The following is a 54,928-nucleotide window of genomic DNA, read 5'->3' as shown; positions in this document are numbered from 1 at the left end:
CGGGTGGGGGTTGGGCACGGGCCGTCGCGACCCCCACCCCGTCTCGCAAGCTTCGCAAAAGTGCGAAGCTTGCGTGCTGACCCTCCCCACAAGGGGGAGGGTAAGGCGCCTCACAGCGCCTGCGTCGTATAATCCCCTTCGGCCTCGTAAAGCCCGTCCTCGATCTTGGTCTTGTGGACGACCTTCATCTTGCCGCCTTCGACCTTGGAGATGTTCTGGATGCCAAAACACTGGTGGATCTTGCCGTTGAAGGTCTTGGGGCCTTGCGGATGCTCCGGGCCTTCGGCGAATTCGGTCAGAGCCTCGGTCGCCTCGACCAGCTTGGCGCGGTCTTCCGGGCCCTTGTAGCCGGCATCTTCCATCGCCTTCTTAACGACATAGAGCGTCTCCCAGCAGCCGAACATGTGGGCGGCGGTGGAGACGTCCTTGGGGTCGCCGACGGCAGCCCCATTGTCGTCGATGCCGACAGCGGCGCGGTAGGCTTTCTGGGCGGCCGAGTCATTGGCCTGCGCATAGCGCGGCGAACCTTCCCAGAAATGGCTGCCGTCCAAAAATTCGAGGCCGGGGCTGTTGATGTCGGTGGCTTCGAGCGAATCGATGAAGCCGAACAGTTGCGGCCGGTTGGAGCCGTAGAACTCGCCGAGTTCCTTGACGAAGGTGAGCACGGCCGGGCCGACCATCACGTGGTAGATGACTTCGGTCTCGGCGGGTATCTGCGGGAAGTATTTCGTGAAAGACGACTCTGTCGGCGGGATGGCGATCTGGGCGATGACCTCGGCGCCTTGCGCCTTCAGCGCCGGCGGCAGGTAGTCGCGATGGTCGTAGCCGAAGGCGAAATCCGGGAAGATCTGCGTCACCTTCTTGCCGGCATTGGCCGCGATCCACGGCGCCATCGACTGGATCTGGCTCTTCACATCGGTGATGCCGGGCTGGAAGACGTAGCGGTTGAGCTTGGTCGAAGCGACGTGGTGGCCTTCGCTGACGACGAAATAAGGGATCTTGTTTTCGCCGGCGGCCGGCGCCGAGCCGATCACCACATGCGAGAACAGCGTGCCGAAGACGATGTCGGTCTTGTGCTGGGTGGCGAACTTGCCGACCACCTCGGCGCCACGGCCGGGATCGGTGCCGTCATCCTCGATCACCAGTTCGACCGGCCGGCCGTTGATGCCGCCGGCATCGTTGATCGCCTTGACCGCGGCGGCACTGGTCTTTTCGTACCAGCGGCCATAGGCGGCGCCGATGCCGGTGCGGTGCGACTGGAAGCCGATCTTGATTGGCGCTGAACTCTGCGCCTGGCTGTAGCGGACGAAGCCGGGCGCGAGCGTCAGCCCGGCGCCGGCGGCGAGACCTTTCAGCGCGGTGCGGCGGCTAAGGGTGGATTTGGAGAGATCGAAAAACCCATTCTTGTCAGTCACGGCAGTTCCCCTGTTTTTGAGTTTTGACTGTCTGTAACGAGGCAAGGCCACTCCCTTGCAGGAGGGGCAGAAATTGCATGTGTACAAACTAAATCACCAAAGCACAGAGCTTGCAAGCGGGCTTTCCGCAAAGGCATGTTGATCAGCTTGTCTCATCCGGCCGTCGGCGTGGCAAGCAACCACAGGCCGAAGATCGTGTAGGCAATCATCAGCATGGTGAGCGGCAACTGGCTGAGGGCGGCGCGCGATGGCACCTGGTGCAGTCGCCAGGCCAGTCCATGGGCAACGAGCACCGCCAGCATATGGCCGGCGATGATGATGCCGGCCTGCAGGTTCCACAGCCACCAGGCGGAGTGGGCCCCGGCGACGATGCCGGCCTCGATCTGCATGTCGGCGGCGCCGAACAGGTTCCATCCCAGCGCGAACGGGTCGGACAGAGCGGCGATCGCATACTGGCCGTCGACCAGCAGCGCCGTCAGATAGTGCGCGACATGATAGGCGAGCGCGATCGGCACGATCGACCACACCAGCAGCCCGGCGGCCTCGCGGAGGGAATGTCGGCTGCCGGCGAGGCGCTGGCCGAGGATGACGGCCAGCAGGAATGCCGCCGCCAGCAGAACGAAGGTCAGCACGAGGCCGAAGCTGCTAATGCCGATGAGCGCGGTGCGGCCGGGATATTCCAGCGGGTTGATGCCGGACAGGCCGAGCCAGAAGAAGGTTTTCGACAGGCCGTCGAAGGACACCGATGACAGGCTGAGCAGCAGGAAAGCGATGCCGCTTGCCGGCAGGGGTGCCGCGCCGAGCAGTTTTGAGCCCGGCCAGCAGAGAGCGAGCCGCCCGTGTTCATCGCGCTCGACGATGGCGAAGCGCGCCACCATGGCGAAGAACACCGTCAGGAATTCGCCGCGCCGGCTCCAATCGCGGTAGCCGAAGGCGAGCATGGCGATGAAGGTAAGCAACCAGTAGAGGCCGGCGGCATAGGCCAGCCGCGCCGGGTCGTCGGGCGCCGGGTCGATCAGCTCGAACCAGGCAAAGGCGAAGAACAGGATAACGGCTGGCCAGCAGCCGAGCCATGAAGGCAAACGCGATTTCTGTCCCTCACCGCCACGAAGCTTGAACAGGCGGCTTACGATCCGCCACGGGCCATACCATGGATTCGGCCACGACCAGACATCGCCGAACAGGCCTTGCGCGATGGCAAGGCCGACCCAGAGCAGCGTCCAGATGGTCAGGGGCAGCGGATTGGAGAGCGGATCGCGGCTGCCGAACAGGCCGGCGGCGATGAGCGTTGCGAAACCGGCAAAGGAGATGAGGCTGATGATTGTGCGAGGGGTGTCGGCGAATGGGAAGAGCGGCAGGCGGCGGCGCCAGAAGCGGTCGAGGGTTGCGGGTGGCAGCAGGGCGAGGACGAGGAAGCTTACCGCGACGGCAAGCGCGCCGCCGGCGATGTAGTAGCCGGTCGGGAGGAGGAGGACGTGGCCGCGGTCGGAGGCGTGGGCGAAGGCAGGGGTGGGGAGGAGTGTGAGGGTGGTGGTGATAAGGGTTGGCCGGTGACAGCCGCGCTCTACGACGCCCCCCTCTGTCCTGCCGGACATCTCCCCCTCAAGGGGGGAGATTGGCAGTTGCCCTGCCGGCGCTTCCTTTGCAACGTCGGAGATTAGCGAAGGCGGAGATGACGGGGTAATCTCCCCCCTTGCGGGGGAGATGTCCGGCAGGACAGAGGGGGGTGGGCGGCAACTCACGCTATCGCGATTTCCATTTCGTCCAGCAAGGCACCCGCCGACCCTCAAACCTTGACCAGCTGCTCCACGCGGTCCTTCGCCCCAAAAATCCGGAGATAGCGCTCGATCTCCTTCTTGTCGCCCGTCGCTTTCGCCGGATTGTCCGACAGCTTCACCGCCGGCCGGCCATTGGCCTCCGTCACCTTGCAGACCAGCGATATCGCATCCAGGCTGTTGGTTTCGGTCGGCGCGCAGCCTTCGAAATCGTTGGTGAGGTTGGTGCCCCAGCCGAAGGACATGCGCACCTTGCCCTTGAAGTGCCTGTAGGTCTCCTCGATGGTTTCGACCTCGAGACCGTCGGAGAAGATCAGCAGCTTCTGCCTGGGGTCCTTGCCCTTCTCGCGCCACCAGTCGATGATTTTTTCGCCGCCTTCGATCGGCGGCGCGCTGTCGGGGCGGAAGCCGGTCCAGTCGGCGACCCAGTCCGGGGCGTCGCGCAGGAAGGATGCGGTGCCGAAAGCGTCGGGCAGCACGATCAGCAGGTTGCCGCCGTAATAGCGCTGCCAGTCCTGCAGCACCTTGTAGGGCGATTCCTTCAATTCCTTTTCCGACTTGGCAAGGGCGGCAAAAACCATCGGCAATTCATGCGCGTTGGTGCCGAGCGCTTCGAGGTCGTTGTCCATGGCCAGCAGCACGTTCGAGGTGCCGGTGAAGGCTTCGCCAATGCCTTCCTTGAGCGCCTCGACGCACCAGCGCTGCCACAGGAAGGAATGGCGGCGGCGGGTGCCGAAATCGGAGATGCGGATGCCGGGCAGCGCCTTCAAGCGTTCGGTCTTGGCCCACATCTTCCCCTTGGCGCGTGCATAGAGCACGTCAAGCGCGAAGGGACCGAAGGCGCGCATGGCGGCGCGGGAACGAAGCTCATTGATGATCGCCAGCGCCGGGATTTCCCACAGGGTGGTGTACATCCAGGGACCGCTGAAGGAGAGCTCGTACTGACCGTCGCGCTTGGACAGCTCGTAGTCGGGCAGCCGAAAACCTTCCAGCCAGGCGAGGAATTCCGGCTCGAAGATCTGCTTGCGGCCATAGAAATTGTTACCGCCAAGCCAGATCATCTCCTTCTTGGAGAAGCGCAGCGTGCGGGCATGGTCGAGCTGGTCGCGCAATTCGCCTTCGTCGATGTCGTCGGCCAGGCGCACCGAGGTGGTGCGGTTGATCAGCGAAAAGGTGGCGTCGACCTTGGGGTACATGCCCCAGATCATCTGCAGCATCAGAAGCTTGTAGAAATCGGTGTCGAGCAGGCTGCGGACGATCGGGTCCAGCTTCCAGGTGTGGTTGTAGACGCGCCGCGCTATATCGGTTCTTGCCATGTCCTGCCGTCGCCTTCGCTGCTCACGTCTTTCTTACGCAATTCCGGACGGGAAACCGCCGCACAGTTTTCCTGGAATTGCCGGGCAAGAGCTTATTAGCATTGAATTTTTGAAAGCGCCTCCCGCTTTCCGGGCTGGCCCGACAAAAAGCAGCCGCTCAGGTCCAGCCTCAACTCTTGGCGCCCACCACCCGCAGCGCCGGACGCTTCCTGCGGCTGCCGATGCGGCCGGCCACCGGCGCGTCGGCCCGGCTGTCGGCCTGTTCCTTTTCGGCAAACAGCCAGTCGACGAACAATTGCACGATAGGCGCCGAACGCATCTCGTTGCGGCAGACGACGTAGAAATCATCGACCGCCGGCACCGACAGGCTGAACGGCGCCACCAGCAGGCCCCTGGCGAGCAGCATGCTGGCGGTGACGGAATCGCCGAGAGCCACGCCATGTCCGTGCACCGCGGCTTCGATCGCCGTACGGGCGTCGCCGAGATGGTGGCGGCGGCCACGTTCGAGGTCGAGCCCATCGGCGGCGGCCAGCCAGGTGTGCCATTCGCGGCCATCATCGCCATGCAGGATGACATGGCCAGCAAGATCCCGGCAGATGCGGAGCGGCCGGTTGTTGATCAGCGTCGGGCTGACCACCGGGAACAGTTCGAGGCCCGACCATTTGCGCATCCAGCAATCGGTCCAGCTGCCGTCGCCATAGAGCACGCAGACATCGACCTGTGGGGCGCGGATGTCCTTGGGGTCGTTGGACGGGATCAGCGTCAACCTGATATCAGGATATTGCGCCATGAAGCTGCCGAGCCGCGGCGTCATCCACAGAAGCAGCAGCGCCGGCACGCAGGAGACCGACAGCGTACCGGCGCTGGCTGGCCTGGTCATGCGCTGGGTGGCGGCGGCGATGCCGTCGAAGGCGGTCGAGACCGCCGGCAGCAATTCGGCGCCGTGCGGGGTGAGCTTCACCCGCTGTCCGGTGCGTTCGAACAGTTTTACGCCGAGTGATTGCTCGAGCGCCTTGATCTGGTGGCTGATTGCGCCGTGGGTGACGTTGAGCTCACTCGCCGCCTTGGTCAGCGAGGCATGCCGCGCCGTCGCCTCGAAGGCGCGCAAGGGATTCAAGGGGGGCAGACGCTTGGCCATGAGCAACCGGATACTCTGTGAGATTTTCTCACAATCAGCACCGTAACAATATCAATTGATTTTTCAATGCGGCTGCCGGACACTTTGGCAGGTCAACAGCATCAATGACGTGAAATCTACAGGCAGCCAGCGGGACAGCGACCCGGCCGGATGATGGTCAGTTCGCAGATGTCGCCACGGCCGCATGCATCAGCCCGCAGGAGGAGACCGACATGGGTTATGACAGAGGCAAGCTGGAAGCCTTGCGCCGCAAGTATGGCGAGAGCCATGGCGGCGAGATGTTCGACCCGAAGTTCCGCAAGGTCGCGGACAAGATCTTCTCCAAGAGCGGCACAAGGCTGGCGCCCTATGCCGGCATCCCCACCTTCCTCGCCGCGCCCTACCGTGAAATCGCTGCCGACAATCCGGATTTCGGCGATTTGCAGGTGGCGATCATCGGCGTGCCGATGGATCTCGGCGTCACCAACCGGCCCGGCTCGCGCTTCGGGCCAAGGGCGCTGCGCGCCATCGAGCGCATCGGCCCTTACAATCATGTGCTGGAATGCGCGCCGACGCATGAGCTGCGCGTCGCCGACATCGGCGATACGCCGTTCCGCAGCCGCTACCGGCTGGAGGTCAGCCACGAAGATATCGAGCGCCGCACCAACCAGATCATCGATGCCGGCGTGCTGCCGCTCTCGGTCGGAGGCGACCACTCGATCAGCCATCCGATCCTGAAGGCGGTCGGCAAAAAGGCGCCGGTCGGCATGATCCATATCGACGCTCATTGCGACACAAGCGGGCTGTTCGACATGACCAAGTTCCATCATGGCGGACCGTTCCGCAACGCGGTGCTGGACGGCGTGCTCGACCCCACCCGCACCATCCAGATCGGCATCCGCGGCTCGGCGGAGTATCTGTGGGAGTTCACCTATGAATCCGGCATGACGGTCGTGCATGCCGAAGAGGTGACGGGTCTCGGCATCCCGGCCATCATCGAGAAGGCGCGCAGAATAGTCGGCGACGGCCCGACCTACATTTCCTTCGACGTCGACAGTGTCGATCCGGCCTTCGCGCCAGGCACCGGCACGCCGGAAATCGGCGGCCTGACGACGCGCGAAGTGCTCGAACTGCTGCGCGGCTTGAAAGGCCTCAACATCGTCGGCGGCGACGTCGTCGAGGTGGCGCCGCAATATGACGCGACCACCAACACCGCCCATGTCGGCGCCCAGGTCCTGTTCGAGATCCTGAGCCTGATGGTGTTCAGCCCGGCGATCACCGGCAAGGGGGCCTGACGGATTTCACATGCAAAGGCGGCCGCCGCGCTGGAGCCGGCGGCCGTTTCCAAAACAAACAAGCTTCCAGAAGGGGAATACCAATGACAATCCAAATGAAATCAACCATCGCCGCCGCGCTGATGCTCGCCGGCCTCGGCTTCGCCGCCCAGGCCAATGCCGACGCCGTCGACGACATCACCAAGGCCGGCGCCATCAATGTCGGCATCTTCTCCGACTTTCCGCCCTTCTCCTCGGCCAGCGCCGATATGAGCATCAAGGGTTACGACGTCGACGTCGCGCAGGCGATCGCCGATTCACTCAAGGTGAAGCTCAATCTGGTCAGCGTCACCGGCCAGAACCGCATCCCGTATCTCACCGACAAGCGCGTCGATATCCTGATGAGCGTCGGCTATTCCAAGGAGCGCGAGGAGGTGATCGATTTCGCCGCCGCCTATGCGCCCTACTACATCGCCGTCATCGGTCCGGCAGCGCTTTCGATCAAAGGCAAGGAAGATCTCGCCGACAAGTCGATCGCCGTCAATCGCGGCACGCTCGAGGATACGTCGTTGACCGAAGCGGCGCCGTCATCGGCCGACATCAAGCGCTTCGACAACTACAATTCCGTCATCCAGGCCTTCATCTCCGGCCAGACCCAGCTGATGGTGGTCGGCAATGATGTCGGCGCCCAGGTGCTGGCCAAGCAGGACGCGCTGAAGCCGGAGCAGAAGTTCCAGCTCTTGACCTCGCCTTCGCATATCGGCCTCAACAAAAAAGAGGACCGGCTGAAGACGGCGGTCAATGATGCGGTTGCCAAGATGCTGGCCAACGGCAAGCTCGACGAGAGCTCGAAGGTCTGGCTGAAGACGCCGCTCAATCCCGACAACCTCAAGGATTGAGTTCTCGTGGCTTTTGCCTGGCTCCCAGGTGCTGTGGGCGACATCGCGCGCGGCGCGGCCACGACGATCCTGTTGATCGTCGTGACCACGCTCGTGGGCACGCTGCTCAGCATCCTGGGCGCTGCCGGCCGGCGCAACGGCCCGGTATTCGTGAAGCGCGCCATCGCGGTGTATGTCGAGGTGATGCGCAACACGCCGTTCCTGGTGCAGCTGTTCTTCATCTTCTTCGGACTGCCCAGCCTCGGCATAAGGCTCGATCCGATCCTGGCAGCCATGTTGGCAATGACGCTCAACATGGCGGCCTACACCATTGAAATCGTCGGCGCCGGTCTCGATGCCGTGCCCGGCGGACAGACGGAAGCCGCCTTGGCACTCGGGCTTCGGCCACGCCAGGTGTTTGTCAAGATCGTGCTGCCGCAGGCGCTCAAGGTGATCTATCCGGCGCTGACCAGCCAGATCGTCATCATGATGCTGGAATCGGCCGTGGTGTCGCAGATCGCCGTGCGCGAGCTGACCTATGAGGCCGACATGCTGCAAGCCCGCACCTTCCGGTCCTTCGAAACCTATTTCGTCGTGACCCTGGTCTACCTCGTCCTGTCCATGGCCTTGCGCCGGCTGCTGGTCACAGGCGGGCGCCGCGTGTTGGGGGCAGGTGTCACATGATCGAATTCACCCTCTGGGACATCGTTCGCAATCTGCTGCTCGCCGCCCGCTGGACGGTGCTGTTGTCACTGGCCGCCTTCGTCGGCGGGGCGCTGGTCGGGCTGATCGTGCTGTTCTTCAGGATCGCAGAGAATAAATGGAGCCAGCGGGTCGCTTCCGGCTACATCGCCCTGTTCCAGGGAACGCCGCTGTTGATGCAGCTGTTCCTGATGTTCTTCGGCCTGCCGATGCTCGGCCTGCGCATCGAGCCATGGACGGCAGCGGTGCTCGGCCTGACCTTCTTCGCCAGCGCCTATCTGGCCGAGATCTGGCGCAGCGGCGTCGATGCGCTGCCGCTGGGACAGTGGGATGCCGGCGCCAGCCTTGGCCTGCACCGTCTGCAGGAGCTCCGGCTGATCATCCTGCCGCAGGCGTTCTCGATCACAAGGGCGCCGATCGTCGGCTTCCTGGTGCAGTTGATCAAGTCGACGGCGCTGACCTCGATCATCGGCTTCGAGGAGCTGGTCAGAACCTCCAACGCCATCAACAACGCCACCTTCGAACCGTTCAAGGTCTACGGGCTGGTGGCGCTGATCTTCTTCGTCATGTGCTTTCCACTGACGCAATACGCCCGTACGCTCGAACAACGAGCGGCGGCCCACTGACGTCAGGCGGCGACAGTGCGTGAAGGGAACCTGCCGGAATAGAACGGCATCAACTGAGGAGAAACCAGATGAACAGACTGATTGGAAAATCCCTGACACGGCGCGGCGTGCTTGGTGCGGGCCTCGCTACAGCCGGCGTGCTCGCCATGCCGTCGATCCTGCGCGCGCAGGACAAGTCGCTGAAGGTCGGCGTCTATGGCGGCTACTTCAAGAAATCCTTTGACGAGCACGTCTTCCCAGATTTTACCAAGGCCACCGGCATTGCAGTGGAATCGGTCGCCGAGCCGACCGGCGAAGCCTGGCTGGTGCAGCTCGAACAGGCGTCCAAGGCAGGCCAGGCGCCGGCCGACCTTTCGATGATGTCGCAGACCTCGACGCTGAAGGGCCAGTCGACCGAATTATGGACGCCGCTCGATACGTCGAAGTTCAAGCACTACAACGACCTCTTGCCGCGCTTCGTCAACAAATATCCGGATGGCCGGGTCGCCGGCATCGGCGCCGTCGCCTGGTGGATCACGCTGGTCTCCAACACCGATGTCTACAAGGATGCGCCGACCTCATGGGAGACGCTGTGGGACAAGGCCAATGAGGACAAGCTTGGCCTCCTGGCGCTTGCCTCGAACTCGTTCCTGCTCGAAGTGACAGCCAAGACCTTCATGGGCGGCACCAATGCGCTCGACACCGAGGACGGACTGAACAAGGCGTTCGAAAAGCTCGCCGAGCTCAAGCCGAATGTCCGGCTGTGGTATCGCGACGAGGCGCAGTTCGAGCAGGCGCTGAAATCGGGCGAGATCCCGATGGGCCAGTATTATCACGACGTCACCGGCCTCGCGGTCGCCGACGGCTTCCATGTCCGCTCGACGTTCCCGAAGGAAGGCGGCATCCAGGATTCCGGCAATTGGGTGCTGTCGCGCGCCTCGACCAAGGTCGACGAGGCGCATGCCTTCATCGACTATATGAGCCAGCCGTCGATGCAGGGCCTGATGTCGCGCAAGGTCGGCACCACGCCGACGCTGAAGAAAGAGGTGCTCGACCTCAAGCCGGAAGAGTTCGCCGCGGTGTCGTCGGATATCGATCCGATCATCCCGCGCTATGACCTCTATACGTCGAAGGCCGACTGGATCAACCAGAAGTGGACCGAGCTGATCGTCGGCTGAGCCGCCCGTTCCGCTTGAAAACTGATCGGCCGCCGGATTTCCTCCGGCGGCCATTTCCTGGAATTGCTCCAGCGCACAGCCTGAGAGGGATGAGCATGTCCGGACTAGATATCAACGCCGTCACCAAAAAATTCGGCAACTTCGCCGCCGTCGACAATGTCCAGCTCAACGTGCCGCATGGCACGTTCGTGTGTCTGCTCGGCCCATCGGGCTGCGGCAAGACCACGCTGCTGCGCATGATTGCCGGACTGGAGGAGCCGACCAGCGGCGCCATCGTGCTCGACGGCGAGGACATCACGCCTTTGCCGACGCACAAGCGCAATCTCGGCATGGTGTTCCAGTCGCTGGCCCTGTTTCCGCATCTCTCTGTTGGCGACAACATCGCCTATGCGCTGCGCATTCGCGGCGCCTCGAAGGAGGAGCAGAAGAAGCGCGTCGACGAGTTGCTGGGCCTCATCCATCTGACCGGCTTTGCCGACCGCCCGGTGGCCAAACTGTCGGGCGGTCAGCGCCAGCGCGTGGCAATTGCACGGGCCTTGGCGCTGTCGCCGAAACTGTTCCTGCTCGACGAGCCGCTGTCGGCGCTCGACGCCAAACTGCGCGAGGCCATGCAGGTGGAACTGCGCCAGTTGCAGCAGCGGTTGGGCATCACCACCATCGTCGTCACCCACGACCAGCGCGAAGCCATGACCATGGCCGACCTCGTCGTCGTCATGGGCCACGGCAGGATCCTGCAGGCGGCGCCGCCGATCGAGATCTACCGCAAGCCGGCCGACGCCTTCGTCGCCGACTTCATCGGCATCACCAATCTGCTGCCGGCCGAGATCGACAGCACCGGGCGCACCACCATTCTGGGCACAGCCATTCCAGGTCTTGCCATGCCGGCGGGTCAGACCAAAGCGTCTGTATCGGTCCGCCCCGAGGATGTGCATCTCGGCAGCCCCGGCGGCTCGGCCATCACCGGCGAGGTGAGTTTCGTGCGCGATCTCGGCGGCACCATCGAGACCTTCGTCGACGTCGGCGGCACCAGCATCATTGCGGTGACGACGCCGCGCGAGCGGCATGACGTGCCGGTCGGCGCCAAGGTCGGCGTCACACTGCCGCCGGCAAGCTGCGTGGTGCTCGGCGCATGAGACGCGAGGCTCCGAAGTCGCTAGCCGACTACACGCCGCTGTTCTTTCCGGCGCTGATGCTGATCGTCTTCTTCGTCGTGCCGTTCTCGACGATGATCGCGGTGAGCTTCTTCAAGCGCAACCCGTCCGGTTTCTACACGCCGGATTTCGTGTTCGACAATTACGCCCGCTTCCTGTCGGTGTTCTTCGGCGGCGTGCTCGGCTTTTCGCTGCTGCTGGCGGTGCTGGTCGCCGTCTGCTGCGTGGCCATCGCCTTTCCCTTCACCTACCTTTTGACCCGTCGGCCGCGCCGCGTGCAGACGCTGTGGCTGGTCGGCCTCCTGTCGGTGCTGTCGCTGTCGGAAGTCATTATAGGCTTTGCCTGGTCGACGCTGTTTTCGCGCACCGCCGGCATCACCAATTTGTTCGTGGCGATCGGGCTGATGGACAAGCCGGTGGCGCTGCTGCCGACCTTTGGCGCGGTGCTGACCGGCATGGTCTACCAGGCGCTGCCCTATACGATCCTGGTGCTGTACCCCGCCCTCGTGCGCCTCGACCCGACATTGCTCGAGGCAGCGCGCACGCTCGGCGCCTCGCCGATCCGCGCCTTCTTCAACGTCGTCGCGCCGGCATTGCGCAACACCATTGTGGCGACGCTGATCATGGTCTTCGTGTTCGCCCTCGGCTCCTACCTGCTGCCGCAGATTCTGGGACGGCCGCAGCACTGGACGCTGTCGGTGCTGATCACCGACCAGGCGATCTACCAGTCCAACATGCCGTTCGCAGCCGCAATGGCGGTGTTCCTGGTGCTGATCTCGCTGGCGCTGGTCGGATTGACACTGCTCGTCGGACGAAGGGAGAACGCCCTATGACCGCGACCTTGCTGCACCGTGTCTATTTTACCATCGTCGCTTTGTTTCTGGCGGCGCCGCTGATCGTCGTCGCCGGCGTGTCGGTGAATTCGCGGCAGGAGCTCAGCTTCCCCCCGGTCGGCTTCTCGCTCGCCTGGTACGCCCAGATCTTCACCGACCCGGAATGGCGGCTGGCGCTGATCCATTCTGTGACGCTGGCCGTCTGTTCGGCCGCGATTGCCGTGGCGGTGGCGCTGCCGCTGGCCTGGTTCCTGTGGCGGCGCATCGCGCCATGGGCGAACATTTTCCAGGTGCTGGGGCTTGCCCCCTTCATCCTACCGCCGGTCATCACCGCGCTCGGCTTCCTCTCCTTCTGGGCGACGGTCGGGCTGTTCGGCCAGTTCTTCACCGCCATCATCAGCCACGCCATCTTCTTCGTGACGCTGCCGCTGGTGACGCTGTCGCTCGGCTTTGCCTCGATCGACCGCTCATTGGTCGAGGCTGCGGCGACCATGGGCGCCGATGATCGCACGGTGCTGAAGACCGTGGTGCTGCCGCTGATCCTGCCCTACCTCGTCTCGGGTTACGCCTTCGCCTTCGTCTTGTCGCTCAACGAATACATCGTCGCCTATATGACGATCGGCTTCACCACCGAGACGCTGCCGATCAAGATCTTCAACGCGCTGCGCTACGGCTACACACCGACCATGGCTTCGGTGTCGGTGTTCTTCGTCGCGGTGGCGGCACTGGTGTTCGGCTCGATCGCCAGGTTCGGCGATATACGCAGGCTGCTCGGCGCGATGTCGTCGGACGGGAGCTGAGCGCAGCCACGCCAAACGAGAACGGCCGCCGAACCCGGCGGCCGTTTTGCTTTTAATGGCTGAAGACGAGTGGCGGTGCGATGCGGTCGCGCCGCAGCCAGCGCGCAAGCAGCAGCACCGCCACCACGGCCAGGCCCGACGCCAGGCCGATCCAGATGCCGACGCCGTGCAAGCCGAAATGGAAGGCGAGCAGCACGCCGAGCGGCAGGCCGATGCCCCAATAGCCGATCGCGGCATAGATCATCGGCACCTTGGTGTCGTGCAGGCCGCGCAGCATGCCGGCGGCAACGGCTTGCGCGCCGTCGAAGATCTGAAACAGCGCGGCAAAGGCCAGGAACGACACGGCCAGCGCGATCACCCTGGCGTTGGCCGGATCGGTCATGTCGATGAAGGCGCTGATCAACAGATGCGGCCACAGCACCATCACCAGCGCCATCAGCGCCATGGACGAGACGCCGATGACGAAGGCGGTCCAGCCGGCGCGCGAAACGCCTGCCGGATTGCCGGCGCCGTGGGCCAGCCCGACGCGCACGGTGACGGCCTGGTTGAGACCGAGCGGCACCATGAAGGAGATCGAGGCGATCTGGATGGCGATAGCGTGCGCGGCCAGCGAATCCGCATCGATCAGGCCCATCAGCAGGGCTGCCGCGTTGAAGATCGTCACCTCGAAGGCGAGGATGCCGGCGATCGGCATGCCGAGCCGCAGCAGACCCTTGAAACGCGGCCAGTCGGAGCGCCAGAAGCGACCAAACAGGCGGTAGCGGCGGAACTTCTTCTCCAGCATCACTACGGCTGCCAGGCCGCAGAACATCAGCGTGCTCGACAGCGTGGTCGCCAGCCCCGAACCGGCAATTCCCATCGAGGTGACGCCGAGATTGCCAAACATGAACACCCAGTTGAAGAAGGCGTTGCAGGCGACAGCGACGAAGACGATGATCAGCGCCCAGCCCGGCCGCTCCAGCGCCGAGATGAAGGAACGCAGCACGATATAGCCGTAGAAGGGCAGCACCGCCCATTCCAGCCAGCGCAGATAGATGCCGGCCTGATGTGCCAATGCCGGCTCCTGGCCGATGGCCAGCAGAATGGCCTCGCCATGCCACAGCACGATCCAGATCGGGATCGAGATCAGGATCGCCAGCCACAGCCCTTGCCGCACGGTGCGGCGCAAATCGCGCACCGAATAGCGGCGGCGGCCAAGCTCGGTGGCGATCATCGGCGAGGTCGCCAGCATCAGGCCGAGGCCGAAGATCAGCGGCATGAAATAGAGGTTGGCGCCGAGCGCGCCGCTGGCCAGCGTGTCCGCGCCCAGACGCCCCATCATCATGACGTCGGTGGCGGTCATCGCGGTCTGGCCGAGATTGGTGAGCACCATCGGCCAGGCCAGCGCCAGCGTCGCCCTGATTTCCTGACGCCAAAGATTTTCCGGCGCACGAGCGCCGGCTTCGATCGCAGACATTGTCCTGCTCTTTCCGATTGCGGCGCGTCGGCAACGAGGCCGGAAGCCGCACTTCCAAACGGCAAAACCTTCGGTTTCGCAGCGTTTGCGTCGTTCTATTGGACGAAATGCGGCATGAAGGCAAGGGAGGACGGGCAGCCGGCGATTGAGCCAGAGGCGGGAACCCTCCTATCCGGCTGCCCTTGGGTCAACCGATGCTTTCGCCGCCGTCGATCACCAGCGCCTGGCCGGTCATGAAGGATGAGCGGTCGGAAACGAGGAACAGGATCGCTTCGGCGATCTCTTCGGCGCTCGCCCAGCGCCCCATCGGGATCTTGGTGCGGACATAGGTCTCGATCGCCTCGCGGCCGCCCATCTGGGCGATGAACGGCTCGTTGAAGGGGGTGTCGACCCAGCCGGGGCAGAGCGCGTTGACGCGCACATTGTGCCGGGCATAGTCGAGCGAAATCTGCCTGGTCATCGCCACCACGGCATGTTTGGACGTGGCATAGGCGATCATCTCGCGGTCGTAGAAGACGCCCGAATTCGAAGCCGTGTTGAGGATGACGCCGCCGCCTTGCGCGACCATTGCCGGCATGACCAGCCGCGCGGCCAGAAACTGCGCCCGTACATTGATGCGCCATGACGCATCCATACCATCGACCTCGACCTCGGTCAGCGTGCCGCCGACCTGGATGCCGGCGTGATTGTGCAGAATGTCGATGCGGCCATACTTGCCGAGCGTGCCGGTGATGAGCTGCCCGACCGCGGCGTTGTCAGAGACGTCGGTGACAATCGCCTCGGCCTGCCCGCCCACTGCCCGGATGTCCGCCGCCGTGGCCTCGCCGCTGGCCAGATCCCGGTCGGCGATGACCACCAGCGCGCCTTCCCTGGCCATGATCATGGCGCCGGCGCGGCCGATGCCGGAACCGGCGCCCGTCACCACGGCGATGCGGTCTTTGAGGAGCATGAATTTGTCTTTCAGCTGGATGGCTTGTTCAGTTTGACGGCTGGCGCTGGCGCAGCTGCCATTGGGCAAGCACCACCAGAAGAACCGAGGCGACGAGCACGATGGTGGCGATGGCGTTGATTTCCGGCGTCACGCCGCGCCGGATCGAGGCGAAGACATAGATCGGCAGCGTCGTCTGCGCGCCGGCGACGAAGAAGGCGACGATGAAATCGTCGAAGGAGAAGGTGAAGGCGAGCAGGAAGCCGGCGATCACCGCCGGCATGATCTGCGGCAGCACGATCGAGCGAAACGTCGTCAGCGGCGTGGCGTAGAGATCGCTCGAGGCCTCGACCAGGTTGCGGTCGAGGCTGGCGAGACGCGTGCCGACGATTATCGTCACCAACGCCATCGAAAACAGGCCGTGGGCGGCGATGATCGATCCATAGCCGAGCGACAGGCGCGGCGGCTGGTCGTTTGGCCAGATCGAGGCGAGGAACGGGTTGAGCACGCCAAACAGCTGGACCAGCGCGACAAGCGTCGAGATGCCGATGACGACGCCGGGAACGACGATCGCGGCACCCATCAGCGCGTCGAAGACGGCGCGGGTTCTGAGCCCGACCCGCGCCAGGCCGAGTGCCGCCGCCGTGCCGCACACCGCCGCCAGAAGGGCGCTGGTGGTGGCGATGAACAGGCTGTTCTTCAACGCCTCGACCAGGAACGGGTTCGACAGCGCCGTGCCGTACCACTGCACCGAAAAGCCGGTGAACTCGCTGGCATGGCGGCCGGCGTTGAAGGAAAACAGCACGACCAGCGCGATCGGCAGATAGAGGAAGGCGAAGACGGCTGTGACGAAGGCGCGCATCAGATCAGATCCACCCTGCGGGCGCCCGACACCCGTGTCGAGATACGGTTTGCCGCGATCAGCACCACCACCGAAACCGCCACCAGCGTGATGGCGATGGCCGATCCGAACGGCCAGTTGCGCGACTGCAGGAACAGGTCGACCAGCGCGTTGCCGATGAAGAACACCTTGCCGCCGCCAAGCAGCGTCGGGATGAGGTATTCGCCAAGCAGCAGGATCATGACCAGCGAGAAGCCGGTCATGACGCCCGGCAGCGACAGCTTCAGCGTCACGCCTAGGAAGGTCGAGAGCGGGGTCGCGCCGAGATCGGCGGAGGCTTCCAGCAGCCTTCGGTCGAGCCGCTCGAGACTGACATAGATCGGCAGGATCATCAGGGGCAAATAGCCGTAGACAATGCCGAGCAGAACGGCGCCCGGCGTGTTGATCAGCCTGACATCCTCGATGCCGACAAAGGCCAGCAGTGCGGGAATGCCGCGTCCGCCCAGAATGTACATCCAGGCGTAGGTGCGCATCAAAAGGCTGGTCCAGAACGGAACGACGACGAGCGCAAGCAGGATCAGCCGCCAGCGCTGCGGCGCCTTCAGGGCAAGGTAGTAGGCGACCGGGTAGGCGACGAGCAGACAGGCAAGCGCGCCCACCGGCGCCAGCATCATCGTGTTCCAGAAAGCAGTCGCCCGCGCCGGAAGATTGGCATACTGCGCCAGCGTGAAGGCGGCCTGATAGCCGCCCTCCGGCGCCCGCTCGCCGACGCTGAACACGGCAATGGCGATGAACGGCAGCACAAGGAACACCACCAGCCACGCTGTTGCCGGTGCGAGCAGCAGCGCCGTCAGAAAATTGTGCCGAAATCTGTTGCCGTGCATTGAACCGCCCCGAGGCCGGCGGACCTAGGCCCGCCGGTTTTCCGTTTGCGTCAGGTCGGCATCAGGCCGACTTGAAGCGCGCCATCAGCTCGGCGCGGCCGGGATCGGTCAGCGTCGCCGCCGCACCGAATTCCAGCGGTGTCAACAGGTCGGCCGCCGGGTAAAGGATCGGATTGTCGAGCACTTCCTTGGGCAGCAGTTTGTTGACCCGCGCGTCGGTCGAGGGCGCGCCATTGGCGAGATGCTCCTTCACAGCAACCTCCGGGGTCATCAGATAGTTGAGCAAGGCATAGCCGGCCGGCTTGTTCGGCGCGTCCTTCGGGATGGCGTAGAAATCGGTCCAGATTTCGCCGCCCTCCTTGCCCAAGACATAGGCGATCTCTGGAATATCGCGATGCAGCTGTGCGCCATCATTCGTCCAGCACATGGTCATCCAGGCGTCGCCCGCCCGCATGCCCGGCTGGTAGTCCGAAGAGACCGCGAACAGATGCGGCTTGACCTTGAGCAGCAGTTCCTCGGCCTTGGCGAGTTCGTCCTGCTTCAGCGAGTTGAAGGAATAGCCGTAATATTTCAGCGCGTTGCCGATGGTGGTCAGCTGGTAGTCATGCACCATGGTGCGGCCATCACCCTCGGCCATGGCGACGTCCCAGAATTCCTTCCAGCTGGTCATCGGCTTGGCCAGCTTCTTGGTGTTGACGGCAAAGCCCGTGGTGCCCCAGTTCTTCGGCACCGCGTAGGTCGTGCCGTCGATCGTGCCTTCCGAGGTGAAGCGCGGGTCCTCCTGGGAGCCGTCGAAATTCGGCAGCTTGGCCATGTCGAGCGGATCGATGATGCCGAGTTTCTTGTAGGTCGAGATCGTGTAGTTGGTCGGCACGAACAGGCTCCAGCCCGAGGCGCCGGCCTGCAGCTTGGCAAGCATCTCCTCATTGGAGCCGAAGACGTTGACCTCGACGGCGACGCCGGTGTCCTTCTTGAAATTCTCGAAGGTCTGCGGGTCGTGATAGTTCGGCCAGGTGGCGATCGACATGCGGTCGCCGAGGTTTTCGGCGGCGAAGGCCGGCGTCGGCATGATGCCGAGCTCGCGCGCCATCACCGCGGTTGCGATGCCCAGGCCGGTGAGGCCGAGGAAATCGCGGCGGCCGATCGAGCCGCGCTTCAGGCGCATCAGCTGGTCGACGAAGTTCTCGGGGCTAATCGGCAGTCCGTCACGATATGATTTCGACATTTTTTGCTACCCTCTGGTTGGTCCCGTTGTTCTTGTTCTCCGGAAACGCCAGCGGCGTCCCAGAGGCAAAGCCGATGGCGACGGGTTCGCCCGGCTTGAAGAGGTTGCCATGGCCGATCACATGGTCGGCCTTGGCCAGCAGCGTTCCGATGCCCTGCACCTCGATGGCGTATTCCGCCGTCGAGCCCAAGAAGATCCGGTTGCGTACGATGCCCTTGAAAGGGCTGCCTTTGGTGGCGCCGAGGCTTAGCGATTCAGGACGCAGGCTAACAGAAACGGTCTCGCCCTGCTGCAAGGCGGTTCGTTTGCGCGCGGCAATGACGGTTCCGTCCGCCAGCGCCACATTGACAAGATCGCCTGTATGCCCGGCAACCTTGCCGCTCAACAGATTGGTCTTGCCGACGAAGTCGGCGACGAACAGGTCGGCCGGCTCGTCATAGATCTCGCTTGGTTGCCCGAGCTGTACGATGCGGCCGCCGTTCATGACGCAGACGAAGTCGCTCATCGACAGCGCCTCCTCCTGGTCGTGGGTGACCAGCACGAAGGTGATGCCGATCTCGCGCTGCAGGTTCTGCAACTCGATCTGCATGTCGGTGCGCAGTTTCTTGTCGAGGGCCGCCAGCGGCTCGTCGAGCAACAGCACGGCCGGCTTGTTGACCAGTGCGCGCGCCAGCGCGACGCGCTGCTGCTGGCCGCCGGAGAGTTCGTGAATCTTGCGGCGGCCATAGCCGGCGAGCCGCACCATTTCGAGCGCCTCGCCGGCGCGCCGGCCGATTTCCTGCGACGACAGGCGCGGCCGTGCCTGGCGCAGCCCGTAGGACACATTGGCTTCGACATCGAGATGCGGAAACAGCGCGTATTGCTGGAACACCATGTTGACCGGCCGACGATAGGGCGGCGTTCCGGCCATGTCTTGGCCGCGGATGAACACCTGGCCTTCGCTCGGCTGCTCGAAGCCGCCGATCATGCGCAGGCATGTGGTCTTGCCGCAGCCGGACGGTCCGAGAAGGGCGACAAAGGCGGAGGGCGGCACAGCCAGATCGATGCCGCTGACAGCGGTCACGGCGCCATAGCGCTTGGTGACGCCGCGAAACTCGATGTCGGGCACTGCGGTCAAAGTGCTGGCTCCAGCAACAGGGCTATTTCAGGACGCTACCAGAGCCGATGGCGGCTAGTATATACCTCGCAGGTGGTATATCTGATCTATTTTCTCGTTTGAGGGGGTATAGGTTGAGTGCGTCCCGCAGCGACGAATACAGCCGGCTCGCAGCCCTTGTCGCGGCAACGCGAGAGACCAGCGGCGAAATGTTCGGCCAGGCAATGGTCGATTGGCTGAGCCAGCATGTCAGCTTCGACCACTGCGTTATCTTCGGCTATCGCGGCGCATCGCGACCGCCGCTGCTGTTCGAAACCTTCTCGCCGGCCGAGAGCCATGTCTTCGTCACGCTCTATCAGGAAGGACCTTATCTGCTCGACCCATTTCATCACGCGGCGGTGGAGCGCAAGGAGGGGTTCTGGCGCATGCGCGAGCTGGCGCCCGACCGCTTCTATGCCAGCGAGTATTTTCGCACCTACTATAGCCAGACAAGGCTGGCCGAGGAGGTCGGCTTCTTCGTGCCGCTGCCCGGCAAGGATGCGCTGGTGCTGTCGCTGATGCGATTGCACGCCTCGGGTCCCTTCGGCACCGCCGATGCCAGGCTGCTGCGCGACATGGCGCCGGCGGTCATCAACTTCGCCCGGTTGCGCTGGCCCGCACTTTCGGCCGAGGAGCAGGACGAAGCGGAGCAGGGCGAGACGATCGCCGCCGTCAACGAGTTCGACCGCGCCCACATTTGGGAAAGCCTGTCGCTGACCCCGCGCGAAAAGCATGTCGTCGATCTGGTGCTGCAGGGGCATTCCACCGAGTCGATCGCAAGAGCCATGCGCATCGTGCCGGGAACGGTGAAGGTCCATCGCCGCAACATCCATCGCAAACTCGGCATCAAATCCCAGGCCGGGCTGTTCGCCCGCTTCATCGAGATCATCGAGAGCCGGCGTTGAACTCGCTGAGGCAGACATCGTTCACTTGCCGGCGACAGACTGCTACGGATTACCCGAAACCGGTCCGCTTCCTCATTCGCCCCGGAGAACAGACGATGGCATTCAGGCGCAGAAAGAACACGGCCGCGATCCCGCGCACGGTGCCCGCTTTCGAGCACATCGTCACCGAGGCGAGCGACAGTTTCCTGTGGCGGCTCGACGACTATCCCTGGGAGCGCAATGTCTGGAATTTTCATCCGGAATACGAGATCCATCTCCTGAGGAAGTCTTCCGGGGTCGCGCTGGTCGGCGATCACATCGGCGAATTCGGGCCGGGCTACCTGAGCATCGTCGGCGGCGGGCTGCCGCATGACTGGGTGACATCGGTGCAACCCGGCGAGCTGATCGAAGGACGCGACATCGTGCTGCAATTCGATCCGCAGCGGCTGCGCGGCTCGGCGGGACTCCTGCCGGAACTGCGCGAACTGGAACCGTTCCTGGAGCGATCGCTGCGCGGCATGGTCTTCCATGGCCGCGCCGCGCTCGAAGGCGCCGCGCTGATGGAACGGATGGGCACGGTGCACGGGCTCGCCCGGTTTTGCCTCTTCCTCGAACTGGTCGATCTGCTGGCCAGGACAGACGAATACGAGCTTTTGTCCTCGCCGGATTTCTCACCCGCGCTCGACGCAACCTCGCTGGACATCATCCAGCGCACGCTGACCTATCTCTTCCAGCATTTCGCCGAGGATCTGAAGCTGCCGGAGGCGGCGGAGCTGGCCGGGATGAGCGAAAGCACGTTTTCGCGCTTCTTCCAGAAGAACACCGGCAACAGTTTCAGCGACCACATCGCCAAGCTCCGGCTCTGGCAAGCCTGCAAGCTGCTGGCGGACACCGATATTCCGATCACCGACATCTGCTTCCAGGTCGGCTACATGAACATCTCCAACTTTAACCGCGCCTTCCTGCGCAAGCACCGGATGACGCCGTCATCCTACCGCAAGCTGTCGAAGCAGCGGATGACGATGCGCGCCTGAAAACCGGCCTTCCTCACTCCATCGGTACTCATGTGACAGAGGCCGTGCAGGCGGGCCGGATTTTGCAGCGCACAATGCATAAAAGTACAGGTCTGCTGCAACGGGGCTTCTAGCGCGGCCTTTAGCAACTCCTCATTTTGGCGATGGGTGGCTTGTCGCTCGGGCGATGGCGAGGATCGCGCAACCGAAGACTTCCGCTTCCTGCGACTGTTCCTGGAGGAGAAAATCAATGAAACCAATTCGGCTCGCTGCGAGCATAAGCGCAGCTTTCATGCTTACCACGACCCTCTCGACCATGGCGCTGGCGGCGCCGGTCTGCTCGGCGCCGGTCAAGGTGCTGGCGCAACCGCGTGACGGGCTGACGCTGCTGGAGGCGTCCAAGGACGAGTTCCAGAAACTGGCCGGCGCCAGCTTCCAGATCGACTATCTCAACGAGAACGACCGCCGGGCAAAGTCGCGCGCCGATGCGTCCACGGTCGGCAACTACAACGTCTACTATGTCGACGAAGCCAATGTCGCGCTGTTCGCCTCGTCGAAATGGATCGTGCCGCTCACCGACTATTACCCGGCTGACTACGACTACGCCGATTTCGACCCGGGCCGGCAGAAGGTCGCCACCTATGACGGCAAGGTGTGGTTCGCGCCGCTGACCGGCGGCGGCGACCTGATGGTCTACCGCAAGGACATTCTGGAAGCCGCCGGCATCCAGCCGCCGAAGACGCTGGACGAGTTGATCGCCGACGTGCCGAAGCTGACCGATCCCGACAAGGGCATGTACGGCATCGCGCTGCGCGGCGCGCGTGGCTCGGGCGCCAATGTCTGGCGCTGGATGCCGTTCTTCAAGGCCTATGGCGGAAAATGGTTCGACGGTGACAAGCCGGCTTTCAACTCCGCGGCCGCGGTCAAAGCGACCGAGACCTATCTTAAACTGTTCAAGGATTCAGCGCCCGGCACGCAGACCGGCAGCTGGGATGAATCGACCGGCGCCTTCCTGTCGGGCCAAGTTGCCATCTTGGTCGAATCGACGCCGCTGTCGGGCATGGCGGTCGACCCGAAGACCTCGCAAGTGGTCGGCAAGATCGGCTTCCTGCCGCCGCCCTCGCCACTGACCGGCGGCGGCTACGGCCACGGCCTCGCCATCGCCGCCAAGGCCAATGCCGATGACGCCGCGAAGCAATGCGCCGGCCTGTTCATCGCCTGGGCGACGTCGAAGGAGAACGAGAAGCGCCGGCTCGACGCGCACCAATTCGGCGAGCTCAACCGCACCAGCGTGCTGTCCAGCAAGGAGTTCGCCGACATTTACGGCGCCGATCTCGGCCAGGCGCTTGCCGATACCGGCAAAGTGACGGCGGTGAACTTCTGGCAGGATCCGCGCTGGCCGGATCTCGGCGACCGCTGGGGCATCATCCTGGAAGAGCTGGTCACCGGCACGCGCACCGACGTCAAGGGCGGCCTCGACGAACTCGAGGCCTACGCCAACGAGCTGGTGAAGAAGAAGTAATCCTCCCGCCCGCGGCGCGCGGTCCACGGCATTCGACCGGATGCCGGGACCTGTGCGCCGCGGGTTCTCCCCAAAAGGCACAGCCCGAGGATAGGCAATGCGCCGACGCTCTTCCCTGCCCGTGACGTTTCTGGTTCCGACGCTCGCCATTCTTCTGGTGCTGTCGATGGTGCCGACGCTGTACGCCATCGTCATTGCGCTGCAGAACCGCGAGCTGAGCTCGTCGGACTATTCCTGGGTCTGGCTGTCGAACTTCATCGACCTGTTCGCCGACCGGCGTTTCCTCAACGCGGTCTGGGTTTCGGTGAAGTGGGAAATCGTCACCGTGGTGGCGACGATGATGGTGGCGATCGGGCTCGGCGTGCTGATGTTCGAAGTGGCGTCGCCGCGGCTGCGCAACATCTACTGCCTGCTGTTCATCATCCCGGTGCTGTTGCCGCGTGTCTCGGCGGCCTTCGTGTGGAAGTTTGCCTATCATCCGCTCTACGGCATCGCCACCTATCCCTACAGGCTGATCACCGGCGGGCTGATCTTCGACCCGCTGTCGAAGCCGTCGACGGCCCTGTTTGCCGTCGCCTCGGTCGATGTCTGGCAGTGGGGACTGTTCTTCGCGGTCATCGTGCTGAAGCTTCTGGAGACCTTGCCGCCGCAGCCGATCGAAGCGGCGCGGCTCGACCACGCCAAACGCTGGCAGATCCATGCCTATGTGACCTTGCCTATGCTGAAGGCGCCGCTGATCAGCCTGATGTTCGTCAAGATGATCGAATCGCTGCGCTCCTTCGACCTGATTTATGTGATGACGCGCGGCGGGCCGGGCGTGGCGACCGAGACGCTCGACATGTACGCCTTCTCGCAAGGCTTCATCGAATCCGGCAAGGTGTCCTATGCCTCGGCCATGGCGGTGCTGATGATGATCGCGACTGTCATCACCTTCACCATGCTGTGGAAGCGGGTGCAGGCATGAGGCCGTATCGCATGAGACCGGGCCGCCTCATCGGCAAGATCATCCTGGCCTTCGCCGGCTTCATGGCGGTGTTTCCGCTCGCCTGGACGGCGGTCAATTCGCTGAAGAACAATGTCGACATCATCACCCGCGTGCCGCGCCTGGTGTTTACCCCGACCTTCGACAATATCAGCTACATCATCGGCCGCGACAGCGTCATGGCCGGTCTCTATAACTCGGTCATTTCCTGCGGCGTCGCCGTGCTGATCGGCGTCATGCTCGGCCTTCCGGCAGCCTATGCGGTGGCGCGCTATCCCAATCGCTTCGCTGGCGACATCCAGTTCTTCGTGTTGTCGCTGCGCTTCCTGCCCCCGGTGGCAGTCGCCATTCCGCTGATGGTGATCTGGCTGCAGATCGGGCTCTACGACACCTTGCCGGCGCTGATCGTCACCTATTCGCTGCTCACCATCTCGGTGATCATGTGGCTCGCCATTCCCGCCTTCCAGGCCGTGCCGAAGGAAATCGAGGAAGCCGCTTTCGTCGACGGCTACGGCGCTTACTCGGTGTTCTGGCGCATTGCGCTGCCGGTAGCGGCGCGCTCGCTGATCGGCGCCGTCGCCTTCAGCTTCGTGCTGGTGTGGAACGAATTCCTGATCGCGCTGATGCTGTCCAGTTCCAACGCCAAGACATTGCCGATCGTCGCTTCCGAACTTTCACAGCAAGGCATGAACGTGCCGTGGGGAATCCTCAACGCCTCGGTCGTGCTGTTGTCGCTACCGCCGCTGCTGTTCCTGGGCGTGCTCAGCGGCTTCCTGAATTCCGTTTTCCGGCAAAAAAAGACTTGATGCGAGGACTTACCGATGCGGGCACTGGTGCTTGAGAAAAAAGGCGAACTGTCGTTGCGCGAGATCGCGCTGCCGCTCGACGTCGGACCGGGCGATGTCAAGATAGCCATCCACACGGTCGGCGTCTGCGGCAGCGACGTGCACTATTACACGCATGGCGCGATCGGCAGCTATGTGGTGCGGGCTCCGATGGTGCTTGGCCACGAAGCCGCGGGAACGATCGTCGAGGTCGGCGCCAATGTCGGCACGCTGAAGGTCGGCGACCGCGTCTGCATGGAGCCGGGCGTGCCGAACCTGTCGTCGCGCGCGACGAGGCTCGGCATCTATAATGTCGATCCCGATGTCAGCTTCTGGGCGACACCGCCGGTGCATGGCGTGCTGGCGCCCTATGCGGTGCACCCGGCCGCCTTCACCTACAGACTGCCGGACAATGTCACCTTCGCCGAAGGCGCGATGGTCGAACCCTTTGCCATCGGCATGCAGGCGGCGAGCCGCGCCCGCATCGTGCCTGGCGACGTCGCCGTCGTCGTCGGCTGCGGCCCGATCGGCATCATGATCGCGCTGGCGGCGCTGGCCGGCGGCTGCTCGAAGGTGCTGATCTCCGATTTTTCCGCACCCAAGCTCGAGATTGCCGCACAATATCCCGGCATCGTGCCGGTCAATATCAGCGAGCAATCGCTGGTCGACGCAGTCTCCGCCGCGACCGACAATTGGAGCGCGGATATCGTGTTCGAGGCGAGCGGCAGCCCGAAGGCATTCGCCGACCTGTTCGATGTCGTGCGGCCGGGCGGCGCGGTGGTGCTGGTCGGACTGCCGGTCGAACCGGTCAGCCTCAACGTTCCGGCGGCGATCTCCAAGGAAGTGCGCATCGAGACGGTGTTCCGTTACGCCAACATCTTCGACCGGGCGCTGCAGCTGATCGCCTCGGGGAAGGTCGACCTCAAGCCGCTGATCACCGGCACTTATGATTTCTCCGACAGTATCAAGGCCTTCGAGCGGGCGGCGCAAGGCAAGCCGCAAGACGTCAAGCTGCAAATCCTGCTTACCGGCGAGAAGGGCTGACCATGTCCGCGATCGTTTGCTCCCATGTCGACAAGGCGTATGGGGCTACCACCGTCATCCGCGATCTCAATCTCTCGATCGAGGAGCATGAGTTCGTCGTGTTCCTAGGCCCATCCGGCTGCGGCAAGTCGACCTTGCTCAGGATGCTGGCCGGGCTGGAGGATATCAGCGGCGGCGAAGTGTCGATCGGCGGCAGAGTGGTCAACGATCTCGAGCCCGGCGAGCGCGGCATCGCCATGGTGTTCCAGAACTATGCGCTCTACCCGCATATGACGATCTTCGACAACATCGCCTTCGGACTCAAGCGGCAGAAGGTTTCGGCGGCCGAGATAAAGAAGCGGGTCCAAGCGGTGGCAGAGACGCTGGGCCTCGAGCCTTATCTCGCCCGCAAACCGACCGAGCTTTCCGGCGGACAGCAGCAGCGCGTGGCGATTGCGCGCGCCATGATCAAGACGCCGAAAGTGTTCCTGTTCGACGAGCCGCTGTCGAATCTCGACGCCAAACTTCGCAACCATATGCGGGTCGAAATCGCCCGCCTGCACCAGTCGCTGAAGACCACTACCGTCTATGTCACCCACGACCAGCTCGAAGCGATGACGCTGGCCGACCGGATAGTGCTGCTCAGGGATGGCGTCATCGAACAGATCGGCTCGCCGGCCGAGATCTATCGCCAGCCGGGCAATCTGTTCGTCGCCGGCTTCATCGGTACGCCGAACATGAATTTCATCGACGTGGCCGTCGGGCGGAAGGACGAACGCTGGACGCTGACAGCCGGCGGCTCGAGCTTCTCCATAGAAGGCTCGGGCTTCGATCTACGCGGCGTCCAGCGCGCCGTGCTTGGAATCCGACCGCCGGACCTGAAGACCGCCGGCGCTCAGAGCATCAATCTTCTGCAAGGCACCGCCGACCTCATCGAGTTCCATGGCAATGACGCGCTGGTGACGTTCGCCTGCGGCGGCAAGGAGGTCGGCGCATTGGTATCGGCCCGTGAATGCCCGGCGTTGCGCGCGCCTGTGCGCTACACATTCGAGGAGGAGAGCGTGCATCTGTTCGACGCGGCGACCGGCGCATCCTTGCGCCGGCGAGAGGAGGCCTAGATTTGGTACGCAATTCCGGACGGAAAACCGTTTCACACTTTTCCTGGAATTGCTCTAGCTGATGGCGTCGAGCTCCTGCCGCTGGCGGTGCATTTCGAGGAAAATCTTGTAGTCGCGGTCGAAGCGGCCTGACGCGGCCGGGTTCGAGGTGCGCGCCCTGCCGCCTTGCTGCATGGCGACGCAAGCGGCATTCAGGTCCGGGAACAGACCGGCCGCGGTGGCGGCGACCATGCCGGTGCCGAGCAGAACGGCTTCGTCGGCCAGCGGCTCGATCACCGCGCAGCCGGTCGCGTCGGCATAAAGCTCCATCAGCAACGGGTTCTTGGTGTGGCCGCCGGTGACATGCAGCGTGTCGATGAGATAGCCGTTCTCGTTCAGCGCCTCCAGCACATGGCGCACGCCGAGTGCGATGCCGACGGCGGTGCGCCAATACAGCTTGCACAGACTGTCGAAGGAGGAATCCAGCGTCAGCCCGCTGACCACGCCGACGGCATGCGGGTCGGCAAGCGGCGAGCGGTTGCCGTGGAAATCCGGCAGTACATGCAACCTCGCCGCCAGCTTGTCGCCTTCGGTGCTGCGCAGTTCAGCGACGCGCCTGGCGATCTTGGCATGCATGGCCGCATCCGGCTCGCCGCCGGCGCCATGCCAGCGAATGATGTGGTCGAGCAAGGCACCAGTGGCCGACTGTCCGCCTTCCGACAGCCAGAGCTTTGGCAGTGCGGCGCCATAGTATGGACCCCAGACGCCGGCGAAAGGCTGCGGGTCGGGCGACATCGCCATGACGCAGGACGAGGTGCCGGCGATCAATGCCAGATGGCGGCCGATATTCTGCTCGTCGCCAGCAAAGCCGCCGAGCACGCCAAGCGCGCCGGCATAGGCATCGATGACGCCGGCGCCGACCCGACAGTTTTCGCTCAAGCCCAACTCCGCCGCCGCTTCAGGGGTGAGCGTGCCGATGTCTGCGCCGACAGCACTTGCCTTCTCCGGCAGGCTGCCGTGTTCGAACAGATCGCCAAGCCCGACCCTGTCGAAGAAGTCACGGCGCCAGCCGGTTTCCTCATGCGCCAGATAGGTCCATTTGGCGGTCAGCGTGCATTGCGAGCGCGCCAGCGACCCGGTCGCCTTCCAGGTCAGGAAATCGGTGAGGTCGAATAGGTAGCCGGCTTCATGCCAAGTTCCCGGCAGATTGCGCTTTAGCCACATCAGCTTCGGCGTCGCCATTTCCGGCGACATGACGCCACCGATATAGTCGAGTACGGCGTGGCCGCTATCGGTGCATTCATCTGCCTCGGCGATGGCGCGATGGTCGAGCCAGACGATGGTGTCCCAGCGCCGTTCGCCCGTCACCGAGACGCTGAGCTGGCCGGCATTCCTGTCCAGCACCACCAGCGAGCAGGTGGCGTCGAACGACATGCCGACAATATCGTCGGCTGACACACCGGCCTTTTCGCGCGCGGCACGCACCGCGATGCAGACCGCCGACCAGATATCCTGCGAATTGTGCTCGGCGTGATCGGCCTTCGGCTGGTTCATGACGATCGGATGCTCGGCGCGGCCGAGCAAGGTGCCTGACGTATCGAGAATGCCCGCGCGGGCGCTCCCGGTGCCGACATCGACCGCGCAAACGAAGCTCTTCGTCAAGATGCTTTTACTCTCGCTCCCTAGAGCCGTATGATTTCAGGTCTGTTCGACCTGAAATCTGAATCCGTCTCTAAATCAAAGAAGTAGAGCATGATGTCGTCCGAAAACCGCTTCACACTTTTCGGCATCATGCTCTAGCCTGCAATCAGATCGGGCAATTGCAGCATGTCCGCGAATATAAAGTCCGGTTCACTCGACGCAAGCCGCGCTTTCAAGGCCGGGTTGCCGGCGTGCGAACCGCCGGTGAAAGCAAAGACGCGCATACCGGCCGCACGCGCCGCCGCGATGCCGGCAGGGCTGTCCTCGATTACGATGCAATTACCGGGATGCGCGCGCATAGCAGCGGCGGCATGGAGAAAAAGATCCGGCGCCGGCTTGCCGCGCGCGACCATGGCAGCGCTGAACAGATGGGGCTCGAGCAGGCCGAGCAGGCCGGTAACGTCGAGCGCATAGCGAATGCGGTCGAGCGTGCCGGAGGAAGCGACGCAGCAGGGCACGCCCAGCCTCGGCAGGATGTCGCTGATGCCGGGAATCGGCTTCAGCTCCTCGCGGAATTTGCGCATCAGCTCGACGCGCATATCGGTCAGATGCACGTCGGTGATGTCGATGGTGAAATCGCGAAGAAGTATCTCGCGCACGCTCTTCATGCTCTTGCCGAGGAAATGCTCGTAGGCCGCATCCTCGCTGACCGAGCCCCCGGCGGCAGAGATCATGCCGAGCAGAGCCGAAACCGACAGCGCCTCGCTGTCGACCAGCACGCCGTCACAGTCGAAGATGACCAGTTCGGGCGTCATTGCGGCTGGCGTCAGAGCTTGCCGGAGATGTAGCGCGTCAGCGTCGCGCGCGTGCCATTCGCCCACAAGACGTTGAGCGCATGGGCAAAGACCTCGGCGAACGGCGCCGAGCGGCCGACACCGCCATAGATATCCTCCATCGCAAGCCAGGCACCGGGCTTATCCTTCGCCGCCTTCGCGCTTGCCTGCAGCCGGTCCCAGCTGGGATCGTTGGCTTCGATGTCGGCGCCGCTGTCGGTGGTGCCGAAACAGTAGCGGCACCACAGCGCGGACTCGAGCGCCAGACCCGCGACGCCTTTGCCGGCCTTCAGCCGGTCGGCAATGGTCGGGATGATGAATTTCGGCTGCCGGTTGGAACCGTCGAGGCAGAGCCGGCGGATGGTGTCGCCGATCTTGGGGTTGGAAAAGCGCTGCTCGATGAGCTGATAATAATCCTCCAGCACGGTGTCCGGCACCGGTGGCACGGTCGGGATGATCTCGTCATGCTCGAGCTTGGCGAGGAAGCCGCGCACCAGCGGCTCCTGCATCGCCTCATGGACGAAATGGATGTCCATCAACCCTGCGGGATAAGCGATCGTGGCATGACCGCCATTGAGGATGCGGATCTTCATCAGCTCATAGGGCGCGACATCCCTCACGAATTGCACACCGACCTTTTCCAGCGGTGGGCGGCCGTCGGTGAAACGGTCTTCCAGCACCCATTGCTTGAACGGCTCGCAGAACACCGGCCAGTTGTCCTCAAGGCCGAACTCCGAGGCGAGAATACCGCGCTCGCGGTCGGAGGTGGCGGGCGTGATGCGGTCGACCATGCCGTTGGGAAAGGCGACATTGTCGCTGACCCAGTTCGCCAGATCCTCGTCGATCAGCCGGGCCAGCCCAATGACGCCATCCGAGGTGACATGGCCATTATGAGGGATGTTGTCGCAGGACATGACGGTGAACGGCACGATGCCGTCGGCCCGGCGGCGCATCAGGCCCGCAAGGATGAGGCCGAACACCGTCTTCGGCGTCGTGCCTGCCTGTGCGTCGGCGACGATGTCGGGGTGGGTCGGGTTGAACTTGCCGGAGGCCGGATCGATGAAATAACCGCCTTCCGTGATGGTCAGCGAGACGATCTTGATCGCCGGATCGGCGAGCTGGTCGATGATCGCATCCGCATCGCCGGGCGTCAGGAAGTCGATCATGACGCCGGTGACGCGGGCGCTCATATGATCGGAATCCTGCTCGACCACGGTGGTCAGCCAGTCCTGCTCCTGCAGCTTGGAACGGCCGATTTTTTCGCCCTCGAAGACCCCGGCGCCGACCAGCGCCCAGTCATGGCCGATGCCTGAATTGAAGAGATCGTCGAGATAGACCGCCTGATGCGAGCGATGGAAATTGCCGACGCCGAAATGCACGATACCGGGTTTGAGCGCAGCGCGGTCGTATTTCGGACCGGCGACCTTGGCGGGGAGTTCCGAGAGGATCGAGGAGGAGAGTTTCACGGTCATTTTTCTACCCTTTTGGCCGGGCTGCGGCCTGCGTGATCCCGGCCCATCAACTCATCCATTGGCCGCCATCGACATTGTAGGTCTGGGCGACAATGTATTCGGCGTCGTCGCTGGCCAGGAACACCGCCATGCCGGTCAGGTCCTCCGGCTTGCCCATGCGGCCATAGGGCACGCCCTCGCCGACCAGCCGCTTCTTCTCGCCCTTCGCCCGGTTCTCATATTTGGCGAACAGCGCATCGACCTCATCCCACATATCGCTGTCGACGACGCCGGGCGCGATGCCATTGACGTTGATGCGGTGCTTGATCAGGTCGAGCCCGGCGGACTGGGTCAGCGAAATCACCGCGGCCTTGGTGGCGCAATAGACGGCGACCAGCGGCTCGCCGCGCCGTCCTGCCTGGCTGGCGATGTTGATGATCTTGCCGCCCTTGCCCCTTGCGATCATCGAACGCGCCGCTGCCTGCAGCATGAACAAAGTGCCGGCGACGTTGACGGAGAACAATTTGTCATAGCTCGCTTCGGTGATCTCGACGATCGGCGCCAAGTCGAACAAGGCAGCATTGTTAATCAGTATGTCGAGGCCGCCGGTCTTTGTTTCGACCGCCTTGACCGCCGCCTGGATCGAAGCAAGGTCGCTGACGTCGAGCCTGACCGGATAGGCGTTGGCGCCAATCTCGGCGGCCGTCTTTTCGGCAGCCGCCAGATTGATGTCGGCAATGGCCACCGTGGCACCCTCGCGCGTATAGGCTTCGGCAAAAGCCCTGCCGATGCCGCGCGCGGATCCGGTGATCAGCGCCGATTTGCCTTTCAGTCTCACTGCGTCAGCGCCTTTCCGTCGGGGCCGAAGCGATGCATGCGGACCTTGTCCGGCGTCAAATAGATGGTGTCGCCGTGGCGTACGGCCAGTTCGCCATCGGCGCGTACCGTCAGCGGACCGACGCCGTCGGCCTGGACATGCAGGAAGGTGTCGGAGCCCAGATGCTCGGCGACGCCGACAAGGGCTTTCCAGTCGCCCGCTGTGGTCGATATCCCCATATGCTCAGGACGAATGCCGATGGTCTTGGCGTTGTATTTGGCCGCCGGCGCACCTTCGATCAGGTTCATTTTCGGCGAACCGATGAAGCCCGCCACGAACAGGTTCTTCGGCGACTTGTAGAGTTCCATCGGCGAGCCGACCTGTTCGATGTTGCCGGCGTTGAGCACGACGATCTTGTCGGCCATGGTCATGGCTTCGATCTGGTCGTGGGTGACGTAGACCATCGTCGTCTTGAGCTGATGGTGCAGCTCGCTGATTTCGAGCCGCATGGTGCCGCGCAGTGCGGCGTCGAGATTGGACAGCGGCTCGTCGAACAGGAATGCCGAGGGCTGGCGCACGATGGCGCGGCCGATGGCGACGCGTTGCCGCTGGCCGCCAGAGAGCTGGCCGGGCCGGCGTTCGAGATAGTTGGTGAGGTTGAGGACCCGGGCCGCGTCCTTCACCTTCTTGTCGATCGTCGCCACATCCTCGCCCGCCATCTTCAGCGGGAAGCCGATGTTCTTGGCCACCGTCATATGCGGATAGAGCGCATAGGACTGGAATACCATGGCCAGCTTGCGCTTGGCCGGCGCCTCGCCGGTGACGTCACGGCCATCGATGTTGATGGTGCCCCCGCTGGTGTCCTCGAGCCCGGCGATGAGGCGCAGCAACGTGGACTTGCCGCAACCCGACGGCCCGACGAAGACGACGAACTCGCCATTCTCGATGACCAGGTCGAGGCCTGGAATGATGACCGTCGATCCGAAATGCTTGGAGACGTTCTTGAGCGTGATGTTTCCCATGGTTTCCTCCCCGAGGGGTTATTTGGCCGGATTGCTTCAGGCAACGTCCGTTATTTTACCGCACCGAAGGTCAGCCCGCGCACCAGCTGCTTCTGGCTGAACCAGCCCATGATCAGGATGGGCGCGATGGCCAGCGTCGATGCCGCCGAAAGCTTGGCCCAGAACAGGCCTTGCGGGCTTGAGAACGAACTGATGAAGGCCGTCAGCGGCGCCGCCTCGGTGGTGGTCAGGCGGATGGTCCAGAACGCTTCGTTCCACGCCAGGATGATGTTGAGCAGCATGGTCGAGGCGATGCCCGGCACGGCCATGGGGGTCAGCACATAGACGATCTCGCCCCACAGGGTGGCGCCGTCCATGCGTGCCGCTTCCAGGATCTCGCCGGGGATTTCGCGGAAGTAGGTGTAGAGCATCCAGATCACGATCGGCAGGTTGATCAGCATCAGCATGATCATCAGGCCGATGCGGCTGTCGAGCAGTCCGGCATCGCGGAAGATGAGGTAGATCGGGAACAGCACGGCAACCGCCGGCATCATCTTGGTCGAGAGCATCCACATCAGGATGTCCTTGGTCCACTTGCCCGGCGAGAAGGCCATCGACCAGGCGGCCGGAACCGCGACTATCAGGGCCAGGATGGTCGAGCCGACCGAGAGCAGCACCGAGTTGAAGAAGAACTTGAAGTAGCCGCTCTGCGCCTGGACCTCGGTATAGCTCTCGAACGTCCCCGACGGGATCAGCGCGAAGCCCTGGATGGCCTCCTGCTCCGACTTGAACGAGGTGATGATCGTGTAGAGGATCGGGAAGAAGATCAGCAGCGCGACGATCCAGGCGGCGCCTGTCGCAATGACCTTGTGTTGGGTGGTGACTGCACGTGCCATCGTATCCTCCCTTACTTGTCCAGGTTCTTGCCCACCGCGCGCATGGCGAAGAAGGCGACGATGTTGGCGAGAATGACGGCGATGACACCGCCGGCCGATGCCTGGCCGATTTTGAACTCCAGCAATGCCTTCTGGTAGACGAGGAAGGGCAGGTTGGTGGAGGCATAGCCGGGTCCGCCATTGGTGGTGACCAGGATTTCGGCATAGACCGACAGCAGGAAGATGGTCTGGATCAGGATGACGACGGTGATGGCGCGCGACATGTGCGGCAGCGTCAGATAGATGAAGCGGCTGACGAAGCCGGCGCCGTCCATCTCGGCGGCTTCCTTCTGCTCGCCGTCGAGCGACTGCAATGCGGTCAGCAGGATCAGCGTGGCGAAGGGAAGCCATTGCCAGGCGACGATGATGATGATGGCCAGCATCGGATGCTGCCCGAACCAGTCGATCGGTTGAGCCCCGAAGAAGCGCGCAATGTCGGCAAAGACGCCGTATTGCGGGTGCATGATCATGTTCTTCCAGACAAGTGCAGCCACCGGCGGCATGACGAAGAACGGAGAGATGACGAGGATGCGGACGATCCCCTGTCCCCACATCGGCTGATCGATCAACAGCGCCAGCATGATGCCTCCGATGACGGTGATCAGCAGCACGCTGCCCACCAGGACCAGCGTGTTGAGGATCGACTGCAGGAATGCCGGGTTGGAATAGAACAGCGAGTAATTCGAGAACCAGACAAACCCGTCGCGGATCGGATTGAGCGGATTGTACTGCTGGAAGGAGAACCAGATCGTGAGTGCCAGCGGCACGATCATCCAGACGAACAGCAGCACCACGGATGGCGCCAACATAAAGCGGGCAAGCGAACGGGTCTGCTGAGTAGCCATGACGGTCACCCTTCAAGGTCAGCCAAATTTTCAGGTGTGTGAAAGGGGCCGCCCGAACTGGGATTCGGGCGGCCGTTGCCGGCCAAGGAGGCGGCCGGCATTCGGCACCGGGAGGAGCCTTACTTGATATAACCGCCTTCGGTCATGGTCGCCGTGGCGGCGTCCTGCGCCTGCTTGAGCGCGTCGTCTACGCTGGTCTGGCCGGCGAGCGCCGCCGAGAACAGCTGGCCAACGGTTGTGCCGAGGCCCTGGAACTCAGGAATGGCGACGAACTGCACACCGACATAGGGCACCGGCTTGACCGTCGGATGCGCCGGATCGGCGGCATTGATCGAGTCCAGCGTCATCTTGGCGAATGGGGCCGCCTTCTGGTACTCGGGATTGGCGTAGAGCGAGGAACGCGTTCCCGGAGGAACGTTGGCCCAGCCTTCCTTGGAAGCGACCAGTTCGGCATAGTGCTTGCTGGTCGCCCATGAGACGAACTTCTGGGCGGATTCCGCCTTCTGCGTGCCTGCGGGGATCGCCAGCGACCATGCCCAGAGCCAGTTGGCGCGCTTGCCGAGGCCATTGTCCGGCGCCAAAGCATAACCGACCTTGTCGGCCACCTTCGAGGCCTTCGGATCCGAGACGAAGGACGCCGCCACGGTGGCGTCGATCCACATGCCGCACTTGCCTTGCTGGAACAGAGCCAGATTCTCGTTGAAGCCGTTGGACGAAGCGCCTTCCGGACCGTCGGCCTTCATCAGGTCGACATAGAACTGCAGTGTGTTCTTCCATTCCGGTTGGTCGAACTGCGGCTTCCAGTTCTCGTCGAACCAGCGGGCGCCAAACGAGTTGGACATGGCCGTCAGGAACGCCGTGTTCTCGCCCCAGCCGGCCTTGCCGCGCAGGCATACGCCGTTCACGCCATTGGCGCGGTCGGTCATCTTGTCGGCCGCCTGCTTGATGAAGTCCCACGTCGGGGCATCGGGCATGGTCAGCCCGGCCTTCTCGATCAGGTCCTTGCGGTACATGACGAAGGAGCTTTCGCCGTAGAAGGGCGCGGCATAGAGCTTGCCGTCGACCGAGAGGCCGCCGGCGATGGCCGGGATGATGTCCTTGGCGTCATAGTCGTCGCCGAGCTTGTCGAGCGGCAACAGCCAGCTCTGCTTGGCCCAGATCGGAACCTCGTAGGTGCCGATCGTCATCACGTCATACTGGCCGCCCTTAGTTGCGATGTCGGTGGTGACGCGCTCGCGCAGCACGTTCTCTTCGAGCGTGACCCAGTTCAGCTGGATGTCGGGGTTCGCCTTGGTGAAGTCGTCCGTCAGCTTTTGCATGCGGACCATGTCGCCATTGTTGACCGTGGCGATGGTGATGGATTCGGCGTGTGCGGCAAAAGCGAAAGCGCTGGCCGACAACAAGCCCAGGGTGAGCGTGCGCAGTTTCATCAAATTCCTCCCATGAACCAAGATGAGCATTTGCCTTGGTAATGGGCAATTACTCACTTGGCATAAATTATGTCAAGCCAGATTCGATGCTGCAGCGCAGCACGCAAGGCGGAGCGCGGCGTTGCGCGCGTAGAGGATATTGAACGGATTTGGGAAGCTGTTTGCAGGGGATGTGAGAGCGCGTTGATGCCGACCCATCGCAACCCAATCGTCGCGCCAGGGGAGCGATAGGGCCGAGTCCATCAGCCGTGGGACGGGTAGCTTCCCACGGAATATTCGAAAACCCTGCCGTCGCGTGTTTGCTTGGCTCTGGTCAGCACTTCCGTCACCTGGATCCAGCTGGGCTCGTCCTTGCGCAGCCTAACTTCCCGGCCGATTACCTTCACGGCAGCTTGAAACGGCGTAAATGCTTCGATCACGTGCGTCGTGCGCACGGTGTTGTTTTCGATTTCTTCGACGCGATAGACTTTCATCAGCCGGCTGATCGACCCTGTTTCAATCTGCAGACGATTGATCCTGCTCAATTGGGTCGTCACAAGCACAAGCCTATGCCGGGCGAGTGATATCGACAGCGTTTTTGTCAAGCTTGGTTAACCGGGTGGCCCGATCGCAGCTGTTTGTCCGCGAAAGCGAGCATTCGTCGCGGATCCATGGCTCGCTTTGCATCTCGGAAATCAATCCGCGAATCGCTCGCCCTCAGGCGCAGGCGATCTCGGCCAGGATCCAGTCCCGGAAGGCTTTTATCTTCGGCACGTTGCGACGCGCCGTCGGGTAGACCAGCCAATAGGCGTGGCCGTCGTCGCCGACCAGGTCGAAGGGCTGGATCAGGCGGCCGGCGGCGAGCTCGGTCTTGAACAATGCGGTGGTCAGGATCGCCACACCATGGCCGGCGATGGCCGCATTCGCCTCATAGGCCTGCGCGCCCATGCTGGTGCCGGTGCGCCTGGCAAGTTCGTCCGCCGGGACGCCGGCAAGGGCGAACCATTCCCGCCACCAGATGTCGCCGGGATCGAGAATGGGCAGCTTGAACAGGTCGGCGGGTTCGTGGACGCCACCTATGGTGGCAGCGAGTGCCGGGCTCAGCACCGGGGTGAAATCGGCCTTGAACAAAAGATGGGTCTCCACTCCAGGCCACTTGCCGCTGCCGGAGCGGATAGCGATGTCCATGTCCTCGCGGGCAAAATCGATCACCCTGTTCGAGGTATCGACGCGCACCGCCAGCGACGGATGCGCGACCTGGAAGGAGCCGAGGTGCTGCGCCAGCCAGTTCGAGGCAAAGGTCAGCAGCGTCGAGACGCACAGCACACCATCGGCGCCCCCACGCGCGGCGGAATAGGCGCTTGAGAGCAGGCTGAACGCCTCGCTGACGGCGGGCGCCAGGCGCTGGCCGGGTTCGGTCAGCACGATCTGGCGCGGCTGGCGCAGGAACAGCGGCGAACCGATGCGCTCTTCCAGAAGCTTGATCTGATAGCTGGCGGCGGCCTGCGTCATGCCGAGTTCCTGCGCGGCCTTGGTGAAGGAGAGATGCCGCGCGACGGCTTCGAACACCCTGATGGCCTGCAGCGGCGGCAACTGGGCGAGCTGTGGTGCCTTGAGATCGGGCATAAGCCCTCCTTATGGGTCGTGATCGACGTTTGATTGGCGGCAAGAGCCAATCAGGCCGATATCTGGTGTCAACGATCAATCAAGTTCAAGCATAGCGGAGGCTGAAGATCATGACCACGGTACAGCAAAAACTCCATTCCACCCCGGCGCAGAGCTGGTTTTCCCTGCTGGCACATGAATTTTCCCTGCTTGTGCACCGTCGGCGCGGCTACATCGACGTCCGGGAGCTGTCGCCGCATTTGCAGCGCGACATGGGCTTCCTCGACGGCAACGACCCGTCCGGGCGCTGCAAATAACGTGTTGGATTTTATCGATGGGCCGCTTAATCGGTGTCAGGAACCGTCGAGCAAGGCCGTGGCGGTCCGCTCGTCGGTGATGAGGCCATTGACCAGCCGGCGGTTCACCGCGGCCAGGATGCCCGGCAATTTGCGCTCGCCCATGGCGAGCGCAATGACCAGCGACTTTTCGCGTGACGGCAAAGCTGCCGACGATACCCGGTCGTTGGTGATGCCCTCGATCATGCGGCCTTCCCGGTCGAACACCCAGCCGACGATCTCGGCGACGCCGCCAGCCTTTTGCAAAGCCTTCAGCTCGCTTTCCGAGATAAAACCGTCCTCGTAGAGCGGCGCCTTCGGGCCGAGATCGCCGATGCCGACAAAGGTGACGTCGGCTTCCGCGGCCAGCGCCAGCGTCGGTTGGATCATCGGCTGGGCAAGCAGCATCTCGCGCTCTTCCGGCGACGAGGCGATGACCGGCAGCGGCATCGGGAACGAGCGCGCCTTGACCCGGTCGGCCATGGTGAAGATGACGTTGTAGAAGGCGGCCGAACCGTCGGGCGAGATGTTGCCGGTCAAGGACACAACCTTGTGCTGCGAGCATTCCATCGGCGGCAATTGCTCGATCGCCGCCTTCAGCGTGCGGCCGGTGCCGATGGCCAAGACGATGGGCGTCGGTGACCGCAGCCGCCGCTCGATCTCGGCCGCGGCCGCCTCGGCAATGCCGATCGTGGTCGAGGATGAGGTCGGATCGCTCGGCACCACTTCGACCAGGTCGAGCGCGAAGCGCGACTTCAGCCTTGCGGCAAGGTCGAGGCAATTGGCGATCGGGTGGTCGACCCGCACCTTGATCAGCCCCTCCGACACCGCCAGCGACACCAGCCGCTGCGCCGTCTGCCGGGAAATGCCGAGCGTGGCGGCGATCTGGTCCTGGGTGTTGCCGGCAACATAGTAAAGCCAGCCGGCGCGCGCTGCCTCGTCCAGCCTGCTGCTGCCGCCATCTTGCCGCGAATTCAAAATGTGCCTCCAGCCCTGCCCCTTTGCGCGCCCTTGGGCGAAGCGTCATAGTCTTGCAGGGAATGTGTCGGCGCGCAATTGTCTATCGGCAGGGCAATTGCTTGCTGCTTCGATCCGGCCGCCGCGCGGCAACCAACCAAGCGAAAATCGCCAGCGGACGGGCTCGGCGGTTTATCTCCTGATACAAACGCTTTAAGGGGATCGGCAAAGGAGCCTCGCATGACGCCGAAAGCGGTTTTCTGGGATATGGACGGCACGCTGGTCGACAGCGAGCCGCTGCATGAGGCCGCCTTGGTGGCGGCGCTGCGCAGCGTCGGTATCACGCCGCCGGCCGACCTGCATGAGCGGGTGCTGGGCGTCGCCGCCGCACCGGTCTACGAGATGCTGCGCAGCGAGTTCGGCCTCGACCTGCCCTTCGACGACTGGATCGTGCGCAAATACGATCACTACATGCCGATGGCCGAGACGCTGAAGCCGCGCCCCGGCGCGATCGAAGTGTTCAACGAATTGCGCGCGCTCGGCGTGCAGCAGGCGGTGGTGTCCAATTCCGACCGGGTGATCGTCGATGCAAATCTGAGCGCCGTCGGCCTGATCTATCCCGGCATGCGCACGATCAGCCGAAACGACGTGCGCGAAGGCAAGCCGCATCCCGAACCGTTCCTGCGCGCCGCATGGCTGGCCGGCGTCGATCCCGCAGACGCGGTGGCCGTCGACGACAGCGTTACCGGCGCCACATCAGGCCTGGCCGCGGGGATGCGGACGATCTTCTGGCCGGAAGCGCCGATGGCAGGACCGAAGGGCGCTGTCGTGATCAACAGTGCGGAAGAGTTGCGGGCTCAGTTGGGACTCTGAGTGAGCCTATGAACGTCGGCGCTGCCCCTCATCCTCCCTTCAGCTTGGCCATGCATTGTCTAATGTTGCGCTGGTCGACCCCCACTCCGTCTCGGCTTCGCCGAGCCAAGCTTTTTGCCGTCAAACGCTCGTCCAGAAAGCTCCCTTCCTTTCCCTCCGGAGGAGGGAAAGGTGGCGCTGCGAAGCAGCGACGGATTGGGGGAACCACCTGGCAAGCAAGCCTTACGCCGATCAGTCATAACAAATCACAGAAAGTGAGTGCGTAGCGTAAACGGGAGAAGCACGGATGGTCCGCTTAGCTGCGGTACACCGGCTCCTCCTCGTCGAGGATCGCCTTCAGCTCGGCAAGGTGACGCTCCGCCTGGCCGGGATAGTCGTCCATTTCGCTGGCGGCCTTTTCGGCAATGGCGTCGGAGAGCGTGCGCAGCGGACGGCCGGTCCACAGCGCCTTGATGTAGGTCTCGGCGGCACGCTCGAAATAGAACATGCGGTTGAAGGCGTCGGCAACGGTGTCGCCGATGACCATGACGCCGTGATTGCCCATCACCATCACTTTGACTTTCGGGTCGGTGAGCAGTTGCGAGCAGCGCTCGCCTTCCTCCTCGAAGGCCAGCCCGCCATAGTGGGCATCGACGACGTGGCGGTTGAAGAACATGGCCGAGTTCTGGTCGATCGGCGGCAGAGTCGAGTCGGCCAGCGATGCAAGCACAGTGGCATGAATGGAATGCACATGCATGGCGCAGCGCGCATGCGGCACGTTGCGGTGAATGGCGCCGTGCAGACCCCAGGCGGTCGGGTCGGGCGCATTCGGGCCGGACAATGTCTCGGGATCGTTGGCGTCAATCAGCAAAAGGTCGCTCGCCTTGATGCGCGAGAAATGCACCTGGTTGGGGTTCATCAGGAATTTGCTGCCGGCCTCGTTGACCGACAGCGAGAAGTGGTTGGCCACGGCTTCATGCATGTTGAGCCGCGCCGTCCAGCGGAAGGCGGCGGCAAGGTCGACGCGCTCCTCATAATAGGGCAGGTTGGTCAGCGGCTCTTTCTGCAAACGGGCGATGCTCATCAAAAAATCCTCCATTTCCCCGAGAATGCCGCGCCCAATGCCGACCAGCAACCGGTAAGTACTGGGTCAGGCCGCCGAGCGAGCCGACTGCAGCCCGCCATGTTCGACGATGAAGTCGATGACTTCCTGCAGTCCCTTGCCGCGCGACAGGTCGGTGAAGCCGAACGGGCGCTTGCCCCGCATTCGGGCGGCGTCGCTCTCCATGACATCGAGGTTGACGTTCACATAGGGCGCCAGATCGCTCTTGTTGATGACCAGGAAATCGGAACGGGTGATCGCCGGCCCGCCCTTCCTGGGGATTTCCTCGCCCTGGCAAACCGAGATGACATAGAGGGTCAGGTCGGCAAGGTCCGGCGAGAAGGTGGCGGCAAGATTGTCGCCGCCGGATTCGATGAAGACGATGTCGAGATCGGGGAATTTCCTGTTCAGTCCGGCGATCGCCTGCAAATTGATCGAGGCGTCCTCACGGATGGCGGTGTGCGGGCAGCCGCCGGTCTCCACGCCGACGATGCGGTCCTCAGGCAGCGCCTGCAGGCGAGCCAGCATCATGGCGTCTTCCTTGGTGTAGATGTCGTTGGTGACGACGGCGATGGAGAAATCGTCGCGCAGCGCCTTGCAGAGCTTTTCGGTTAGCGTCGTCTTGCCGGAGCCGACGGGACCGCCGATGCCGATGCGCAGGGGACCATTGGCCTGAGTCATAGCGAAAAATCCGTCATGCCGAAAAACTCCGTGATGGCGAGGATGGCGAAGCTGAGCCCGATCAACAGGCAGAGCGGCGAATAGAAGCTGATATCGAGCCGCGCAAAAGGCTGTTCCGGCGCCAGACGGCGCCACCACGGCGTGAAGCCGGCAATTCCGCGGCCGAGAAAGACCAGCCCTATGAGCAGCGCTGTGGCGGCAAGGCCTTCCCTTGGAAAGGGGGTGGCGAAGACCCCGGTCAGCGCCAGCGGCCACAGGGTTGCGAGGCACAGGCACGCGGCAACGGCGAAAAAGGCAAACGGCGTCGGCATCTCGTCGACGCCGCGAAAGCCGACGACGGCGTGGGCGCAGGAGACGCCGTCCCTGCCCGGCCAGATGCCGCCAAGGCCCCAATAGACATGCAGCGCGGTGATCAGCAGCAGGACGGCCGAGAGGGCGAAGGCGAGGACGATCATGAGCGGAACAGCCTGGAATACTGCGTCTCGTGCTTCATCGCCATGATGTCGGAGATGAAGGCGCAGCCGCCGAGATCGTCCAATGTCGAGCCGGCGGCGCGCGCGGCCGTCGACAGCGCCAACGGCTCGAAGCCGGCGAGCAAGGCCATGGCGTCCGTCTGGCCGACGATTCCGAGTCGGATCGCCGCCTGAACGAGGTTGGAGAAGAAGGCCTGCAGGAAGGCCGACATCGCGTCCTGAAGCGCGATGCCGTTGCCGCCGGCAACGGCGCCGACGGCGACACAGTAGGCGCATTCGGCCGGCAGGCGGCCCAATACCGGATTCGCCCACGCCGCTGCCGCTTTCAGGAAGGCGGCGCCTTGCAGCATGGTTTCGGTGTGGCGCTCACGCGAGCCGGCCAGCGCTTCGGCGAGATCGGCAATTTCATGGAGGTCGCCTTCATGGAGGTCGCCGCCGTCGCGGGCGCGGCGCCAGCTTTCCGCGAAGAGCACGGCGTCGTTCCAGCCCGAGCCCATCTCGACCAGCGTCTCCAGCCAGAAGGCGAGGCTGGCGGTATCGGCAACCAGCCCGTCTTGCCCGGCGCGTTCGAGACCATGGCTGTAGGCAAAGCCGCCGACCGGAAAGGCCGGCGACAGCCACGCCATGAGCCGCAGCAAAGCGATGCCGGACGGCTGGTCAGTCATGATCGTGATGATGCCCGTCATGGGAATGGCTGTGCGAATGCGACTCGCTGTGTGCGTGGGAACGTCCATCATGGGAATGCGCTTCGGCGTGCGCATGCGCATGGCCATGATCATGACCATGCGCACCTTGGGCGGAATAGGCGCCGCGCACCGGCTTGAACGGTTCGGAGACTTCGCGCACCGTGGCGCCTAGCCCTTCCAGCATAGCCTTGATAACATGGTCGCGCAAAATCAGGATGCGGCTGGGCTCAATCGCAGCCGCCAGATGCCGGTTGCCGATATGCCAGGCGAGTTCGGTCAGATGCACTGCGTGGCGGGCGCGGATGTCGTAGACCTCTTCGGGTGCCGCGGTGATCTCGACCTGGCCGCCATCCTCCAGCACCAGCCGGTCGCCATCGTTCAAGGTCACGGGTTCGGGCAGGTCGACCAGCACCTTGCTGCCGTCGGCAAGCTCGATGGCGCGGCGGCGCAAATGACGCTCGTCATGGGGCAGGACGGCACGGCCGGATGGCGGCGTAGTTCCGGCAGTGCCGGCAGGCACCACCGAGACGGCCCGGGGGAACTTGGTGAAGTCGGTGTTCAGGTTGAGTTTCATCGCATGGCTCCACCGTTAGCCTGGGCTCTCGCACGGGCAGGCCGCGCCAGGACGCGGTCGAAATACGCGTTGACGCGCTCGGATTCGATCGGAAATTTTCCGGCGCGGGCCCAGCCGCCCATGTCGCCCAACAGCACGTCGACGGCGGAAAACCGGTCGCCCAGCGCAAACTCCCGATCCCCCAGCCGGCCGTCGAGCGCCTTGGCCTCCGAGGCGAAATCGTAGGCGGCGGCGGGGCCGACATCGACCCGCACGTCCTTCGGCAACAGGAAGCGGTGGCGCAGCTTGTTCCACAGCGGCGCTTCGAACTCGGACTGGGCAAAATGCATCCAGGAATCCATTTCGGCGCGTCCGGCCACACCTGGATTGGCGCCCATGCCTTTGTCGGCGTGCTTGTCGGCGAGATAGACGCAGATTGCCGCCGAATCAGTCACCGTCAGTTCGCCATCGATCAGGATCGGCACCTTGCCCGACGGGTTGAGCGCATAGGCTTCGGGCGAACGCAATTTGACCTCGACGAATTCATAGGGCTGCCCGAGTTCCTCGAGCATCCACAGAACGCGGCTGACGCGGGATCCACGCGATCCGATGGCCTTGTACATGGTTGAACCCTCTTTCCTGCGACCCTAAACCATAGCCACTGTTCAGACGATGGTGTCGAAGAGCCGCAGGATGAACGATATCTGATAGATCAGCGTGCCGGCGACGAAGGCGATGTGGAAGCGGCGGTCACGCACCAGTATGGCGGCGATGCACAACACCACGAAAACCGGCGTTCGGAACAGATATTCATTGCCGTAGCGGGCGAAATGCTCGGGACCCTTCAGCAGCGTGTCGACGACGTCGAGCAGATAGGTCGTCGCCAGCAGGCCGAAGAACCAGCCACGGCGTGAATAGAAGAAATCCTCGTAGCTGGTGTAGTCGAGCATCGAATCCGGAAACAGCAGCGCGCACAGCAGGAACAGCGTGATGGCGTAGAAGATCAGGAACAGGTACTTGCCGAAAGTCCAGACCTCTATGGTGTAGAGGCCGAACTCCCACCACCAGAAATGCACCAGCAGCAACAGCATGGAGGCGACCCAGCCGAGGTGCACGGGATAGAGCCTGTACTGGCCGGGATGCTGGACGATTCGCGCCACCCCCGACAGCAGGCGAGCGACGCCAAGTCCGATCACCATGCCCATGACGATGCGGATATGCGGGAAGATGTCGTGGGCGGAGGCTATTTCGGTGGCCATGACCTGCTACGCGGTTTCTTTGAGCCGCATATTGCGGCGGCACCGACCGGCTCGCAATGGAATTTGCCGGGTCGATCAAATCGCCCCTCGCCTCAAAACAGGAAATACCGCTGCGCCATCGGCAGCACGGTTGCCGGCTCGCAAGTCAAGAGTTCGCCATCGGCGCGAACCTCATAGGTTTCGGGATCGACCTCGATATGCGGCGTGGCGTCGTTGAGGATCATCGAGTGCTTGCCGATGCCGCCGCGGGTATTTTCGACCGCGACGAACTGCTTGTCGACGCCGAGCCTGCCATGCAGGCCGGACTCCAGCGCCGCCTTCGAAACGAAGGTCACCGACGAGTTGGTCCTGGCCTTGCCATAGGCGCCGAACATCGGGCGGTAGTGCATGGGCTGGGGGGTCGGGATAGAGGCGTTGGGGTCGCCCATCGGGGCTGCGGCTATCATGCCGCCGATCAGCACCATGTCCGGTTTGACGCCGAAGAAGGCTGGGTTCCACAGCACCAGATCGGCGCGCTTGCCGACCGCGATCGACCCGATGTCCCTGGACAGCCCATGCGCGATGGCCGGGTTGATGGTGTATTTGGCGATGTAGCGGCGGACGCGGAAATTGTCGTTGTTGCCGGTCTCCTGCGGCAATGACCCGCGCTGGCGCTTCATCTTGTCGGCGGTCTGCCAGGTGCGGATCGCCACCTCGCCGACACGGCCCATGGCCTGCGAGTCCGACGAGATGATCGAGAAGGCGCCGATATCGTGCAGAATGTCTTCCGCCGCGATGGTCTCCTTGCGGATACGGCTTTCGGCAAAGGCGATGTCTTCAGGGATCGACGGCGACAGATGGTGGCAGACCATCAGCATGTCGAGATGCTCGGCCAGCGTGTTGACGGTGTAGGGCCGCGTCGGGTTGGTCGAAGACGGAATGACGTTGGGCAGGCCGCAGACCTTGATGATATCGGGCGCATGGCCGCCGCCGGCGCCTTCGGTGTGGAAGGCGTGGATGGTGCGGCCCTTGATGGCGGCGACGGTGTTCTCCACAAAGCCGGATTCGTTCAGCGTGTCGGTGTGGATCATCACCTGCACGTCGTAATCGTCGGCAACCGACAGGCAGCAATCGATGGCCGCCGGCGTCGTCCCCCAGTCCTCGTGCAGCTTCAGCGAGCAGGCCCCGCCCAGCACCATTTCCTCCAGCGCTGCCGTCAGCGAGGCGTTGCCCTTTCCGGACAGGCCGATGTTCATCGGGAAAGCGTCGAAGGACTGGATCATGCGCGCCATGTGCCAGGGTCCGGGCGTGCAGGTGGTGGCCAGCGTGCCATGCGCCGGGCCGGTGCCGCCGCCGAGCATGGTGGTGATGCCCGACATCAGCGCTTCGTCGATCTGCTGCGGACAGATGAAGTGGATGTGCGCGTCGAAGCCGCCGGCGGTGAGGATCTTGCCCTCGCCGGCGATGATCTCTGTACCGGGGCCGATGATGATGGTGACGCCGTCCTGCGTGTCGGGATTGCCGGCCTTGCCGATGGCCGCGATGCGGCCGTCCCTGAGACCTATATCGGCCTTGAAGATGCCGGCCGTGGCATCGACCACCAGCGCGTTGGTGATGACCGTGTCGACCGCGCCGCCGGCGCGCGACACCTGGCTCTGGCCCATGCCGTCGCGGATGACCTTGCCGCCGCCGAATTTCACCTCCTCGCCATGGACGGTGAGGTCCTTTTCGACCTCGATAAACAGTTCGGTGTCGGCCAGGCGCACTCTGTCGCCGACCGTCGGGCCATACATCTGCGCGTAGGCGGCGCGGGTAATTCTAGCCATCAGTCAATGCTCCCCAAACGAGAGTCCGGCCGCAGCCGAACTCCACATCGTCGCCATCCAATGGTCATGCAATGACCCGCTTGGCGACACCTTCTGATCCCATTTGGCCGTTGAGGTGGCCGTGCCACCCCAAACCGCCCGTTTGCCAAACCCTTGGCCAAATCGATGAAAGGAAAATACATGCGCAAAATCATCGTTCTTGCAGCCGCCGCCACGCTGGCCTCCGCAACCGTAGCCGGCGCCCAGCAGCAGCCCACGCCGCAACCGAAGCCGGCGACGCCCAGCGCTCAGCCGGCGGCGCCGGCGATCCAGAAGGTCAACATCGTCGATATCAGCGAATTGCCCAAGGCCACCCAGACGCAGGTCAATCAGGTGATCGCCCAGCGTGGCGATGCCGGGCTGCAGAAACTGCGCTCTTCGATCGACGCGACGCCGCAGATCAAGTCGGCGCTCGAAGCCAAGGGGCTCACCTCGGCACAGGTGGTCGCCGCCAGCATGACCACCGATGGCGCGCTGACCCTTGTCACCAAGAAGGCAAGCTGAAAGAAGCGCTTGGCGGGCCGGCACCCGGCCCGCCAGCCCACAGGGAACCTTCGCCCGACAGGAGGCGTTTCGTTCCTTTGGCGCCGAACGGCGTTGCACAGAAAAGTCCACCAGGAGCGAGCAATGCCTGTCTTTGCCGACACCAGATGGCTCCAGAGCCTTGCTGCCTGCACATTTCTCGCAGCTTTCGGCCCGCAAGCCGCGCAAGGTCTTGAAAGCGCTGACGCCGTCAACCGGGCCGACACCGTCAACAGGATCGTCGGCTCCGATGTCCGGCAGGAGGAGGCGCGGACGGAACCACAGACCAACAAGATCATCACCGCGATCGAGCGGACGCGTGAGAACATCGGCGCCGTGCGCAAGACGTCCAAGCTCGATACTGTGGATATCGTCTTCCTCACCGACGCGGCGCGCAGCGAAGGCGGCCCGCCGCCGGCGGTCGAGAGCAAGGTCGAACAGCATCAGGATGACATTGCGGAACTGCGCAAGGAGATCGACGCCAACGCCTTGCTGTTCAACGCCATCGATTCGCGGCGCGTGCTTACGGAAGACGTCCTTGCGGTGGAATTCGACGGCTCGGCAAGAATCGTCATCTACGCGGCGGCCAGGCCGTCGAACTGACCTCAGGGCGCCCGACCCCGTCGATCTCACAGCCTGCCCATGATCTTCTGCTGAAAACCGTAGACCTCGCGTTTTCCTCCGAACGGCACCAGCGTGACGTCCCGCTCTTGTCCCGGTTCGAAGCGCATCGCGGTGCCGGCGGCAATGTCCAGACGCATGCCGCGCGCTTTGTCGCGATCGAATTTCAACCCCTCATTGGTCTCGAAGAAATGGTAGTGGCTGCCGACCTGGATCGGCCGGTCGCCGCTGTTGGCCACCTTCAGCGTCACCGTCGGCAGCCCCTTGTTGAGCTCGATGTCGCCGCTTGCCGTGATGATTTCGCCGGGAATCATCGTTAGCCTCACAAAACGCCGAAGACCAGGCCGACGGCGACTGCAGCACAAGCGGCGCCAGCGGCGCGGGCAAGCCCGCGAAAGCGCATGCCGAGGCCAAGGCCGGCAGCGATGCCCATGGCATGGAGAAGTGCGGTGGCAACGGCAAAGCCGGCCATATAGTCAAGTCCACCGGCATTTTCCGGCACTTCGGTGCCGTGGGCATGGCCATGGAACAGCGCGAACAGGCCGATGATGGCGACTCCGGCCGAGACCGGCAGATCGACCGCCAACGCCACCAGCAAGCCAAGCGCGACGACGGAGGCAAGGATGCCCGGTTCGACGAAAGGCACCGGCACGTGGAGCATGCCGAGCGCGCCGCCGACCAGCATGACGCCGACAAAGGCCAGCGGCCAGGCCCAGATTGCCTTGCCGCCCTTGAGCGCCGCCCACAGGCCGACGGCTACCATGACGGTCATATGGTCGAGGCCGGACAGCGGATGCGCGAAGCCCGCCGCGAAGGACGAGGTCGTGCCGATGCCGACATGGGCATAGGCGGGCATCGCCGCCGCCAGCAGCAGGATCGCTGCAAGCGTGGTGCGTTTGGTTGAAGCAGAGATCATCGGTCTTCCCTTCGAAGTCACGAAAACAATCACGCAGCCTTGCGCGGGCCGCAGCCCTCGGCCTTGAGCACGCGTTGGGTCGAGGCCGGATATTTCACCAGTTTCTCCACTGGGCGGATCGGGCGTGCGGAAAAATTGCCGCCGCAGTTCGGGCAGACGCCGCCCAGCACATGTTCAGCGCAGTCAGCGCAGAAGGTGCATTCAAAGGTGCAGATCAGCGCGTCCGCCGCTTCCGGCGGCAGGTCCTTGTCGCAGCATTCGCAATTCGGTCGCAGCTCCAGCATCGTTTTCTCCTCACCTGATCGGTTCGTGAACGGTCACCAGCTTGGTGCCGTCGGGAAAGGTCGCCTCGACCTGCACGTCGTGGATCATCTCGGCGATGCCTTCCATCACCTGCCCGCGGGTGATGACATGGGCGCCGGCCTCCATCAGTTCGGCGACCGGGCGGCCGTCGCGGGCGCCCTCGACGACGAAATCGGTGATCAGCGCGATCGCTTCGGGGTGATTGAGCTTGACGCCGCGTTCCAGCCGCTTGCGCGCCACGATCGCCGCCATGGCGATGAGCAGCTTGTCCTTTTCACGCGGCGTCAGGTTCATGCGCTTTCCTGGATTTGGCCTGTATTTGGCTCAGAGTGACCATAATTTGGGCAGACCCGCCCGCCCGTTGAGCAGTTCGACGAGCGGAACCAGCCGCTTGCGCAGCTGATAGCCGTCCTCGGCAAACAGCCTCGCAAGAAGCTTGCCAGATTTTTTGACGCTCCAGGCGCTGGCATCGCCGTCGGCGCCGACGATGTCGCGGGCCGGATCGAGCAAGGCTTCGGCCTGCGGCGAGACCATCAGCAGCGTCGCAGCGGCAATGGCGCCGCCGGCGACCGCCGGGCGGCCAAGTGCCGCCGCGATAGCCGGCCCGATGCGGAAATCCTCGGCATGAACGAGCGCACCATCCTGGCGGACACGCCAACGGTCGTGGAAATGGCCGTGCGCGGCCTCTTCGCCCATGGCGAGGCGGCCGAATATGGTGGCTTCAAGCAGCAATGCCTCGGCGCCTGCGGCAAGCTCGACCTCGAGCGTGCGGGCAAAGGCCGAGCGGTCGAAGACGATGGTTTCCTGGGGCAGCCAGGCGATACGCCCGCCCGCGCCGACGCTGAGCTTCACCCGAACTTCGGCGCGGTCGCTAGCGGCACGATAGATCTTTTCGCAGGCCTGGGTGGTTATCGAGGCGGAGGCACCTGGCCCGACATCGATTTCCCAGCCGAGCCGATCGCCGCCGGTCAGACCGCCGGCGGTGTTGATGAGCACGGCTTCGAGCGGATCGGCCGCAACGGCCGGCATGCGGATTTTGGCCGAGCCGTCCTGATAGAGGCGCAAAAGCCGGGTGCGTCCATCCCTGACGCCGCACGCAAGCCGGGCCGCCCCGGCCGCGCGCTGGGCCGGAAGAGCTGGGATCAAGACATGCTGCAACGTATCCACGGCGCTAACGTTAAGCACTCCCGGCGCTTTGTCGATATGGTGCTTCTTGATATAGCTTGTTGCTTGACAGCGTTTCCGTTTCTATAGAGGGAGCCTCTTTGGAACGGTCATGCTGCGCCTGGCGGGTTTTTGAAGGCGACGGCGATTTCAGTCCGGGCAACAGGGGCGCCAACCAATCGGCACCGCGACGTTATAAAATTGGGGAAGGAATCGAATGGCTGACGAGCTGGCAACGGAAATCATCGCCAAGATCAGGGCACATGCGGAGCCCGGTGGCGAAGAGATCACCACCAATACGGAATTGACCGCGCTTGGCATCCATTCCCTGGAACTGACCGAGATCATCTTCGATCTCGAGGAGCAGTACGGCATCGAGATCGAGATGAACACGGTCGATGCCTGGAGCAATCTCAAGAATGTCGGCGATATGGTTGAGGCTGTTCGCGCGCTGATTGCGAAAAAAGCCTGAGCTGAATGCAAAAGCGCGTCGTCATTACCGGCATCGGCGGCATATGCGGGCTCGGCGCCAATGCGCCTGCAATCTGGAACGAAATGCGGGCCGGCCGATCGGCCATCGGTCAAATCAGCAATCCCGGTTTGCATGATTTGAAGGTCAAGGTCGGCTGCGAAATCAAGACGCTGCCCGACCATGGCATCAGCCACAAGCAGACCGTGTCGATGGACCGCTTCAGCCTTTTGGCGACGATTGCCGCGCGCGAAGCCATGCAGCATGCCGGCCTGACATCGACTGAAGCAACCACCTACCGGATGGGCGCGGTTGTCGGCGTCGGCGTCTGCGGCTGGGAGGCGATCGAGGAGAACTATCGCGCCATCCTGGTCGACGGCAAGAACCGGGCCGGCATCTTCACCGTGCCGAAAGTGATGCCGAGTGCGGCATCCGGCCATGTCAGCATGAATCTCGGCCTGCGCGGGCCGGTGTTCGGCGTCACTTCGGCCTGCTCCTCGTCCAATCACGCCTTTGCCTCGGCGGTCGACCAGATCCGGCTCGGCCGCGCCGATGTCATGGTCGCCGGCGGCACCGACGCGCCGCTGCTTTGGGGCATCCTGAAGGGCTGGGAGGCCCTGCGGGTGCTGGCGCCCGATACCTGCCGGCCGTTCTCGGCCGATCGCCAAGGCCTGTCGCTCGGCGAAGGTGCTGGAATGGCGGTGCTGGAAACGTATGAACACGCCATGGCGCGCGGCGCGACCATTCTGGCCGAATTTGCCGGAGCCGGCCTTTCCGCCGACGCTTCCGATATCGTCGCGCCGACTGTCGAGGGACCGACGGCGGCGATGCGCGCCTGCCTGGCGGACGCCGGGCTCAATCCCGAGGACGTCGACTATCTCAACGCCCACGGCACCGGCACCAAGGCCAACGACCAGATCGAGACGGCGGCAATCAAGCGCGTCTTCGGCGACCATGCCTATAAGCTGTCGGTGTCGTCGACCAAGTCGATGCATGCCCATTGCCTCGGCGCCTCGGGCGGCCTGGAAATGATCGCCTGCGTGATGGCGATCCGCGAAGGCATCGTGCCACCGACGGCCAATTTCCGGCAGGCCGACCCCGACTGCGATCTCGACATCACGCCGAATGTGGCGCGCGAGCGCAAGGTGCGCGCGGCGATCAGCAACGGTTTTGCCTTCGGCGGCACCAATGCCGTGGTGGCGTTCAAGGCGGTCTGACGGCAAGCGACTGGCCTGAGCGACTGGCCCTGAATGACTGCGAAGACGGTGTGTGCACCTTCGACCGGTTGATCGGCAAAGAAGCCGAGGATAATCCTTCGCAACTCGCCAGACGGCGCGATACCGCGCCAAATTCCCGACCGGAGCTTTCGATGACCGACCTGTCCGCCTTTCCGATCACCAAGCGCTGGCCGGCCAGCCACCCCGACCGCCTGCAGCTCTATTCCGCGACGACGCCGAATGGGGTGAAAGTCTCGATCGCGCTGGAAGAACTCGGCCTCCCCTACGAGGCGCATCTGGTGGATATCGGCAAGGACCAGAGCTGGACGCCGGAATTCCTGTCGCTGAACCCGAACGGCAAGATACCTGCGATCATCGACCCCGACGGGCCGGGCGGCAGGCCATTCGGCCTGTTCGAATCCGGCGCCATCCTGCTCTACCTCACCGACAAGACCGGCAAGCTGATCCCTGCCGATCCGGCGCGGCGCTACGAGACCATCCAATGGGTGTTCTTCCAGATGGCGGCGATCGGGCCGATTTTCGGACAGGTCGGGTTTTTCAACAAATTCGCCGGACGCGAGATCGCCGACAAGCGGCCGCTGGATCGCTACCGCAATGAATCGCGGCGGCTGATCGGGGTGCTGGAGACGCGGCTGAAGGGTCGAACCTGGATCATGGACGACGACTATACCATCGCCGACATTTCGATGCTGGGCTGGGTGCGCAATCTGATCGGCTTCTACGAGGCGCGCGAACTCGTCGGCTTCGACGACTTCCCCACCGTCGCGGCATGGCTGGAGCGCGGGCTGGCGCGGCCCGCGGTGCAGCGCGGCCTGACCATTCCCGCCAGGAATTGACCTCGGCCAGCCGAAGCAGCCGGGTCTATTTCGCCTTGGCCTTGCTTTTCGAGCCGCCCTTGCCGATGACGGACGCAGCGAGCGACGCAGCGCCCCTGGCTGTCGCCGCCACCGCACCAGCGGCGACATTGGCGGTCGCCTTGACGGTGCGCATCGCGCCGCCGGCCACCGAGCCGCTGCTTGCCGGCTTCTTGGGTTTGGCGGTTTTCGCCGTCACCTTTGCCGTCGCCACCGGTTCTACCTTCTTTGGCGCCGCTTTGCCGAAAGCCGGCTTTGCGTCCTTGGACCGCTCGGCGATCGCCGGGCCGGCGCCTGCCTTCGCCTGCGTGGCCTTTGCCTGCCTGGCTTTGGGTTGAGCGGTCTTGCTCTTGGCGGGTGTTTTTGCCTTGGTTGCCATCTGACGGTTCCCTCACGGCGGCACGATTGCCGATGAGAGATAACGACCTGAAAGTCTTAAGGTTCCCGTTCCGAAGTCCAGCGAACTATGCGGGATCGCCAACAACCAGGTCGGCGGACCTGCGACGGCCGAGCACGCGATCGATGTTGGGCATGTCGTTGGAAGCGATCCAAGCGCGGGCGTCTTCGTCGGAGCGGCCATGCTCGTGCCAGCGCACCAGAAGGCGGCGCTCGAGTTCGGCACGCGGCACATCGACAAAGATGGTGAAGTCGAACAGCGGCGCCAGCCGCGACCACGGCTCCTCGTCCAGCAGGAGGTAATTGCCTTCGACCAGGATGAACTTGGTCTCGGCGGCAACGATGGAGGCGGCGGCGCGCGACAATTCCATGCTGCGGTCGAACACCGGAATGGCGATGTCTGGCTCGCCCGAACGGATGCGCTTCAACAGCGTCTCGAAGCCGGCGAAGTCGAAAGTCTCCGGCGCGCCCTTTCTTGACCGCAGGCCGCGCTGGTCGAGCACGATGTCATCATAGTGGAAGCCGTCCATCGGCACGACTTCAGCCGCGCCCTCCGGCAACAGATCATGCAGGCCGGCCGAGAGCGTCGACTTGCCGGCGCCGGGCGGGCCGGCAATGGCGACGATGAAGCGTTTCGCCTTGCCGGCGCGCTTGAAGATGGTGGCGGCGAGATGGGCGATTTCGGACATTGGGCGCTTCCAGTTATGCTTTGCATCTTGTCGGCAGTTTGAGGAAATTTCAAACCGCGATTTGGGCAATCTCACGACATCCGCCACGTCAGCGCTGCCCCTCGTCGCCCTGCCGGTGTGCAGCCGATAGATGGGTAACACTTCTCCCCCTATGCGTCCGCCGCAGCGCCAAGCAGATTGGTTGGCGCGGCGGTGCGGCGGACAAGCTCCATGTGCCGTGTGTCGAGGATGCCGGCAGGCAGGTGAGGGGCAGGGCCAGCGTTCGAAAATCAGCCGGGCTGGCCGATCCGCAGGAAATCGCTGTCGAATGCGACATCGCGGGTCGAACCATCGGCTCCGGTGAGATGCATGTGACCTGAGGCTGTCCCGATAGCGCGCGGCGGCTCGCCGCTCGCCAGCGGCAGCGTGCCGATGACATGGCGGAAGGAGACTTCGCCGCCGAGGGTAAAAGCGGTCGCGACCCCTTCGCGCTTCAGCCAATTGTCGTCGATCGATGCGGCATGGCCGATGGCGGCGCGGCCGTCCTCGATGCCGAGCACGCCGCGATGGCGGCTGCTCCACGGCGCGTAGTCGCGGCCGCCATTGCTGAACCACAGCATGGTGACCGGAAGCTCCGCCGGGTTCTTCAGCACCAGCACCAGATCCTGTTCGGCCCGGCGCGCCAGCGCCGTCCAGCCCGGACCGTCATGATCGGCTTCGACCAGGGTGATGAAATCCTCGCGCTCATCCTCCATGCGGTAGTCGGTGAGATCGAGCGTGCCGCCGCCAGTGGCTGGAAAGCGCGTCAGATCGGTCGAGCGGGCGGGATAGGAAAGCTTGAAGCGGCCGCGGGCCGGATCGGGCTCCAGCGGTGCGTCCAGTGTCCCGGCAAAGCGCTTCGACGAAAAGGCCAGCCGGCCGCCATCGCGCATCGCCGCCATCGGATGGTGGGCGGCGGAGACCGCTCCGGAACCGCCGGAAAAGACATGCTCCTGATAGAGAAAGGGATGACTGTTGCGGAGCGTGAAGATCTTGTCGACCGTCGCGCCCATCACCGTGCGGCGCAACCGGAAGACGGCCCGCCAGCCGTCGGATGTCGCTTCGCTGACGGTGACATCCCAGGGGCTGTTGGCCGGCCAGCCATGCAGCGGTGCGGCCTCGATGTCGCTGGCCGAAAACGGTGCGCATAGGAAATCGCCCGACAGCCGCACCGTGCCTTCAGGCAGGTCCGGCGGCAGCGTCTCGCCGGCATCGATCCAGGGCGCGCGGTGCAGCGGCTTCAGCTGGCGGCCATCGCTGTCGACCGTTATGTCGGCGATATGGCCGACAGTGAGATCGAGCGTGACCGAAATGCCCTTTGCCTTGATCGTGACCGTATCCATCCGCGCACCTGCTGATTCTGATGGCAGCGAACAAACCCGCTCCGCGAGGGATGCGCAAGCACAGCGACCGGCATTTTGCATCAGGGCGATTTTTACCCTCCCCCTTGTGGGGAGGGTCGGCGAGCGATCGGAGCGAAGCGGAGATCGATCGACGGGGTGGGGGTAGCGCCCTACGAGGAGGCCCCCCCCCCCCCCCCCACCGGGGCCACCCCCCCCCCCACCGCGCGGGTGGGGGGCCACACACGCCTAAAAAAAAAC

General features: G+C 63.6%; 59 protein-coding genes. 22 read left to right on the top strand and 37 right to left on the bottom strand.

The features are described from left to right. Window positions 1-110 precede the first annotated feature (110 nt). The 4 genes from NKJ58_RS29110 to gcvA form a co-directional block, all read right to left on the bottom strand. Window positions 111-1,415 carry an ABC transporter substrate-binding protein gene (locus NKJ58_RS29110; protein ID WP_023671283.1) on the bottom strand — a complete coding sequence of 435 codons (1,305 nt, stop codon included), beginning with the start codon at window positions 1,413-1,415 and terminating at the stop codon, window positions 111-113. Between the two features lie 152 nt (window positions 1,416-1,567). After that, window positions 1,568-3,010, bottom strand: a complete 1,443-nt coding sequence (locus NKJ58_RS29105; RefSeq protein WP_023819734.1) for a hypothetical protein — start codon at window positions 3,008-3,010, stop codon at window positions 1,568-1,570. Window positions 3,011-3,201: 191 nt separating this feature from the next. Further along, window positions 3,202-4,506 carry a nicotinate phosphoribosyltransferase gene (pncB, locus tag NKJ58_RS29100; protein WP_023683568.1) on the bottom strand — a complete coding sequence of 435 codons (1,305 nt, stop codon included), beginning with the start codon at window positions 4,504-4,506 and terminating at the stop codon, window positions 3,202-3,204. Window positions 4,507-4,675: 169 nt separating this feature from the next. Further along, window positions 4,676-5,644 carry a transcriptional regulator GcvA gene (gcvA, locus tag NKJ58_RS29095; protein WP_023671280.1) on the bottom strand — a complete coding sequence of 323 codons (969 nt, stop codon included), beginning with the start codon at window positions 5,642-5,644 and terminating at the stop codon, window positions 4,676-4,678. Window positions 5,645-5,856: 212 nt separating this feature from the next. Here gcvA and speB point away from each other — a divergent pair, with 212 nt between their 5' ends. The 8 genes from speB (at window position 5,857) to NKJ58_RS29055 (ending at window position 13,044) form a co-directional block, all read left to right on the top strand. Further along, window positions 5,857-6,918, top strand: coding sequence for an agmatinase (gene speB / locus NKJ58_RS29090; protein ID WP_023819733.1), 1,062 nt, complete (start codon window positions 5,857-5,859; stop codon window positions 6,916-6,918). Window positions 6,919-7,001: 83 nt separating this feature from the next. Then, window positions 7,002-7,796, top strand: coding sequence for a transporter substrate-binding domain-containing protein (locus tag NKJ58_RS29085; protein WP_023711355.1), 795 nt, complete (start codon window positions 7,002-7,004; stop codon window positions 7,794-7,796). 6 nt (window positions 7,797-7,802) lie between these two features. Further along, window positions 7,803-8,459, top strand: a complete 657-nt coding sequence (locus NKJ58_RS29080; RefSeq protein ID WP_023683571.1) for an amino acid ABC transporter permease — start codon at window positions 7,803-7,805, stop codon at window positions 8,457-8,459. After that, window positions 8,456-9,103: an amino acid ABC transporter permease gene (locus tag NKJ58_RS29075; protein WP_023711356.1), complete on the top strand. Its 648-nt coding sequence runs from the start codon at window positions 8,456-8,458 to the stop codon at window positions 9,101-9,103. The genes NKJ58_RS29080 and NKJ58_RS29075 overlap by 4 nt, the downstream gene beginning before the upstream one ends. Window positions 9,104-9,171: 68 nt before the next feature. Then, window positions 9,172-10,260, top strand: coding sequence for an ABC transporter substrate-binding protein (locus tag NKJ58_RS29070; protein WP_023671275.1), 1,089 nt, complete (start codon window positions 9,172-9,174; stop codon window positions 10,258-10,260). A gap of 95 nt (window positions 10,261-10,355) precedes the next feature. Then, the gene (locus NKJ58_RS29065) at window positions 10,356-11,393 is read left to right on the top strand and encodes an ABC transporter ATP-binding protein (RefSeq protein ID WP_023671274.1); all 1,038 of its coding nucleotides are present in this window, start codon (window positions 10,356-10,358) and stop codon (window positions 11,391-11,393) included. Then, window positions 11,390-12,244, top strand: a complete 855-nt coding sequence (locus NKJ58_RS29060) for an ABC transporter permease (RefSeq protein ID WP_023742279.1) — start codon at window positions 11,390-11,392, stop codon at window positions 12,242-12,244. The genes NKJ58_RS29065 and NKJ58_RS29060 overlap by 4 nt, the downstream gene beginning before the upstream one ends. Beyond that, entirely contained in the window at window positions 12,241-13,044 is an 804-nt protein-coding gene (locus NKJ58_RS29055; RefSeq protein ID WP_023742278.1) for an ABC transporter permease, read from the top strand. Before NKJ58_RS29060 ends, NKJ58_RS29055 begins: the two co-directional genes overlap by 4 nt. A 52-nt stretch (window positions 13,045-13,096) precedes the next feature. On the opposite strand, the gene NKJ58_RS29050 is transcribed toward NKJ58_RS29055, so the two are convergent. From NKJ58_RS29050 to NKJ58_RS29025, 6 genes are all read right to left on the bottom strand, one after another. Then, window positions 13,097-14,500 carry an MATE family efflux transporter gene (locus NKJ58_RS29050; protein WP_352560051.1) on the bottom strand — a complete coding sequence of 468 codons (1,404 nt, stop codon included), beginning with the start codon at window positions 14,498-14,500 and terminating at the stop codon, window positions 13,097-13,099. 187 nt (window positions 14,501-14,687) lie between these two features. Further along, window positions 14,688-15,449, bottom strand: a complete 762-nt coding sequence (locus NKJ58_RS29045) for an SDR family NAD(P)-dependent oxidoreductase (RefSeq protein ID WP_352560049.1) — start codon at window positions 15,447-15,449, stop codon at window positions 14,688-14,690. Window positions 15,450-15,477: 28 nt separating this feature from the next. After that, entirely contained in the window at window positions 15,478-16,290 is an 813-nt protein-coding gene (locus tag NKJ58_RS29040) for an ABC transporter permease (RefSeq protein ID WP_023683576.1), read from the bottom strand. Next, window positions 16,290-17,153, bottom strand: a complete 864-nt coding sequence (locus NKJ58_RS29035; protein ID WP_027049163.1) for an ABC transporter permease — start codon at window positions 17,151-17,153, stop codon at window positions 16,290-16,292. The genes NKJ58_RS29040 and NKJ58_RS29035 overlap by 1 nt, the downstream gene beginning before the upstream one ends. Before the next feature lie 61 nt (window positions 17,154-17,214). Next, entirely contained in the window at window positions 17,215-18,378 is a 1,164-nt protein-coding gene (locus NKJ58_RS29030; protein WP_023683578.1) for an ABC transporter substrate-binding protein, read from the bottom strand. Continuing rightward, window positions 18,359-19,495 carry an ABC transporter ATP-binding protein gene (locus tag NKJ58_RS29025; RefSeq protein WP_352560047.1) on the bottom strand — a complete coding sequence of 379 codons (1,137 nt, stop codon included), beginning with the start codon at window positions 19,493-19,495 and terminating at the stop codon, window positions 18,359-18,361. The genes NKJ58_RS29030 and NKJ58_RS29025 overlap by 20 nt, the downstream gene beginning before the upstream one ends. Before the next feature lie 113 nt (window positions 19,496-19,608). Here NKJ58_RS29025 and NKJ58_RS29020 point away from each other — a divergent pair, with 113 nt between their 5' ends. The 7 genes from NKJ58_RS29020 to NKJ58_RS28990 all read left to right on the top strand — a co-directional run bounded on the left by NKJ58_RS29020 (window position 19,609) and on the right by NKJ58_RS28990 (window position 26,879). Further along, window positions 19,609-20,418 carry a helix-turn-helix transcriptional regulator gene (locus NKJ58_RS29020; protein ID WP_023732678.1) on the top strand — a complete coding sequence of 270 codons (810 nt, stop codon included), beginning with the start codon at window positions 19,609-19,611 and terminating at the stop codon, window positions 20,416-20,418. A gap of 95 nt (window positions 20,419-20,513) precedes the next feature. Continuing rightward, window positions 20,514-21,431, top strand: coding sequence for an AraC family transcriptional regulator (locus NKJ58_RS29015; protein ID WP_023736914.1), 918 nt, complete (start codon window positions 20,514-20,516; stop codon window positions 21,429-21,431). Between the two features lie 229 nt (window positions 21,432-21,660). Further along, complete coding sequence (locus tag NKJ58_RS29010; protein WP_352560046.1) at window positions 21,661-22,932, top strand: ABC transporter substrate-binding protein; 1,272 nt, start codon at window positions 21,661-21,663, stop codon at window positions 22,930-22,932. Between the two features lie 97 nt (window positions 22,933-23,029). Next, entirely contained in the window at window positions 23,030-23,896 is an 867-nt protein-coding gene (locus NKJ58_RS29005) for a carbohydrate ABC transporter permease (RefSeq protein WP_023683583.1), read from the top strand. Between the two features lie 11 nt (window positions 23,897-23,907). Next, window positions 23,908-24,720, top strand: coding sequence for a carbohydrate ABC transporter permease (locus tag NKJ58_RS29000; RefSeq protein ID WP_023693094.1), 813 nt, complete (start codon window positions 23,908-23,910; stop codon window positions 24,718-24,720). A 15-nt stretch (window positions 24,721-24,735) separates the two neighbouring features. Beyond that, on the top strand, window positions 24,736-25,782 hold the full coding sequence (locus tag NKJ58_RS28995; RefSeq protein ID WP_023693093.1) for an NAD(P)-dependent alcohol dehydrogenase: 1,047 nt from the start codon (window positions 24,736-24,738) through the stop codon (window positions 25,780-25,782). A gap of 2 nt (window positions 25,783-25,784) precedes the next feature. After that, entirely contained in the window at window positions 25,785-26,879 is a 1,095-nt protein-coding gene (locus tag NKJ58_RS28990; protein ID WP_023693092.1) for an ABC transporter ATP-binding protein, read from the top strand. 54 nt (window positions 26,880-26,933) lie between these two features. Here the strand turns inward: NKJ58_RS28990 and NKJ58_RS28985 are convergent, their stop codons facing one another. The 10 genes from NKJ58_RS28985 to NKJ58_RS28940 all read right to left on the bottom strand — a co-directional run bounded on the left by NKJ58_RS28985 (window position 26,934) and on the right by NKJ58_RS28940 (window position 37,416). Next, window positions 26,934-28,520: an FGGY-family carbohydrate kinase gene (locus NKJ58_RS28985; RefSeq protein ID WP_023755460.1), complete on the bottom strand. Its 1,587-nt coding sequence runs from the start codon at window positions 28,518-28,520 to the stop codon at window positions 26,934-26,936. Between the two features lie 134 nt (window positions 28,521-28,654). Continuing rightward, window positions 28,655-29,314, bottom strand: a complete 660-nt coding sequence (locus tag NKJ58_RS28980) for an HAD family hydrolase (protein ID WP_023683588.1) — start codon at window positions 29,312-29,314, stop codon at window positions 28,655-28,657. A gap of 11 nt (window positions 29,315-29,325) precedes the next feature. Next, entirely contained in the window at window positions 29,326-30,804 is a 1,479-nt protein-coding gene (locus NKJ58_RS28975; RefSeq protein WP_352519362.1) for a mannitol dehydrogenase family protein, read from the bottom strand. Between the two features lie 46 nt (window positions 30,805-30,850). Beyond that, window positions 30,851-31,621 (bottom strand): L-iditol 2-dehydrogenase, encoded by a 771-nt coding sequence (locus NKJ58_RS28970; protein WP_352519361.1) that lies wholly within the window; start codon window positions 31,619-31,621, stop codon window positions 30,851-30,853. After that, window positions 31,618-32,622, bottom strand: a complete 1,005-nt coding sequence (locus tag NKJ58_RS28965) for an ABC transporter ATP-binding protein (RefSeq protein ID WP_023689168.1) — start codon at window positions 32,620-32,622, stop codon at window positions 31,618-31,620. The genes NKJ58_RS28970 and NKJ58_RS28965 overlap by 4 nt, the downstream gene beginning before the upstream one ends. 50 nt (window positions 32,623-32,672) lie before the next feature. Then, on the bottom strand, window positions 32,673-33,497 hold the full coding sequence (locus tag NKJ58_RS28960) for a carbohydrate ABC transporter permease (RefSeq protein WP_023671250.1): 825 nt from the start codon (window positions 33,495-33,497) through the stop codon (window positions 32,673-32,675). A gap of 11 nt (window positions 33,498-33,508) precedes the next feature. Next, window positions 33,509-34,381, bottom strand: a complete 873-nt coding sequence (locus NKJ58_RS28955; RefSeq protein WP_023671249.1) for a carbohydrate ABC transporter permease — start codon at window positions 34,379-34,381, stop codon at window positions 33,509-33,511. Between the two features lie 119 nt (window positions 34,382-34,500). Continuing rightward, entirely contained in the window at window positions 34,501-35,811 is a 1,311-nt protein-coding gene (locus NKJ58_RS28950; RefSeq protein WP_023746514.1) for an ABC transporter substrate-binding protein, read from the bottom strand. A 242-nt stretch (window positions 35,812-36,053) separates the two neighbouring features. Next, a complete protein-coding gene (locus NKJ58_RS28945) occupies window positions 36,054-36,335 on the bottom strand; it encodes a hypothetical protein (protein WP_023745867.1) in 282 nt (93 codons plus the stop codon). A 172-nt stretch (window positions 36,336-36,507) separates the two neighbouring features. Further along, a complete protein-coding gene (locus NKJ58_RS28940) occupies window positions 36,508-37,416 on the bottom strand; it encodes a LysR substrate-binding domain-containing protein (protein WP_023671245.1) in 909 nt (302 codons plus the stop codon). 110 nt (window positions 37,417-37,526) lie between these two features. Here NKJ58_RS28940 and NKJ58_RS28935 point away from each other — a divergent pair, with 110 nt between their 5' ends. Beyond that, window positions 37,527-37,712 (top strand): hypothetical protein, encoded by a 186-nt coding sequence (locus NKJ58_RS28935; protein ID WP_023745868.1) that lies wholly within the window; start codon window positions 37,527-37,529, stop codon window positions 37,710-37,712. Between the two features lie 36 nt (window positions 37,713-37,748). Here the strand turns inward: NKJ58_RS28935 and NKJ58_RS28930 are convergent, their stop codons facing one another. Further along, window positions 37,749-38,708: a sugar-binding transcriptional regulator gene (locus NKJ58_RS28930; protein ID WP_023671243.1), complete on the bottom strand. Its 960-nt coding sequence runs from the start codon at window positions 38,706-38,708 to the stop codon at window positions 37,749-37,751. A 219-nt stretch (window positions 38,709-38,927) separates the two neighbouring features. Between NKJ58_RS28930 and NKJ58_RS28925 the strand changes: the two genes are divergently transcribed. Next, window positions 38,928-39,560 carry an HAD family hydrolase gene (locus NKJ58_RS28925; RefSeq protein WP_023693084.1) on the top strand — a complete coding sequence of 211 codons (633 nt, stop codon included), beginning with the start codon at window positions 38,928-38,930 and terminating at the stop codon, window positions 39,558-39,560. Between the two features lie 295 nt (window positions 39,561-39,855). On the opposite strand, the gene NKJ58_RS28920 is transcribed toward NKJ58_RS28925, so the two are convergent. The 8 genes from NKJ58_RS28920 to ureC all read right to left on the bottom strand — a co-directional run bounded on the left by NKJ58_RS28920 (window position 39,856) and on the right by ureC (window position 46,098). After that, window positions 39,856-40,623, bottom strand: a complete 768-nt coding sequence (locus NKJ58_RS28920) for a class II aldolase and adducin N-terminal domain-containing protein (RefSeq protein ID WP_352519360.1) — start codon at window positions 40,621-40,623, stop codon at window positions 39,856-39,858. Between the two features lie 66 nt (window positions 40,624-40,689). Beyond that, entirely contained in the window at window positions 40,690-41,322 is a 633-nt protein-coding gene (gene ureG, locus NKJ58_RS28915; RefSeq protein ID WP_023671240.1) for an urease accessory protein UreG, read from the bottom strand. After that, window positions 41,319-41,777 (bottom strand): DUF3995 domain-containing protein, encoded by a 459-nt coding sequence (locus NKJ58_RS28910; protein WP_352519359.1) that lies wholly within the window; start codon window positions 41,775-41,777, stop codon window positions 41,319-41,321. The genes ureG and NKJ58_RS28910 overlap by 4 nt, the downstream gene beginning before the upstream one ends. Further along, a complete protein-coding gene (locus tag NKJ58_RS28905; RefSeq protein ID WP_023689159.1) occupies window positions 41,774-42,460 on the bottom strand; it encodes an urease accessory protein UreF in 687 nt (228 codons plus the stop codon). The genes NKJ58_RS28910 and NKJ58_RS28905 overlap by 4 nt, the downstream gene beginning before the upstream one ends. Beyond that, window positions 42,453-43,055: an urease accessory protein UreE gene (gene ureE, locus NKJ58_RS28900; protein WP_023689158.1), complete on the bottom strand. Its 603-nt coding sequence runs from the start codon at window positions 43,053-43,055 to the stop codon at window positions 42,453-42,455. The genes NKJ58_RS28905 and ureE overlap by 8 nt, the downstream gene beginning before the upstream one ends. Next, window positions 43,052-43,657, bottom strand: a complete 606-nt coding sequence (locus NKJ58_RS28895) for a glutathione S-transferase family protein (RefSeq protein ID WP_023683600.1) — start codon at window positions 43,655-43,657, stop codon at window positions 43,052-43,054. The genes ureE and NKJ58_RS28895 overlap by 4 nt, the downstream gene beginning before the upstream one ends. Window positions 43,658-43,699: 42 nt before the next feature. Then, window positions 43,700-44,293, bottom strand: coding sequence for a hypothetical protein (locus NKJ58_RS28890; protein WP_023689157.1), 594 nt, complete (start codon window positions 44,291-44,293; stop codon window positions 43,700-43,702). 92 nt (window positions 44,294-44,385) lie between these two features. Then, window positions 44,386-46,098 carry an urease subunit alpha gene (gene ureC / locus NKJ58_RS28885; protein ID WP_502902353.1) on the bottom strand — a complete coding sequence of 571 codons (1,713 nt, stop codon included), beginning with the start codon at window positions 46,096-46,098 and terminating at the stop codon, window positions 44,386-44,388. A 180-nt stretch (window positions 46,099-46,278) separates the two neighbouring features. Between ureC and NKJ58_RS28880 the strand changes: the two genes are divergently transcribed. Next, window positions 46,279-46,641: a hypothetical protein gene (locus NKJ58_RS28880; protein WP_352854480.1), complete on the top strand. Its 363-nt coding sequence runs from the start codon at window positions 46,279-46,281 to the stop codon at window positions 46,639-46,641. Between the two features lie 123 nt (window positions 46,642-46,764). Continuing rightward, window positions 46,765-47,262 carry a hypothetical protein gene (locus NKJ58_RS28875; RefSeq protein ID WP_023689155.1) on the top strand — a complete coding sequence of 166 codons (498 nt, stop codon included), beginning with the start codon at window positions 46,765-46,767 and terminating at the stop codon, window positions 47,260-47,262. Between the two features lie 26 nt (window positions 47,263-47,288). Here NKJ58_RS28875 and NKJ58_RS28870 read toward each other — a convergent pair whose 3' ends face one another. From NKJ58_RS28870 to NKJ58_RS28850, 5 genes are read right to left on the bottom strand one after another with little or no spacing between them, the layout of a single operon-like run. Beyond that, the gene (locus NKJ58_RS28870; protein ID WP_023671231.1) at window positions 47,289-47,594 is read right to left on the bottom strand and encodes an urease subunit beta; all 306 of its coding nucleotides are present in this window, start codon (window positions 47,592-47,594) and stop codon (window positions 47,289-47,291) included. Between the two features lie 8 nt (window positions 47,595-47,602). Then, window positions 47,603-48,196, bottom strand: a complete 594-nt coding sequence (locus NKJ58_RS28865; RefSeq protein ID WP_023689154.1) for a HupE/UreJ family protein — start codon at window positions 48,194-48,196, stop codon at window positions 47,603-47,605. 29 nt (window positions 48,197-48,225) lie between these two features. Next, on the bottom strand, window positions 48,226-48,480 hold the full coding sequence (locus tag NKJ58_RS28860; RefSeq protein ID WP_023671229.1) for a DUF1272 domain-containing protein: 255 nt from the start codon (window positions 48,478-48,480) through the stop codon (window positions 48,226-48,228). Between the two features lie 10 nt (window positions 48,481-48,490). Beyond that, window positions 48,491-48,793, bottom strand: a complete 303-nt coding sequence (locus NKJ58_RS28855) for an urease subunit gamma (RefSeq protein WP_023689153.1) — start codon at window positions 48,791-48,793, stop codon at window positions 48,491-48,493. A 30-nt stretch (window positions 48,794-48,823) separates the two neighbouring features. Further along, window positions 48,824-49,645, bottom strand: coding sequence for an urease accessory protein UreD (locus NKJ58_RS28850; RefSeq protein WP_081726189.1), 822 nt, complete (start codon window positions 49,643-49,645; stop codon window positions 48,824-48,826). Window positions 49,646-49,880: 235 nt separating this feature from the next. Between NKJ58_RS28850 and NKJ58_RS28845 the strand changes: the two genes are divergently transcribed. The 3 genes from NKJ58_RS28845 to NKJ58_RS28835 all read left to right on the top strand — a co-directional run bounded on the left by NKJ58_RS28845 (window position 49,881) and on the right by NKJ58_RS28835 (window position 52,206). Then, window positions 49,881-50,135, top strand: coding sequence for an acyl carrier protein (locus NKJ58_RS28845; protein WP_023671226.1), 255 nt, complete (start codon window positions 49,881-49,883; stop codon window positions 50,133-50,135). Window positions 50,136-50,140: 5 nt separating this feature from the next. Then, window positions 50,141-51,349 (top strand): beta-ketoacyl-[acyl-carrier-protein] synthase family protein, encoded by a 1,209-nt coding sequence (locus tag NKJ58_RS28840; RefSeq protein ID WP_023671225.1) that lies wholly within the window; start codon window positions 50,141-50,143, stop codon window positions 51,347-51,349. Window positions 51,350-51,501: 152 nt separating this feature from the next. Then, window positions 51,502-52,206 (top strand): glutathione S-transferase family protein, encoded by a 705-nt coding sequence (locus NKJ58_RS28835; RefSeq protein ID WP_023671224.1) that lies wholly within the window; start codon window positions 51,502-51,504, stop codon window positions 52,204-52,206. 25 nt (window positions 52,207-52,231) lie between these two features. Here NKJ58_RS28835 and NKJ58_RS28830 read toward each other — a convergent pair whose 3' ends face one another. The 3 genes from NKJ58_RS28830 to NKJ58_RS28820 all read right to left on the bottom strand — a co-directional run bounded on the left by NKJ58_RS28830 (window position 52,232) and on the right by NKJ58_RS28820 (window position 54,670). Then, the gene (locus NKJ58_RS28830) at window positions 52,232-52,603 is read right to left on the bottom strand and encodes a hypothetical protein (protein WP_023683605.1); all 372 of its coding nucleotides are present in this window, start codon (window positions 52,601-52,603) and stop codon (window positions 52,232-52,234) included. 85 nt (window positions 52,604-52,688) lie between these two features. Next, window positions 52,689-53,309, bottom strand: a complete 621-nt coding sequence (locus tag NKJ58_RS28825; RefSeq protein ID WP_023671222.1) for a nucleoside triphosphate hydrolase — start codon at window positions 53,307-53,309, stop codon at window positions 52,689-52,691. Between the two features lie 269 nt (window positions 53,310-53,578). Then, entirely contained in the window at window positions 53,579-54,670 is a 1,092-nt protein-coding gene (locus tag NKJ58_RS28820) for a hypothetical protein (protein WP_352854478.1), read from the bottom strand. Window positions 54,671-54,928 lie beyond the last annotated feature (258 nt).

It is taken from the genome of Mesorhizobium sp. M0139, assembly GCF_040322455.1.
GTDB lineage: Bacteria > Pseudomonadota > Alphaproteobacteria > Rhizobiales > Rhizobiaceae > Mesorhizobium.
Note: the sequence above shows the minus strand (reverse complement) of the source record. Positions and strands in the feature narration are given on the sequence as shown.

Excerpts from the sequence above, each read along its gene's own strand:
- NKJ58_RS29075 (WP_023711356.1), top strand. The coding sequence starts at position 8,456 with ATGATCGAATTCACCCTCTGGGACATCGTTCGCAATCTGCTGCTCGCC.
- pncB (WP_023683568.1), bottom strand. The coding sequence starts at position 4,506 with ATGGCAAGAACCGATATAGCGCGGCGCGTCTACAACCACACCTGGAAG.
- NKJ58_RS29000 (WP_023693094.1), top strand. The coding sequence starts at position 23,908 with ATGAGACCGGGCCGCCTCATCGGCAAGATCATCCTGGCCTTCGCCGGC.
- NKJ58_RS28950 (WP_023746514.1), bottom strand. The coding sequence starts at position 35,811 with ATGAAACTGCGCACGCTCACCCTGGGCTTGTTGTCGGCCAGCGCTTTC.
- NKJ58_RS28865 (WP_023689154.1), bottom strand. The coding sequence starts at position 48,196 with ATGATCTCTGCTTCAACCAAACGCACCACGCTTGCAGCGATCCTGCTG.
- ureC (WP_502902353.1), bottom strand. The coding sequence starts at position 46,098 with ATGGCTAGAATTACCCGCGCCGCCTACGCGCAGATGTATGGCCCGACG.
- NKJ58_RS28855 (WP_023689153.1), bottom strand. The coding sequence starts at position 48,793 with ATGAACCTGACGCCGCGTGAAAAGGACAAGCTGCTCATCGCCATGGCG.
- NKJ58_RS28830 (WP_023683605.1), bottom strand. The coding sequence starts at position 52,603 with ATGGCAACCAAGGCAAAAACACCCGCCAAGAGCAAGACCGCTCAACCC.
- NKJ58_RS29045 (WP_352560049.1), bottom strand. The coding sequence starts at position 15,449 with ATGCTCCTCAAAGACCGCATCGCCGTGGTGACGGGCGCCGGTTCCGGC.
- NKJ58_RS29035 (WP_027049163.1), bottom strand. The coding sequence starts at position 17,153 with ATGCACGGCAACAGATTTCGGCACAATTTTCTGACGGCGCTGCTGCTC.
- NKJ58_RS28955 (WP_023671249.1), bottom strand. The coding sequence starts at position 34,381 with ATGGCTACTCAGCAGACCCGTTCGCTTGCCCGCTTTATGTTGGCGCCA.
- NKJ58_RS28995 (WP_023693093.1), top strand. The coding sequence starts at position 24,736 with ATGCGGGCACTGGTGCTTGAGAAAAAAGGCGAACTGTCGTTGCGCGAG.
- NKJ58_RS29040 (WP_023683576.1), bottom strand. The coding sequence starts at position 16,290 with ATGCGCGCCTTCGTCACAGCCGTCTTCGCCTTCCTCTATCTGCCGATC.
- NKJ58_RS28835 (WP_023671224.1), top strand. The coding sequence starts at position 51,502 with ATGACCGACCTGTCCGCCTTTCCGATCACCAAGCGCTGGCCGGCCAGC.
- NKJ58_RS28990 (WP_023693092.1), top strand. The coding sequence starts at position 25,785 with ATGTCCGCGATCGTTTGCTCCCATGTCGACAAGGCGTATGGGGCTACC.
- gcvA (WP_023671280.1), bottom strand. The coding sequence starts at position 5,644 with ATGGCCAAGCGTCTGCCCCCCTTGAATCCCTTGCGCGCCTTCGAGGCG.
- NKJ58_RS28905 (WP_023689159.1), bottom strand. The coding sequence starts at position 42,460 with ATGACTGACCAGCCGTCCGGCATCGCTTTGCTGCGGCTCATGGCGTGG.
- NKJ58_RS29005 (WP_023683583.1), top strand. The coding sequence starts at position 23,030 with ATGCGCCGACGCTCTTCCCTGCCCGTGACGTTTCTGGTTCCGACGCTC.
- NKJ58_RS28825 (WP_023671222.1), bottom strand. The coding sequence starts at position 53,309 with ATGTCCGAAATCGCCCATCTCGCCGCCACCATCTTCAAGCGCGCCGGC.
- NKJ58_RS28895 (WP_023683600.1), bottom strand. The coding sequence starts at position 43,657 with ATGTACAAGGCCATCGGATCGCGTGGATCCCGCGTCAGCCGCGTTCTG.
- NKJ58_RS28940 (WP_023671245.1), bottom strand. The coding sequence starts at position 37,416 with ATGCCCGATCTCAAGGCACCACAGCTCGCCCAGTTGCCGCCGCTGCAG.
- NKJ58_RS29065 (WP_023671274.1), top strand. The coding sequence starts at position 10,356 with ATGTCCGGACTAGATATCAACGCCGTCACCAAAAAATTCGGCAACTTC.
- NKJ58_RS28875 (WP_023689155.1), top strand. The coding sequence starts at position 46,765 with ATGCCTGTCTTTGCCGACACCAGATGGCTCCAGAGCCTTGCTGCCTGC.
- NKJ58_RS29015 (WP_023736914.1), top strand. The coding sequence starts at position 20,514 with ATGGCATTCAGGCGCAGAAAGAACACGGCCGCGATCCCGCGCACGGTG.
- ureE (WP_023689158.1), bottom strand. The coding sequence starts at position 43,055 with ATGAAACTCAACCTGAACACCGACTTCACCAAGTTCCCCCGGGCCGTC.
- NKJ58_RS28925 (WP_023693084.1), top strand. The coding sequence starts at position 38,928 with ATGACGCCGAAAGCGGTTTTCTGGGATATGGACGGCACGCTGGTCGAC.
- NKJ58_RS28935 (WP_023745868.1), top strand. The coding sequence starts at position 37,527 with ATGACCACGGTACAGCAAAAACTCCATTCCACCCCGGCGCAGAGCTGG.
- NKJ58_RS28960 (WP_023671250.1), bottom strand. The coding sequence starts at position 33,497 with ATGGCACGTGCAGTCACCACCCAACACAAGGTCATTGCGACAGGCGCC.
- NKJ58_RS29010 (WP_352560046.1), top strand. The coding sequence starts at position 21,661 with ATGAAACCAATTCGGCTCGCTGCGAGCATAAGCGCAGCTTTCATGCTT.
- NKJ58_RS28880 (WP_352854480.1), top strand. The coding sequence starts at position 46,279 with ATGCGCAAAATCATCGTTCTTGCAGCCGCCGCCACGCTGGCCTCCGCA.
- NKJ58_RS29085 (WP_023711355.1), top strand. The coding sequence starts at position 7,002 with ATGACAATCCAAATGAAATCAACCATCGCCGCCGCGCTGATGCTCGCC.
- NKJ58_RS29070 (WP_023671275.1), top strand. The coding sequence starts at position 9,172 with ATGAACAGACTGATTGGAAAATCCCTGACACGGCGCGGCGTGCTTGGT.
- NKJ58_RS28975 (WP_352519362.1), bottom strand. The coding sequence starts at position 30,804 with ATGACCGTGAAACTCTCCTCCTCGATCCTCTCGGAACTCCCCGCCAAG.
- ureG (WP_023671240.1), bottom strand. The coding sequence starts at position 41,322 with ATGACTCAGGCCAATGGTCCCCTGCGCATCGGCATCGGCGGTCCCGTC.
- NKJ58_RS28910 (WP_352519359.1), bottom strand. The coding sequence starts at position 41,777 with ATGATCGTCCTCGCCTTCGCCCTCTCGGCCGTCCTGCTGCTGATCACC.
- NKJ58_RS29055 (WP_023742278.1), top strand. The coding sequence starts at position 12,241 with ATGACCGCGACCTTGCTGCACCGTGTCTATTTTACCATCGTCGCTTTG.
- speB (WP_023819733.1), top strand. The coding sequence starts at position 5,857 with ATGGGTTATGACAGAGGCAAGCTGGAAGCCTTGCGCCGCAAGTATGGC.
- NKJ58_RS28965 (WP_023689168.1), bottom strand. The coding sequence starts at position 32,622 with ATGGGAAACATCACGCTCAAGAACGTCTCCAAGCATTTCGGATCGACG.
- NKJ58_RS28920 (WP_352519360.1), bottom strand. The coding sequence starts at position 40,623 with ATGAGCATCGCCCGTTTGCAGAAAGAGCCGCTGACCAACCTGCCCTAT.
- NKJ58_RS28840 (WP_023671225.1), top strand. The coding sequence starts at position 50,141 with ATGCAAAAGCGCGTCGTCATTACCGGCATCGGCGGCATATGCGGGCTC.
- NKJ58_RS28845 (WP_023671226.1), top strand. The coding sequence starts at position 49,881 with ATGGCTGACGAGCTGGCAACGGAAATCATCGCCAAGATCAGGGCACAT.
- NKJ58_RS28820 (WP_352854478.1), bottom strand. The coding sequence starts at position 54,670 with ATGGATACGGTCACGATCAAGGCAAAGGGCATTTCGGTCACGCTCGAT.
- NKJ58_RS28890 (WP_023689157.1), bottom strand. The coding sequence starts at position 44,293 with ATGGCCACCGAAATAGCCTCCGCCCACGACATCTTCCCGCATATCCGC.
- NKJ58_RS29030 (WP_023683578.1), bottom strand. The coding sequence starts at position 18,378 with ATGTCGAAATCATATCGTGACGGACTGCCGATTAGCCCCGAGAACTTC.
- NKJ58_RS29050 (WP_352560051.1), bottom strand. The coding sequence starts at position 14,500 with ATGTCTGCGATCGAAGCCGGCGCTCGTGCGCCGGAAAATCTTTGGCGT.
- NKJ58_RS28870 (WP_023671231.1), bottom strand. The coding sequence starts at position 47,594 with ATGATTCCCGGCGAAATCATCACGGCAAGCGGCGACATCGAGCTCAAC.
- NKJ58_RS29105 (WP_023819734.1), bottom strand. The coding sequence starts at position 3,010 with ATGTCCGGCAGGACAGAGGGGGGCGTCGTAGAGCGCGGCTGTCACCGG.
- NKJ58_RS29060 (WP_023742279.1), top strand. The coding sequence starts at position 11,390 with ATGAGACGCGAGGCTCCGAAGTCGCTAGCCGACTACACGCCGCTGTTC.
- NKJ58_RS28860 (WP_023671229.1), bottom strand. The coding sequence starts at position 48,480 with ATGCTGGAGCTGCGACCGAATTGCGAATGCTGCGACAAGGACCTGCCG.
- NKJ58_RS28980 (WP_023683588.1), bottom strand. The coding sequence starts at position 29,314 with ATGACGCCCGAACTGGTCATCTTCGACTGTGACGGCGTGCTGGTCGAC.